Annotated in this window: 40 protein-coding genes and 1 riboswitch (1 of these 41 running past the window's edge); of the genes, 27 read left to right on the plus strand and 13 right to left on the minus strand. The window is 65.6% G+C overall.

What is annotated here, in order from left to right; all coding sequences use genetic code 11:
* Positions 1-244: 244 nt before the first annotated feature.
* From ACODSD_RS07650 to ACODSD_RS07660, 3 genes are all read right to left on the minus strand, one after another.
* The gene (locus tag ACODSD_RS07650; protein ID WP_253315621.1) at positions 245-1,498 is read right to left on the minus strand and encodes a glycosyltransferase; all 1,254 of its coding nucleotides are present in this window, start codon (positions 1,496-1,498) and stop codon (positions 245-247) included.
* 206 nt (positions 1,499-1,704) lie between these two features.
* Positions 1,705-3,441 carry an isocyanide synthase family protein gene (locus tag ACODSD_RS07655; protein ID WP_488877106.1) on the minus strand — a complete coding sequence of 579 codons (1,737 nt, stop codon included), beginning with the start codon at positions 3,439-3,441 and terminating at the stop codon, positions 1,705-1,707.
* Between the two features lie 35 nt (positions 3,442-3,476).
* Positions 3,477-4,457 carry an L-tyrosine/L-tryptophan isonitrile synthase family protein gene (locus ACODSD_RS07660; RefSeq protein WP_488877107.1) on the minus strand — a complete coding sequence of 327 codons (981 nt, stop codon included), beginning with the start codon at positions 4,455-4,457 and terminating at the stop codon, positions 3,477-3,479.
* On the opposite strand from ACODSD_RS07660, the gene ACODSD_RS07665 reads away from it, so the two are divergent.
* The 8 genes from ACODSD_RS07665 (at position 4,456) to ACODSD_RS07700 (ending at position 12,350) form a co-directional block, all read left to right on the plus strand.
* A complete protein-coding gene (locus ACODSD_RS07665) occupies positions 4,456-4,695 on the plus strand; it encodes a hypothetical protein (protein WP_227108032.1) in 240 nt (79 codons plus the stop codon). The genes ACODSD_RS07660 and ACODSD_RS07665 overlap by 2 nt on opposite strands.
* A gap of 701 nt (positions 4,696-5,396) precedes the next feature.
* Positions 5,397-6,923 carry an amino acid permease gene (locus ACODSD_RS07670; protein ID WP_488877108.1) on the plus strand — a complete coding sequence of 509 codons (1,527 nt, stop codon included), beginning with the start codon at positions 5,397-5,399 and terminating at the stop codon, positions 6,921-6,923.
* Positions 6,924-7,190: 267 nt separating this feature from the next.
* Positions 7,191-7,892: a MarC family protein gene (locus tag ACODSD_RS07675; protein WP_107801780.1), complete on the plus strand. Its 702-nt coding sequence runs from the start codon at positions 7,191-7,193 to the stop codon at positions 7,890-7,892.
* 99 nt (positions 7,893-7,991) lie between these two features.
* A complete protein-coding gene (gene yiaY, locus ACODSD_RS07680) occupies positions 7,992-9,122 on the plus strand; it encodes an L-threonine dehydrogenase (protein ID WP_107799370.1) in 1,131 nt (376 codons plus the stop codon).
* Positions 9,123-9,392: 270 nt separating this feature from the next.
* On the plus strand, positions 9,393-9,812 hold the full coding sequence (locus ACODSD_RS07685) for a DUF488 domain-containing protein (RefSeq protein ID WP_107799369.1): 420 nt from the start codon (positions 9,393-9,395) through the stop codon (positions 9,810-9,812).
* Positions 9,813-9,816: 4 nt separating this feature from the next.
* Entirely contained in the window at positions 9,817-10,245 is a 429-nt protein-coding gene (locus ACODSD_RS07690; protein ID WP_107799368.1) for a MarR family transcriptional regulator, read from the plus strand.
* A 72-nt stretch (positions 10,246-10,317) separates the two neighbouring features.
* Positions 10,318-10,968, plus strand: coding sequence for a response regulator (locus tag ACODSD_RS07695; RefSeq protein ID WP_107799367.1), 651 nt, complete (start codon positions 10,318-10,320; stop codon positions 10,966-10,968).
* The gene (locus ACODSD_RS07700) at positions 10,965-12,350 is read left to right on the plus strand and encodes an ATP-binding protein (RefSeq protein WP_227108034.1); all 1,386 of its coding nucleotides are present in this window, start codon (positions 10,965-10,967) and stop codon (positions 12,348-12,350) included. The genes ACODSD_RS07695 and ACODSD_RS07700 overlap by 4 nt, the downstream gene beginning before the upstream one ends.
* Positions 12,351-12,383: 33 nt before the next feature.
* Here ACODSD_RS07700 and ACODSD_RS07705 read toward each other — a convergent pair whose 3' ends face one another.
* Genes ACODSD_RS07705 through ACODSD_RS07720 form a run of 4 tightly spaced genes read right to left on the minus strand, consistent with a single transcriptional unit; the run spans position 12,384 to position 16,555 of the window.
* Positions 12,384-13,784 carry an efflux transporter outer membrane subunit gene (locus ACODSD_RS07705; protein ID WP_253315624.1) on the minus strand — a complete coding sequence of 467 codons (1,401 nt, stop codon included), beginning with the start codon at positions 13,782-13,784 and terminating at the stop codon, positions 12,384-12,386.
* Positions 13,781-14,701 (minus strand): HlyD family secretion protein, encoded by a 921-nt coding sequence (locus tag ACODSD_RS07710; RefSeq protein WP_235088887.1) that lies wholly within the window; start codon positions 14,699-14,701, stop codon positions 13,781-13,783. Before ACODSD_RS07710 ends, ACODSD_RS07705 begins: the two co-directional genes overlap by 4 nt.
* On the minus strand, positions 14,698-15,417 hold the full coding sequence (locus tag ACODSD_RS07715; RefSeq protein WP_107799363.1) for an ABC transporter ATP-binding protein: 720 nt from the start codon (positions 15,415-15,417) through the stop codon (positions 14,698-14,700). Before ACODSD_RS07715 ends, ACODSD_RS07710 begins: the two co-directional genes overlap by 4 nt.
* A gap of 10 nt (positions 15,418-15,427) precedes the next feature.
* The gene (locus ACODSD_RS07720) at positions 15,428-16,555 is read right to left on the minus strand and encodes an ABC transporter permease (protein WP_107799362.1); all 1,128 of its coding nucleotides are present in this window, start codon (positions 16,553-16,555) and stop codon (positions 15,428-15,430) included.
* A gap of 715 nt (positions 16,556-17,270) precedes the next feature.
* On the opposite strand from ACODSD_RS07720, the gene ACODSD_RS07725 reads away from it, so the two are divergent.
* The 11 genes from ACODSD_RS07725 (at position 17,271) to ACODSD_RS07775 (ending at position 41,433) form a co-directional block, all read left to right on the plus strand.
* Positions 17,271-23,981 (plus strand): SDR family NAD(P)-dependent oxidoreductase, encoded by a 6,711-nt coding sequence (locus tag ACODSD_RS07725; RefSeq protein WP_488877109.1) that lies wholly within the window; start codon positions 17,271-17,273, stop codon positions 23,979-23,981.
* Positions 23,982-24,222: 241 nt separating this feature from the next.
* Positions 24,223-28,557 (plus strand): hotdog fold thioesterase, encoded by a 4,335-nt coding sequence (locus tag ACODSD_RS07730; protein ID WP_488877110.1) that lies wholly within the window; start codon positions 24,223-24,225, stop codon positions 28,555-28,557.
* Entirely contained in the window at positions 28,558-31,650 is a 3,093-nt protein-coding gene (locus ACODSD_RS07735) for a PfaD family polyunsaturated fatty acid/polyketide biosynthesis protein (protein ID WP_488877111.1), read from the plus strand.
* Positions 31,647-32,411: an SDR family NAD(P)-dependent oxidoreductase gene (locus ACODSD_RS07740; RefSeq protein ID WP_488877112.1), complete on the plus strand. Its 765-nt coding sequence runs from the start codon at positions 31,647-31,649 to the stop codon at positions 32,409-32,411. Before ACODSD_RS07735 ends, ACODSD_RS07740 begins: the two co-directional genes overlap by 4 nt.
* Before the next feature lie 156 nt (positions 32,412-32,567).
* A complete protein-coding gene (locus ACODSD_RS07745; protein WP_107799357.1) occupies positions 32,568-33,824 on the plus strand; it encodes an SDR family oxidoreductase in 1,257 nt (418 codons plus the stop codon).
* Between the two features lie 211 nt (positions 33,825-34,035).
* Positions 34,036-34,668 carry a hypothetical protein gene (locus tag ACODSD_RS07750; RefSeq protein ID WP_107799356.1) on the plus strand — a complete coding sequence of 211 codons (633 nt, stop codon included), beginning with the start codon at positions 34,036-34,038 and terminating at the stop codon, positions 34,666-34,668.
* Complete coding sequence (locus ACODSD_RS07755) at positions 34,650-35,429, plus strand: amidohydrolase (RefSeq protein WP_227108047.1); 780 nt, start codon at positions 34,650-34,652, stop codon at positions 35,427-35,429. Before ACODSD_RS07750 ends, ACODSD_RS07755 begins: the two co-directional genes overlap by 19 nt.
* A gap of 94 nt (positions 35,430-35,523) precedes the next feature.
* On the plus strand, positions 35,524-36,471 hold the full coding sequence (locus tag ACODSD_RS07760; RefSeq protein WP_107799354.1) for an ABC transporter ATP-binding protein: 948 nt from the start codon (positions 35,524-35,526) through the stop codon (positions 36,469-36,471).
* Positions 36,464-37,573 carry an ABC transporter permease gene (locus ACODSD_RS07765; RefSeq protein ID WP_107799353.1) on the plus strand — a complete coding sequence of 370 codons (1,110 nt, stop codon included), beginning with the start codon at positions 36,464-36,466 and terminating at the stop codon, positions 37,571-37,573. The genes ACODSD_RS07760 and ACODSD_RS07765 overlap by 8 nt, the downstream gene beginning before the upstream one ends.
* A 402-nt stretch (positions 37,574-37,975) precedes the next feature.
* On the plus strand, positions 37,976-40,141 hold the full coding sequence (locus ACODSD_RS07770; RefSeq protein WP_488877113.1) for a penicillin acylase family protein: 2,166 nt from the start codon (positions 37,976-37,978) through the stop codon (positions 40,139-40,141).
* A gap of 110 nt (positions 40,142-40,251) precedes the next feature.
* Positions 40,252-40,396: riboswitch (yybP-ykoY riboswitch) on the plus strand.
* A gap of 56 nt (positions 40,397-40,452) precedes the next feature.
* Positions 40,453-41,433 (plus strand): sodium:calcium antiporter, encoded by a 981-nt coding sequence (locus ACODSD_RS07775; RefSeq protein ID WP_107799351.1) that lies wholly within the window; start codon positions 40,453-40,455, stop codon positions 41,431-41,433.
* Positions 41,434-41,635: 202 nt separating this feature from the next.
* On the opposite strand, the gene ACODSD_RS07780 is transcribed toward ACODSD_RS07775, so the two are convergent.
* Entirely contained in the window at positions 41,636-41,959 is a 324-nt protein-coding gene (locus ACODSD_RS07780; protein ID WP_227108053.1) for a DUF3761 domain-containing protein, read from the minus strand.
* A gap of 216 nt (positions 41,960-42,175) precedes the next feature.
* Here ACODSD_RS07780 and blaCHA point away from each other — a divergent pair, with 216 nt between their 5' ends.
* Positions 42,176-43,063: a CHA family extended-spectrum class A beta-lactamase gene (gene blaCHA / locus ACODSD_RS07785; protein WP_488877114.1), complete on the plus strand. Its 888-nt coding sequence runs from the start codon at positions 42,176-42,178 to the stop codon at positions 43,061-43,063.
* Positions 43,064-43,181: 118 nt separating this feature from the next.
* Here the strand turns inward: blaCHA and astE are convergent, their stop codons facing one another.
* The gene (gene astE, locus ACODSD_RS07790) at positions 43,182-44,180 is read right to left on the minus strand and encodes a succinylglutamate desuccinylase (RefSeq protein WP_488877115.1); all 999 of its coding nucleotides are present in this window, start codon (positions 44,178-44,180) and stop codon (positions 43,182-43,184) included.
* Between the two features lie 655 nt (positions 44,181-44,835).
* Here astE and speA point away from each other — a divergent pair.
* The 3 genes from speA (at position 44,836) to ACODSD_RS07805 (ending at position 48,089) form a co-directional block, all read left to right on the plus strand.
* The gene (gene speA, locus ACODSD_RS07795; RefSeq protein ID WP_107799347.1) at positions 44,836-46,716 is read left to right on the plus strand and encodes an arginine decarboxylase; all 1,881 of its coding nucleotides are present in this window, start codon (positions 44,836-44,838) and stop codon (positions 46,714-46,716) included.
* Positions 46,717-46,979: 263 nt separating this feature from the next.
* A complete protein-coding gene (locus tag ACODSD_RS07800) occupies positions 46,980-47,435 on the plus strand; it encodes an RICIN domain-containing protein (protein ID WP_107799346.1) in 456 nt (151 codons plus the stop codon).
* Between the two features lie 219 nt (positions 47,436-47,654).
* Positions 47,655-48,089, plus strand: coding sequence for a hypothetical protein (locus tag ACODSD_RS07805; RefSeq protein WP_107799345.1), 435 nt, complete (start codon positions 47,655-47,657; stop codon positions 48,087-48,089).
* A 44-nt stretch (positions 48,090-48,133) separates the two neighbouring features.
* Here the strand turns inward: ACODSD_RS07805 and ACODSD_RS07810 are convergent, their stop codons facing one another.
* Positions 48,134-48,994: a LysR family transcriptional regulator gene (locus ACODSD_RS07810; RefSeq protein WP_107799344.1), complete on the minus strand. Its 861-nt coding sequence runs from the start codon at positions 48,992-48,994 to the stop codon at positions 48,134-48,136.
* A gap of 136 nt (positions 48,995-49,130) precedes the next feature.
* Between ACODSD_RS07810 and ACODSD_RS07815 the strand changes: the two genes are divergently transcribed.
* From ACODSD_RS07815 to ACODSD_RS07825, 3 genes are all read left to right on the plus strand, one after another.
* A complete protein-coding gene (locus tag ACODSD_RS07815; RefSeq protein WP_107799343.1) occupies positions 49,131-49,580 on the plus strand; it encodes a multidrug/biocide efflux PACE transporter in 450 nt (149 codons plus the stop codon).
* 242 nt (positions 49,581-49,822) lie between these two features.
* Positions 49,823-50,275 carry a multidrug/biocide efflux PACE transporter gene (locus ACODSD_RS07820; protein ID WP_107799342.1) on the plus strand — a complete coding sequence of 151 codons (453 nt, stop codon included), beginning with the start codon at positions 49,823-49,825 and terminating at the stop codon, positions 50,273-50,275.
* Entirely contained in the window at positions 50,276-50,608 is a 333-nt protein-coding gene (locus tag ACODSD_RS07825) for a DMT family transporter (RefSeq protein ID WP_081544619.1), read from the plus strand.
* A gap of 96 nt (positions 50,609-50,704) precedes the next feature.
* Here ACODSD_RS07825 and ACODSD_RS07830 read toward each other — a convergent pair whose 3' ends face one another.
* The 3 genes from ACODSD_RS07830 to ACODSD_RS07840 all read right to left on the minus strand — a co-directional run bounded on the left by ACODSD_RS07830 (position 50,705) and on the right by ACODSD_RS07840 (position 55,971).
* Positions 50,705-52,540, minus strand: a complete 1,836-nt coding sequence (locus tag ACODSD_RS07830; protein ID WP_253315471.1) for an amidohydrolase — start codon at positions 52,538-52,540, stop codon at positions 50,705-50,707.
* 138 nt (positions 52,541-52,678) lie between these two features.
* On the minus strand, positions 52,679-54,565 hold the full coding sequence (locus tag ACODSD_RS07835) for an amidohydrolase (RefSeq protein ID WP_253315470.1): 1,887 nt from the start codon (positions 54,563-54,565) through the stop codon (positions 52,679-52,681).
* Positions 54,566-54,744: 179 nt separating this feature from the next.
* Positions 54,745-55,971 carry a diguanylate cyclase gene (locus ACODSD_RS07840; protein ID WP_107801778.1) on the minus strand — a complete coding sequence of 409 codons (1,227 nt, stop codon included), beginning with the start codon at positions 55,969-55,971 and terminating at the stop codon, positions 54,745-54,747.
* A gap of 117 nt (positions 55,972-56,088) precedes the next feature.
* On the opposite strand from ACODSD_RS07840, the gene ACODSD_RS07845 reads away from it, so the two are divergent.
* Positions 56,089-57,671 carry the 5' portion of a valine--tRNA ligase gene (locus ACODSD_RS07845; protein WP_488877116.1) on the plus strand. 1,249 nt of this gene lie beyond the right edge of the window, so 1,583 of the gene's 2,832 nt are visible here — the first part of the coding sequence; it begins with the start codon at positions 56,089-56,091; its stop codon lies beyond the right edge, outside the window.

The raw sequence follows: 57,671 nt of genomic DNA on the forward strand, positions 1-57,671 counted from the left end.
TGGCCGGCGGCGTCCGCGGCCGCGTGCTGCCGCCACCACCAGCCGCCGCCCAGCGCGAGCGCGACGACAAGGCCCCAGCACAGCGGGGAACGGTAAAACGGGCGGCGAGGCGCGGCGGATTGGGTCACGGCGGGGCTCCAGAAAAACGGCCTTGGAGCGGCGAGGGCCGCTCCGGATCATTCGAAGGCGACCGCCGGCGCGGATGGGGCGAGGGATGGCGCCGCAGCAGGCTGAGGGTCGATGCTTACGGCATTATGCGCTCCGTGTTTGAACCGGGCTTTGCTTGCGCCGGCGATTGTATGTCGAATTGTTGCAAGACTTGACGGAATGTAAGGTGAGGCCGGGCTGCGGCGAAATGCCAGGCCAGTTGCTGCGCGCGCTGGCGGTAGGACGGCGTGGCCAGCATGCGCCGCAGCAGCGGCGGCAGCTGGCCGGTTTCGATGTGGCGGCGGCGCAGCGTGGCGCCGGCGCCGTAGGCTTCGATATGCCGCATCGCCAGCAGCTGATCCATATTGGACGGGATGCCGATCACCGGCCGGCCCTGTTCCAGCGCCTGGTAGCTGGTGGGGCTGCCGCCGTTGCAAATGACCAGGTCCGCGCGGGCGGCGGCGGCCTCGCCGGGCAGGAAGTCGGCGCTGAACAGGCCGGAGCGTTGCGGCAGCCGCTGGCGGCGGCCGGTGCTGGCGATCACTTGCAGGCCTTCGCCCAGAAGCTGCTCAATCAGCGTGGGCAGCAAGGCCAGATTGCCGGAAGAGCCCAGCGACAGGTAGACGGTGGGACGGTCTTGCAATTGCGGCCACCAGTCCGGCAGCGCGCCGCCGGGCGACCAGGTGACCGGGCCCAGATAGCGGTGGTGGGCGGGCAGCGGATCCAGCGGCACCAGTTCCGGGGAATCGTAGTAGAGCACTTGATCGCCGTGGCTCCAGGCCTCGAAGCAGTTGGCGAAGGGCGCCAGGCCGTAATGGGCGCGGGCGCGGTTGAGCGAGCGGGCCAGCAGCCGGGTGGCCAGCGGGGTGATCCAGCGCATCAGCGCGGGCATGACGGGCAGGCGGTGCAGATTGATCTTGGCCAGTTCCGGCACCGGCAGCGGCTGCGGCCGGCGGTAGGGGCTCCAGTAGGCGTTGATCAGATTGATCAAGGGCTTGCCGGAGAGCGCGGCGCTGATGCCCAGCGAGTGGCGGAAGTCGCCGACGATGATGTCCGGGTCCAGGCGTTCGATCAGGCGCAATTCTTCTTCGACGTAGGCGATGATTTCCTCACGCCGGTACAGCGGCTTGCCGTTGTCCACGGCGTCAAGGAAGTCTTCGCAGCGCTTGGTGATCAGCGGGTGGTAATGGATGTCCTGGCGTTGGTAAATATGATCGAAGCGCGGTGCGGCGGCCAGGTGGATGTCGTAGTCCGCTGCGGGCAGCGCGGCGGCCAGGGTGTAGGGGCGGGCGACATGGGCCAGGGTGACGGCCTCGCCGACGAAGAGGATTTTCTGCTTGCGTGGGTTCATGGCGGTTTTCGGGGGATGGGGGGCGATGCCGCCCGGCGGGGCCGGACGGCGCGGGGCGGGCCTTAGAACGTGTTTACGATCTCGCGAGCTAAGGCGAGACAAGGCGAAAACCGCTGAGAAAGCGGAATGTACGCGTGGTACATGAGCATTTCGAATGCCTTTTTCAACGCTGTATCGCCGACGCGCAGCAGATCGTAAACAGGTGCTTAGCCTTTGTGGACCTGGACACGCCACAGCTCGCGTCCGCGCGAGGCGCGGGTCATCGCGCGGCGGCCGTGCAGGCTGTTGTAGTTGTCTATCAGCGCCAGGTCGCCGTCGTGCCAGTCGTGCTCGATCAGGTTTTCCGGCGCATAGGCCCGTTCCAGCAGTTCCTGCACCAGGTTGGGATAGTCGTCGGCGCGCTCTTCCACGTCGACGAAGAACTTCTGCAGTTCGGAGTTGCTGTTTTCCTGGAAGCGCAGCACGGATTCGCCGGTGTCCGGGTGGGCTTCCACCAGCGGGTAGACGCGGGCGTCGCCGCCGAAATAGGTGAACTTGGTGTGGTAGCGGATTTCCAGCCGCTCCCATTCGGCCAGGGTGGCCACCGGCACCTGGCGCAGGATGTTGCGCGCGTCCACCAGGGTGGTCTGGCCTTCGCCGTGCTGCGGCGCGGTCTTGCAATACAGTGCGAACAGGCTGGCGCTGAAGCGCGGATTCTTGCGCACGAACGCATTGTCGGCCGGCAGCATGCTCAAGTCCCAGTGCAGCGGCAGCTCCTCGAAGGAGTGGACGAAGCCGTCGGCGTCTTCCTCCGGCTTGACCTTGTGCACCGCGCCGAACTGCCAGATATACGGGGTGCCGAACTGGGCGCTGAAGTCGATCAGATTGTCCTCGTCGGCCACGGCGAAGCCGCGCAGGGCGACGAAGCCGAACATCTGGGCCAAGCGGGTCAAGGCCGGGCGCGGCAGAGACAGGCAGTTGGCGCCGGGACGGCGGTTTTCTATCAGCAGGCCGAAGCGGCCGGCCCGCATCACCGATAACTCGCAACCTTCCCATTCCGCGCCGGCCTGTTCCAGATAGAGCCAGGGCTGCCCGTCGAAGCTCACCGCCTTGGCGCGGCGCGCGTCCAGCGCCTGGCGCTTGGAGACCAGCTCGCCGTGACCGGCCAGGTTCAGCAGGTAGACTCGGTGCCAGGGCAAGGCCGCCTCGGCCTGGGCCGGAGACAGGCGGATGGGGAATTTGCCGCCGGGCGCGCCGGATTGGTGGATGGTCAGCCGGATGGCTTCCGGGAAGTGCTCGGCCAGCATCGCGTCCAGCGCGATGCCGCGCCAGGCCAGGCGCCGCGCGCGCTGCGGCCAGTCCTCGGCCTCGGCGATGCCGCGCGCCGCATTGTCTTCGCGCAGCAGGCCCAGCCATTGCGGCTGGCGTCCGGCCTGGTTTTCCGGCAGCGGCTGGGAGAAGTCCGCGGCCGCGGCGGGCAGGTAGCGGCGCAACACGCTTTCCGCGCGGTCGCGCAGGCGGTCGAAGCCGGGCTGGACGCTGGCGTAATCATGCCAGCGCAGCACCGGGCTGGCGTAGAGCGCGCGCAGCCGGTGGTGGTAGTCGTTGGCGGTGTCGCGCGGGATGTCCAGCAGATCGTGGAAACTCAGGCCGTCGCTGAACAGTTCCAGCGCGCAACCGGCCGGGTAGACGCGGCCGACGGCGCGGCACAGCCGGTCCAGCCGTTCCAGCGCCGTGTATTCGGCGTAGTCGGGGCGGTCGGACGCGGTCTTGTCGCGGGTGTTGGGCGATTTCAGCGGAAAGCCCGGCAGCAGCAATTGCAGCGGCTGTTGCCGGCGCACGAAGCCTTCCACCTGGGCGCTCAGCGCCTGGCGGTAGGATTCGCGCTGCGGGTGGTCGGCCTCGCCCTGGAAGGCGTCGAGCAGAATGGAAACAATGGAAGCGACAATAGGTTCGTTTTGCATGGTGATACTCGAAATGAACAATGAAAGGCGGGGCTTCAGGCGGCGGTGGCGATGAAGTGGCTGGGCCGGCCGTCGACAAAGACCAGCGCGGACTGGTTCTCGTCGATGTCGCTGCGTTTTTTCAGCATCACGCCGTGCTCGTGCTTGATCGCGGCGGCGTGCCAGGGCGTCAGCCAGGCGTCGGTGCTGTCCACCAGGCGCACGCCGATTTTGGCGGAGACGCGGAATTGCGGATGAATGGACAGGCGCAGGCTGTCCGGAAACGCGCGCTCCAGCAGCCGGCTCCAGGCATTGCTGCGCTGGATTACCCGGTAGGCGTTGGCGCGCGCCATTTTCTGCAAGCTGGTCTTGCTGTGGCCGGCGAAGCGCGGCATGCCTTGCGCGTCTTCGAACAGGAAACGGGTAATGCCCTGGTACATCGCGCGCATCGCCGGTTCGTCCTGGCATTGGCGTTTGATCTGTTCGATGGAGTCGCTGTAAAGAATCAGCAACTCTTCGCGCTGGGAATCCAGATCGCCGATATAGCTGAAGTGGTCTTTCAGATCGTAAAAACGGAAGCTGTCGCCATGGCGTTGCCGCGCGTAGCGAATCAAGTCGTCCATATAGGCGGCGACTTCCGCGTCCGGGATATATACCACGTCGGAAAAGCAATAGCCGTCCGAGCAAATGGCGACTTGAGCGCCCGGCGGGTAGATGCTCTGAATGTCCCGGCAGAGTTGGTGCAGATTATCCAGCGCGTGGCGTTCGGCCAGGTCGGGCATGGCGCCCAGGGTTTTATTGCGGTTGGGCGATTTGCCGGGAAAGGCCGGCAAAATCATTTGCAGCGGCTGACGTCGGCTGACGGCGGCCTGAATCTTGGGCAGGTGAGGGGCCATTTCCGCGGCAAGGTCCTCCGGCGCGGCAAGGTCTTCCGGGTGGACGCGGCGCAGCTTGAAAACCCGTTCCAGTATTTGCCGGGCGAGATCCGGGGCGGACGCTCCAAAAGGGTGAAAAACAGGGTCGACAATGGCGTTCATGGTTTATCTCAAATGGTTGTGGAATCAAAAGCGATTGAATTGCGACTGGCCCGCGTTCATGCGCGGGCGTTTCACTTATCGTTATGTGATAACCAAAATAAAAATGATGGAAAGAACAGGTTTAGCTTCAGTTGGCGCGGCCATTCTATGGCAGATGTCGGGAGCGGGCGAACAAATTAGCCGCTATAGGGTTATGAGCAATCGTTATATTGATATGGCGAAGGGATTGGATGAATAAAGGCGGATGGAAATTTTATTTGTTTTAGGTGGGTTTTTATTCAATGGGGCGGTGTGAAAATTGTAAATGCGATTGTGACGGTTTGTGATGTCTTATTTGTTTTAATTTGGATTAAATTTAAATTTGTCTTTATATGACAAGATCTTATTTGTCATTTTTGCAAATGAGATTCATTCCTATTTGTAAACGACGGGAGACCGTCGGAGACTGTGAGTTTTCCCATGCAACCACGTTGCGGCGCTGCGGTCGCGGCGCCTTTCCTGCGGCGCGCCGGCGGGGGCGGGGCGGGTGAAAACTGTATGATTCACGCGACAGATGCGGCGCGAGATGACGATGAAGCGCGGCGAACAAACCCCGGATGCTGCGTTGCGCCGACTTGTCGTACTCGAGATCCGCCGCGTTTCAGAGCGCCGCGCCGCGGATGGGCAAAGCCTCGTCTTCCGCCGCAGGCCCGGCCCGTGCCGGCCGGCGGGGCTTTGAGCCGGCTTTCGGCCGCAATCCAAGCGGGTGCGGTATTCCTTTGCGAACATGACATTTTCGTTTTTTAAGCTTCAAAGCCATGTTTGACTAGTCAACAGTCGTGGTTGCTGTCATTCTTTTGCGTTTCGATTACGACTGCCTGTCGTAGCGACAGCAGGCCGCCGGCTGGCCGCAGCGAGCCGAAAGCAATGTCGCCGAGCAGGCGCACTTGAGACAAAGAGATGGAAAAAAAGCAAGAAAGCCAAGAGCTTAGGCGCACCTTGCAGGCGCGCCACCTGTCGATGATCGCCATCGGCGGCTCCATTGGCACCGGCCTGTTCCTGGCCTCCGGCGCCACCGTGGCGTCGGCCGGCGCCGGCGGGGCCTTGATCGCCTACGCCCTGATCGGCCTGATGGTTTACTTCCTGATGACCAGTCTGGGCGAAATGGCCGCCTTCATGCCGGAATCCGGCTCTTTCCAGGTATACGGTTCGCGCTTTGTCGATCCGGCCTTCGGCTTCGCCCAAGGGTGGAACTACTGGTACAACTGGGCCATCACCGTGGCGGTGGAGTTGGCCGCGGCCGCCATCATCATGCATTACTGGTATCCGGCGGTGCCCGGCATCGTCTGGAGCGCCGGCTTCCTGTTGATCATCTTCGTGCTCAACTATTTCTCGGTGAAGGGCTTCGGCGAGGCCGAGTTCTGGTGCTCGATGCTCAAGGTGGCCACCATCATCGCCTTCATCGTCATCGGCTTTTTGATGATCTTCGGCATCATGACCGACCCCAATTCGCAGCGCATCGCGCCGGGTTTGTCGGTGATGCAGCAGGGGCAGGGGCCGTTTGTCGGCGGTCTGGCCGCCTTTGTCGGCGTGGCCATGATTGTGGGCTTCTCCTTCCAGGGCACCGAGCTGATCGGCGTCGCCGCCGGCGAATCCGCCAATCCGGGCAAGACCATCCCGCGCGCGGTGCGGCAGATCTTCTGGCGCATCCTGATGTTCTACATGCTGTCCATCCTGATCATCGGCCTGATCCTGCCGTACAACGATCCGCTGCTGCTGAAGAACGATATGAAGGATGTCGGCGCCAGCCCGTTCACCCTGGTGTTCAACCGCGCCGGCTTCGCCATGGCCGCCAGCCTGATGAACGCGGTGATCCTGTCCGCCATCTTGTCCGCCGGCAACTCCGGCATGTACGCGTCCACCCGCATGCTGTACACCATGGCGCGCAACAAGATGGCGCCCAAGCGCTTTGCCGAGCTGTCCAGCAACGGCGTGCCGCGCAATGCCTTGTACGCCACCAGCGTGATCGCCGCGCTGTGCTTCCTGACCTCCTTGTTTGAAACCAACGCGGTCTATCTGTGGCTGCTGAACTCTTCCGGCATGACCGGCTTCATCGCCTGGCTGGGCGTGGCCATCAGCCACTACCGTTTCCGGCGCGGCTACATCAAGCAGGGCCACGATCTGGCGGACTTGCCCTACCAGGCCAAGTGGTTCCCGCTGGGGCCGCTGTTCGCCTTCGCGCTGTGTCTGCTGATCATGCTGGGCCAGAACTACGAGGCCTTCATCGGCGGCCATATCGACTGGAGCGCGGTGATCGCCACCTATCTGGGCATCCCGCTGTTCCTGGCGCTGTGGCTGGGCTACAAGTACAAGCACAAAACCCGGATGGTGGCGCTGGAAGAGATTGATTTCAGCGAGGCGCTGGTCAAGGCTCGCGCTTTGCGCCAAGAGAATAAGGACGGCAAGCTGGCCGCCGCCACGCGCTGATCCTCTGTGAATTCTGCCAGCCTTAGCGCGGCAGTTCGCCAACAGCCCGGCCATGCCGGGCTGTTTTGCGTAAGGGCTTGATTGTTTTGGATTCGGCGCCGGCCCATGCCGGCGCCGCGGACGCGCGCGGCGCGCCGGAACCGGGGCGGGGCGTCGCAGTCCGAGCGAGAGCCGGCTTGCAATACTGATGAATTGTGTAATATGGCGGCTGGCGCGGCGCCGCCCGCCGACGTTCCCGATCTGAATTCGATGGCTTCGGAGTCATTCATGCAGTTGCTGACAATATTCATAACAAAGTTTCTGTTTGTGATGGCCGCCTTGCTGCCGATCATGAACCCTCCGGGCCTGGTGCCCATCTTCATCTCGATGACGGCGCGCAATACGCCGCAGCAGCGCCGCTACCTGGCGCGCCGCATCGCCATGTATTGCGCCTTGCTGCTGCTGGGCAGCATGTTCACCGGCGGCTATGTGCTGTCCTTCTTCGGCGTGTCCTTGCCGGTGGTGCAATTGTCCGGCGGCCTGCTGATCACCTTCGCCGCCTGGCGCATGCTCAACGACGCGCCGCCGGAAAGCAGCCCCACCTCCACCGATCAGCCCATCCAGGCGGAAAACCAGGACGCCCTGAAGCAACGCGCCTTCTATCCGCTGACCTTCCCGCTGACGGTGGGGCCGGGCTCCATCTCGGTGGCCATCACCATGGGCGCCTCCTTGACCGATACCGGCAAGGGCATCGTCAAATACGCGATCTCGCCGCTGGCCGGCAGTTTCGCGGTGCTGGTGTGCAGCTTGCTGGTCTATCTGTGCTACCGCCACGCCGACAAGCTGCTGCGCTATCTGGGCCAGACCGGCTCGGTGGTGTTCCTGCGCTTGTCCGCCTTCATCCTGCTATGCCTGGGCGTGCAGATCATGTGGGACGGCTTCGGCGCCCTGATCACCCAGCTGGCGCAGGATGTGTTGCCGCATAAGTGAGCGGGGCGATTGGACATCTTTTGATGTGAGGCAAATGCCGCATCGGCCAAATTGAGCATACTGCGATTATGACAAATGTCTTAAGAACAGGAGTTTGCCATGGCCACCAGCGCTTTCTTCATCCCCTGCGTCAATCTGATGGGCGCGGGCTGTCTGCAACAAGCCGTTGAAACCATGCGCGGCTACGGTTACCGCAAGGTCTTGATGGTGACCGACGCCGGCCTGGTGAAAACCGGTCTGGCCGGCCGAGTGACCGAGCTGCTGGGCGGCGTCGGCATCGCCACCGTGCTGTTCGACGGCGTGCATCCCAATCCCACCACCGCCAACGTAGGCGCCGGCCTCGCGCTGTTGCGCGAGCACGGCTGCGACGCCGTGGTGTCCTTGGGCGGCGGCTCGCCGCACGACTGCGCCAAGGGCATCGCCCTGGTAGCAGCCAACGGCGGCAAGATCCAGGATTACGAGGGCGTGGACAAGTCCGCCAAGCCGCAACTGCCCTTGGTGGCGATCAACACCACCGCCGGCACCGCTTCGGAAATGACTCGCTTCTGCATCATCACCGACGAGAGCCGTCACATCAAAATGGCCATCGTCGACAAGCACACCACGCCGGTGCTGTCGGTCAACGATCCGGAAACCATGGCCGGCATGCCGGCCGGGCTGACCGCCGCCACCGGCATGGACGCGCTGACCCACGCGGTGGAAGCCTATGTGTCCACCATCGCCACGCCCATTACCGACGCCTGCGCCTTGAAGGCGGTGACGCTGATCGCCGGCCATCTGCGCCGCGCGGTGCGCAACGGCATGGACATGGAGGCGCGCGAGCAGATGGCTTACGCGCAATTCCTGGCCGGCATGGCCTTCAACAACGCGTCGTTGGGCTATGTGCACGCGATGGCGCACCAGCTGGGCGGGTTTTACGATCTGCCGCACGGCGTGTGCAACGCGGTGCTGCTGCCGCATGTGCAGGCTTACAACGCCAAGGCGGCCGGCCAGCGGCTGGCTGATGTCGGCGCGGCGCTGGGCGTGGAAGCCAGCGCCGAGGCGGCGATCGCCGCCATACGCCAATTGGCGGCCGATGTAGGCATTCCGGCGGGATTGACGCAACTGGGGGTCAAGGAAGAGGATATTCCAGAACTGGCCGCCAACGCCTTGAAGGACGCTTGCGGTCTGACCAATCCGATCCAGGCCAGCCACGAGGAAATCTGCGCGATCTTCAAGGCCGCGCTGTAGCGGTAAAGGGCCGCGGCGATTCGCCGCGGCCTTCACGATCTGCTGCGCTGCGGCGATACGACGCTAACAACCCGCTCAAAATGCTTATGTGCCACGAGTACATTCCGCTTTTGCGCTCGTTTTTGCCTTGTCTCGCTCTAGCTCGCAAGACTTTGAACACAGCTTCCAATGGCGGCCCAGCCGCCTTTTTTTGACCATTAAATATCGTAATACGATATTTCTGACGACGCCGCACCGCCTCCGCCGCCAGATGAAATAAGGAGTGACGCAATGGACGCAACCATTCGCCTATTGCCGGTGAGCGAATACCGGCCGGGGCTTGATAACGCTTTTCTGATCGAGGAGACCTGGCCGAAGGGCTTGCCGCGGCAGGCGCTGGACGCCGCCCACTGGCTCAAAAGCGTGGCGCCCGCGCCCGGCTTGCTGAAATGGCTGCGCCAGGACGACCGTCATTGGCCCACCTTCTGCGAGGTGTATTGGGCCGACCTGGCGGCGAACCCGCAGCGCTGGTGGCCCTTGTGGAAGGCCAGCCGCCGCGGCGGCCTGGTGTTGCTGCACGCAGGCGGCGGCGACAAGCAGCCGGCGCAGGCCTTGGCGCAATTCCTGGGCGACAAGCTGGACGAGATAGCGCGCATCGAGGCCGGAGAGCTGGCGTCGCCGGTGTGCTACCGCGCCTTGCTGGATCATTGACCGCATGCCCGAGCCATCCAGCTTCTCCAAACAGGATTTCGAACGTCTGGCGGACTTCCGCTATCGTTTGCGCCGCTTCCAGCGTTTCAGCGAGGAGGCGGCCCAGCGCCACGGCATCACCATGCTGCAATACCTGCTATTGCTGCAGATCAAGGGCTTTCCCGGCCGCGACTGGGCCACGGTGGCCGAACTGGCCGAGCGGCTGCAGTCGCACCACCACAGCGTGGTGGGCCTGATCAGCCGCTGCGAGCAACAGCGGCTGGTGGCGCGCAGTCCGGGGCGGGACGACCGCCGCTGCGTGGAAGTGCGGCTGCTGCCCAAGGGCGAGGCGCTGGCGGAATGTCTGGCGCGAGAGCATCGCGAGGAGTTGCAGGCCCTGCGGCGGCTGGGCGATGTGCTGTCGCTGGATCATCTCTTGCAGCCCGAGGATTGACGCCGGCGCGGTAGCTTTTGCCATGGCGCTCTGGCATGATTTTGACATTGTTTTGGCGAGCGGAGATATCCCGTGAACATACTGTTGGTGGAGGACGATCTGGCATTGGGCGAGGCGCTGGGGCAGGCTTTGCGCCAGGCCGGCTTTCGCACCGTCTGGGTGAGGCGCTTGAAGGAGGCGCGCACCTTTCTGGCCGAGGAGCCGCAGGACGCGCTGCTGCTGGATCTGGGCTTGCCGGACGGCGAGGGCCTGCATTTGCTGCAGGAGCTGCGCGGCAACGGATCGACGCTGCCGGTCATCATCCTGACCGCGCGCGACGCGCTGGAGAGCCGGCTGGCCGGCCTGCACAACGGCGCCGACGATTACCTGGTCAAGCCCTTCGCGATTCCCGAGCTGCTGGCCCGGCTGCAGGCGGTGACCCGGCGCAGCAGCGGCTTCGTGTCGGCCAATTGGCAGATTGGCGATTTGTGCATCAACGCCGAAACCCGAGAGCTGTCGATGGGCGGCGCGGCGGTGGCCTTGTCGCCGTCCGAGTTCGCGCTGGTGTTTGAACTGGTGCGCAAGGCCGGCAAGGTGGTCAGCCGCGAGCACCTGGTCGAGCATCTGTGCTGCGAGTCCGACAACGCGCTGGAAGTGCATGTCCACAATCTGCGGCGCAAGCTGGGTTCGGACTGGATCCGCACCATACGCGGCGTCGGCTATCTGCTGCCCAAGCCGGCATGATCATCCCCTCGCTGGCGCGGCGCTCGCTCTACCGGCGGCTGCTATGGACCAGTCTGAGCACCCTATTGGCGGTGTGGCTGGTCCTGTTCGCCTGGTTTTATTGGGAAGTGACCCGGGTCGGTTCCGGCTATCTGGACGGCGATTTGCGCGGGCTGGCGCGCACCCTGGCCACCGTCTACAGCGCCGACATCAAGGAAAGCGAGCGCGCCCGCGTCGTCGATCAGTTGATCGGCCAGTTCGGCCACGGCTATAGCGAAAGGCCGCCGGTCAAGGACGAGCTGGCCTATCGCATCGTCGACAAGCGCCAGCGCCTGCTGGCGGTGTCCAGCGCTTGGCCGGAGCTGGAGCAGCCGCCCAGCGGCGGCGCGCCGGCCAACCAGGGGCGCTGGCGCATGCTGACGGCGAGCGGCGACGAGGTCCGGGTGCAGTTGGCGATCGCGCGCAGCTTCGTGCAGCGGGTGCAGGCCGAAATCCTGATCTTCTTCCTGCTGCCGCTGATCGCCGCGGTGCCCATCATCATGCTGCTGCTGCGCGTCGGTTACGGCCGCGCCCTGCAGCCCTTGGCGACGCTGGCCACCACCATCACCTCGCGCGATGTGCAATCGACGGCGCCGCTGGCCTGCGCCGACCCCGAATATCAGGAATTGCGGCCGGTGTTCAATTCCGTCAACGAGCTGTTGTCGCGGCTGGCGACCTTTCGCGAGGGCGAGCAGCGCTTCTTCGCCGACGCGGCGCACGAGCTGCGCACGCCGCTGGCGGCGATAGGCGCGCAAGTGCATCTGCTGGCGCGCGCGGAGTCCGAACAGGAGAGGGCGGCGCTGGCGGCCTTGCTGGACGCCAGCATAGGCCGCAGCGGCGAACTGGTGGGCAAGCTGTTGACGCTGTCGCGGCTGGACGCGGAATCGGCGCGGGTGCTGCCGGTATCCTTCGATCTGGCGGCCTTGGCGCGCGCGGCGCTGGCGCGCCAGGTGCCGCGAGCGATGGAGCGCAACATCACGCTGGCCTACGACGGCGCGCAGACGGCGGCCTGCTGCGGCGACGCCAGCGCGATGGATAGCCTATTGGACAATCTGCTGGACAACGCCATCCGTTACTGCCCGGACGGCGCTTGCATCAATGTGGAAGTCAGCGAGGGGTTTTCCAATGTGAGGCTGGCGGTGCTGGACGACGGGCCGGGCATCGAGCCGCAGTGGCGGGATCAGGTGCTGAAGCGTTTCGTGCGCCTGCCCGACAATACCGTGACCGGCAGCGGCCTTGGGCTGGCCATCGTCAAGCGGGTGGTGGAGCTGCACGGCGGCAGCCTGCTGTTGACCGACGGCCTGCACGGCAACGGCCTGGGCGTGGAAATCCGCCTGCCGCGCTGCGACGCGCGGCCGGCTTGAGGCCGCCGCGCTCCCGCATCGCTTCATCGCTTCTCAGGGCGCGCTCTTGTCCGCGCCCTCCCAGCCGCCGCCCAGCGCGGCGATCAGATTGGCCGCCGCCAGCAATTGCTGGCGGCGCGCGCCTTGCACGCCCTGTTCCGCTTGCAGCTCCGCCAGTTGCGCGCGCCATTCCGCCTGGCCGTCGCTGAGCCCCACGCCGCGCGCGTCGCGCTCGGCGCGCAAGCGGCGGCTGGCGTCCACGTATTGCCGCTGTCTGGCCTCCTGATCCGTTCTGGCGAAATGGGCGGAGGCGGCGGCGTCTTCCACCTCGTATACCGCGCGGGTGACGGCGCCGCGCCAGGCCGCGTATTGCTCGGCGGCGGCGGAGCGCGCGCGCTGGGCCTCGGCCTTGCGCTTGCCGGCGTCGAACAGCGGAATGTCCAGCTGCGGCAGCAGCGACCAGTTCAGCACCTTGCTGCCGCGCAGACCGGACCAGCTGCCGGCGCTGATGCCCAGCCCGCCGTTCAGGGTCAGCGACGGCCAGCGGGCGGCCTCGGCTTCGTCGATGCGCGCGCGCGCGGCGTCGTAGCGGGCCTGGGCCGCGCTCAGATCCGGTCTGCGCTGCAGCAGCCGGGCCGGCACGTCGCCGCCCACTTCCGGCAGCCGGAGTTCGCGCAGCGGACGCGCCGGCGGCAGCCCGCAGGCGTCCGGCATCTTGGCGGCCAGCTGGCATAGGCTGCGCTCCACCCGCTTCAGCGCGTCGCCTTGTTGAGCGACCAGACGGGCGGCTTCGCTGGCCTCGCTGTCCGGTTCCAGCAGTTGCCGGCCGCTGGCCAGGCCGACGCGGCGTTTGGCGGCGACGCCGGCCAGCAGCCGCTGGCGCAGCCGCGCGGCCTCCTGGACCAGTTCGATGTCGGCGGCCAGCTCCGCCCGGGTCAGCCACAGTTCGGCGGTTTGCCGCGCCAGGCTCAGGCCCAGCGCGTCGAGGTCGCCGCCGCTGGCTTTGAGGTCGGCACGGCCGGCGCGCGTCGCGGCGCTGACCCGGCCGCGCAAGTCCACTTCATAGCCCAGCGCCAGCCGCGTGCTGTAGCGGGTGCTGGGATTGGCGGTGTCTTCGCTCACTTCGCCCAAATCGAATTTGGACAGTTTGCGCCGCTCCACCGATTGTTCGAAGTCCAGCTTGGGATAGCGGTCGGCGTTGAGCACGCCCAGTTCGGCGCGCGCGGCGTCCAGCCGCGCCAGGCTGGCGGCGAGGTCGGTGTTGCCCTCGCGCACCGCGGCTATCCAGCGGCTGAGGCCGGGATCGCCGAAACCGTCCCAGGCCTGGGCGTCCGGGCCGGCGCCGGGCAGGGTCCGGCCGTAGCGTTCCGGCAGCGCCGGCGTCGGGCGCGAAGGCTCCAGCCCGGCGCAGCCGCCAAGCGCCAGGAGCAGCAGTAGAGCGATGGGGCGCATCATGGCTTGCCCGCCTTGTCTTGTCGGGCGATGCGCACCAGCACTCGCTGGCCGATGCGGATTTCCGGCGCGTCCACTAGCGCCAGCACGCATTCGATCACGCGCACGTCCTGTTTTTCATTGGGGTCGTCGTTGTCCGGGCGGTTGCCGAACACCTGGCCCAGCCGCAGCACCTTGGCCTTGTAGACCTTGGTTTCGTCCGCTTCCAGCGTCACCTCGGCCGCCTGTCCCGCCGTCACCAAGCCCACATAGCGTTCCTCCAGGTCGGCGCGAACGATGCGCGGCCCGTTGGGGGCGAACATGAACAGCGGCGTCACGTTCAGCGTGGAGGTGCCGTCGCCGGGGCGGGCCTGGCGGCGGATGATGCGGCCGGCCAGCGGCGCGCGGACCACGTGTTGATCCACTTCCAGCTTGCTGGCCGCCACTTGCGCGTCGGCGGTGGCCACCGCCGCCTGCTGGCGGGCCAGTTCTGACGCGCTGAGCTTGACCTGATCGCGGGCGTTGTCTTTTTCCTGCTTGGACACCACCTCGTCGCCGCTCAGCGCGGACACCCGTTGCAGCTCGCGCTGGGCGATGGCGTGCTTGACCTGCAGCAGCGTCAGCGCCTGCCGCGCCTCGTCGCGCTCCTGCTCGCGCACCTTCATCGCCAGATTGGCCTCGCGGTCGTCGATGCGGGCCAGCACCGCGCCGGGTTTGACCTCGGCGCCTTCTTCCACCGACACCTCGCGAATGATGCCGGCGCGCGGCGCGGCGATATTGATCACCCCGCCTTCTATGCTGACGCGGCCCTTGGCGATGGCGGCCCACGGCGATTGCTGGACCGGCGCGGGAGGCGGCGGCTCGGAGCAGCCGGCCAGCAACAGGCTCAAAGCCAGCAGCGGGCCCAGGCGCAGCGGGGTCTTGGGAATAGGGCTGCTCATGCTACCTCCATCGGCGTGTTATGGACGCGCAGGTCTTTGACCACTTGGCCGTCTTCCAGGGTGATGACGCGGTCGGCGTGTTTGATCAGGCGGTTGTCGTGCGACACGCCCAGCACCGTGGTGCCTTGTTCCTGGGCGATCTGGTGCAAGAGGTCGATCACCACTTGGCCGTTATGGCTGTCCAGCGCGCTGGTGGGCTCGTCGGCGAACATCAGCTTGGGCCGCTTGACCAGCGCGCGGGCGATGGCGACGCGCTGCTTTTCGCCGCCGGACAATTCCATGGGCCGCAGCTTGGCGCGCGGGCCCAGGCCCACCAGTTCCAGCGCCTCCTGGGCGCGCTTCTCGGCTTCCGGCTTGCTGATCTTGGGGCCGTAGTTCAGCGGCAGCAGCACGTTTTCCAGCGCGGTCAGCGAGGCGAACAGATTGAAGCCCTGGAACACGAAACCGCAATGCTCCAGGCGGAAACGGCTCAACTCCTCGATGGAGCGCCGGGTCAGCTCCAGCCCCAGCGCGGTGACGCGGCCGGAGCTGGGCGGCAGCAGGCCGGATAGCACGGACAGCAAGGTGCTCTTGCCGGAGCCGGACGGACCGATGATCAGGGTCAGTTCGCCGGGCAGGATGGACAGCGAGATATTGGTGAGCACGGTTTGCTCGGTCTTGCCGTTGCTGAACGAGCGGTTCAGGTTTTCGCCGACGATGGCGGGAGAGGCGGACATGAGAGTCTCCTTATCGCAATAGGGTGGAGGGTTCGGCCTGGTTCAGCGCGCGCAGCGCGGACAGACCGGACAGCAGAGCGATGCCCAGCACCAGGGTGCCGGTGGCCAGGCAGCCCCACACCGGCACTTCCAGCGCGATGTGGGCGTGGCGGGCGGCCATCACCAGCAGCGCGCCGACCACAGCGGTGATCACCAGGCCGGCGAGGCCGACCCAGAAGGACTGCTCCAGGATCACGGCGCGCAAGGAGGAGGAGGACACGCCCAAGGCGCGCAAGGTGGCGTATTCGCGCAGCGCGGCGACGATGGCCGCCATCAGCGTCTGGCTGGTGATGACGATGCCGACCAGCAGGCCCAGCGCGGAGGAGAACAGGAAGCCGGAGCCGGCGCCGGACTCGAACAGCCAATACACCTGCGACTGGATGGAGAACTCCTCGGCGGTCCACACCTGGAAGGGCTTGAAGCTGCCGGCCGGCTGCAGCTGGTCGCGCACCAGTTCGGCGCGGCTGGGGTCGCGCAGCCGGGCCAGGAAGTAGTCGGTGGCGTCGTTGCGCAGATTGGGGTCGATGCGGCGCGCGGTGTTCAGCGAGGTCAGGATGTTGGCCCCGCCCATCGCGCGCATGCCGTTGACGGTGCCGCCGATGCGCACCCGCTTGCCGCTGAGTTCGGCGTAGTCGCCTATCTTGACGCCCAGCTTTTCCAGATCGCTCTCATCCACCAGCACGGTGCTGGGCACCGTCAGCTCCTGGCGCAGCGCCGGGGTCAGCAAGGTGGCGAAGGTCATCGCCTGCGGGCGCGGGTCGATGCCGATCAGCACCGCGCTGAGCTTGCCGCCGCCGGGGCGCTGCCAGTCCGCCATGGTCCAGGTGAAGCGTTCCACCGAGGTGACCTCGGGATGCGCCCAAAGGTTGTTCTCGGTCTTGCCGGGAATCGGCCGGGCCAGATCCACGCTCTGAGTGGCCGGGTAGCCCACCCAAAGATCGGCGCTGGAGCGGTCTATGTAAACGCCTACCGAGCTGAACATGCCCAAGAGCAGGCTGAGCTGCACTTGCACCAGCAGGCCGGCGAAAGCCACCGCCAGCACCGCCGGCAGGAAGCGGCGCCACTCGTAGATCAGCGAGGCGCGAGCGAGGGAGACCATGGTCAGGCCTCCGCGCTGTCGCCGGGCCGGCAGGGGGGATGGTTGGGCTGGGGCATGACTGTCTCCGGGGTGAAATGAGGGCAGTATGCCTATTCCTGCTTAGGGTTTTCTGAGCGCGGCCAAGCGTGAATAAGGCGGAGTCGGCGTACGGGATTTCCCTAGTATTAATACCACTGGTATTAGTCTGGATATTGAATTTGAATGCCAATTCAATAAGCCGCTGTTCTTATTGCCTGCTCAGACTCTCCTCAGTTTTCTTTTTCAAGCTTGGTTTTTTTATTTTTCAGTAATGGATTTACTAAAAAAAAATGACTTTGGCATTGGTGTGTCAATAAAGATACATCATCAAAATCAATGACTTGCTTTGTTCTGTATATATTTTTCTCCAGATATGTGGAGGTAAATCAGTCAACTGCAAGAAAGCCCTAAGGAAACACTAAGATTTCAACGTCATAATTTTCCAAAACCGGATTTGACAGTTTCGGTTGTAAAGATTTTGTCAAGTTGAGATCGCGGTTTTGGATGTGGTTTGCGTAATAGGCAGCAGGCGCGTGCGGCGGTTCGCCGGACGCGAATTCGATCCAGGCTTTGCGTGCGGGACCGGATTTAAAGAAAGGCAGTCGACCCTGGCCGTGCGGCCGGCGATTGCGCTTCCCGGTTGGTGCGCGGCGGCAAGCGAATGATGCGAAACAGCAGGTTCACCGCGGGAGGAGCAATGAGCAAGACCGTATCGAGCAGGATAGGACCGGGCACGGTGGATATCGCGATTGTGGGCATGGCCAGCCACTTTCCCGATGCGGCCACCTTGTACGATTTCTGGACCAATATCGTCGACAAGAAGGATTCCCTGACCGACATCGACCAGAAGAACGGCGATGAGTACTGGCGCAAGGAAGACTATTACAGCGCGGACCCGAGCGCCGCCGACAAGACTTACGGCCATCGCGCCGGTTTCGTGCCGGCCATCGATTTCGATCCGGTGGAATTCAAACTGCCGCCGCTGATGCTGGAGTCCATCAGCACCGCGCAGATCTTCGCGCTGCACGTGGCCAAACAGGCGATGCTGGACGCCAGGCTGGTGGGCGAGGACGCCTTGCCGGTGGATAAAGACCGCGTGGGCGTGATCCTGGGCGGCGCCGGCAACGGCAACACTTCCTTCTCGCTGGCCTTCCGCCAGCAGGAGCCGTATCTGCGCAAGGTGCTGAACCACGCCGGCCTGCCCGGCGCGGTGGCCGACGAGGTCATCGACCGCGTCAACCATCTCTATCTGGAATGGAACGAGGACAGCTTCCCCGGCTTCCTCGGCAATGTCGCCTGCGGCCGCATCGCCAGCTACTTCGATCTGGGCGGCACCTCTTATATGGTGGACGCCGCTTGCGCCAGCAGCCTGGCCGCGATCAAGGCGGCGGTGGGCGAGCTGGTGGACGGCAGCTGCGACGTGGTGCTGACCGGCGGCGTCAACCTGGAAAACTCGATCTTCTCCTTCCTGTGCTTCAGCAAGACGCCGGCCCTGTCCAAGAGCAATCTGTCGCGGCCCTTCGACGAATCCTCGGACGGCATGATGCTGGGCGACGGCGTGGGCTTCCTGGTGCTCAAGCGCCTGGAAGACGCCGAGCGCGACGGCGATCGCGTTTACGCGGTGATCAAATCCTTGCAGGCCTCCAGCGACGGCCGCGCCAAAAGCATTTTCGCGCCGCGTCACGAAGGCCAGGTCAAGGCGATGCAACGCGCTTACGCGCGCGCCGGCATTTCTCCGGCCGAGATCCAGTTGGTGGAGGCGCACGGCACCGGCACCCAGTCCGGCGACGAGACCGAGATCAAGAGCTTGCGCGCCGTGTTCGAGGCCGGCGGCGCTCAGCCCGGCTCGGTGGCCATCGGCAGCGTCAAATCGCAGATCGGCCATACCCGTTGCGCCGCCGGCGCGGCGGCGATGATGAAGGCCGCGCTCGGCCTCTATCACAAGGTGTTGCCGCCCACCATCAACGTCAGCCAGCCCAGCCGCGAACTGGCGGACAGCGCCAGCCCCTTCTACGTCAACATCGACAGCCGGCCCTGGCTGAGCCCGGTGGACGGCGCGCCGCGCCGTGCCGCCTTGAGCGCCTACGGCTTCGGCGGCACCAACTACCACGCCATCATGGAAGAGCATCAGGCGCGGCCGCAGGGCGATTTCCGCCTGAACCTGCGCCCGGAAGTGGTGCTGCTGCACGCGGACGGCCCGGAGCAGCTGCTGGCGCTGGCCGAGCACAAGCTGGATGCCTTCCGCGCCGAAGACGCCGGTTATCAGTTCCGTCTGCACCAAGGCGCGGCGGCGCGCGCGCCGGCCGATTCCGCGCGCCTGGCTTTCGTCGCGGGCTCCGCCGAACAGGCGGCCGGCCTGCTGGACGAGGCGATCAAGCTGCTGCGGGCGCGGCCGGATCAGGACTGGGAACACCCGCTGGGCATTTACTACAAGCGCGAGGCGGCTCCGCTGGCCGGCCGCGTGGTGGCCTTGTTCCCCGGACAGGGCGCGCAGTACGTGAACATGGGCCGCGACATCGCCAACGATTACCCGGCGATGCGCGAAACCCTGGAAGGCCTGGACGCCGCGGCGCACGCCGACGGGCTGCCGCTGCCTTCGGCGGCGATTTTCCCGCCGCCGGCCTTCGACGCGGAGACGGCGGACCGCCAGATGGCGGAGCTGACCCAAACCCGCACCGCGCAGCCGGCGATAGGCGCGATCAGCGCCGGCTACTACAAGCTGCTGCGCGGTCTGGGCCTGCGGCCGGACTTCCTGGCCGGCCACAGCTACGGCGAGGTGACCGCTCTGTGGGCCGCCGGCGTCTTGAGCGACGAGAACTTCTACCGCGCCTCGCTGGCGCGCGGCGCGGCGGTGGCCAGCCCGGTGCCGGGCGGCGAGCCGGGCGCGATGCTGGCGGCCTCGCTGCCGGAGAGCGAAGCCAGCGCGGTGCTGGAGCGCTTCCCGGAGCTGGTGGTGGCCAATTACAACTCGCAGCAGCAACTGGTGTTCGGCGGCGCCGGCGACATCATCCGCCAGGCCCATGAGTTCCTGAACGAGCGCAAGGTGCGCAGCCAGGTGCTGGCAGTGTCGGCGGCCTTCCACACCGACTTCGTGCGCCACGCTTGCGCGCCGTTCGAGGCCAGCCTGGCCGGCATTCCGTTCCAGGCGCCGCAAGCCGCGGTGTACTCCACCGCCAGCGGCGAGCGCCACGCCGACGACCCGGCCAAGATCAAGCAGTCCTTGATCGGCCAACTGGTCAGCCCGGTGCGCTTCCAGCAAACCATTGAACGCATTCATCAGCAGGGCGGCTATCTCTTCGTCGAGATCGGCCCCAAGGGCATTCTGGGCAAGCTGGTGGCGGACATCCTCAAGGACAAGCCGCACGCGGTGGTGTCGCTGAACCCCAGCGCCAACGGCGAGGAAGCCCTGCAATTCAAGCGCGCGCTGGCGCGGCTGGCGGTGGAGGGGGTGGAGCTGAGCTCCACCGATCCGCAGGCGGCGCTGCCGCTGGCGACGGCGCCCAAGAAAAAGGCGCTGACTTACACAATGAGCGGCGGCTTCTTCTACTCGGAGAAAGCCAAGCAGCGCCGCGCGCACGCCATGCGCAAGGATACGCGCGTCATCGACGCCTTCATCGACGAGCGGCTCGCCGCCAGCTCGCCGCCGCGGGCGCCGGAGACGGAGCGGGATAGTACGGTAGTGGTGGAAACTTTGGTCGACAACAGGGACGACATGGTGTGGCTGGAGCCGGTCCATGTCATAAGCGGAGAGGGAATCATGCAACGCAGTAGCTCGGACAACGAAGTATTGAGCGTATTGGACGCGCAAATCCAGGCGCAGAACATGCTCAGCCAGGTGCACCAGCAGTTCCAGCTGAATCAGAAGGACTACATTCAGCTGCTGGATTCGCTGATGAACAAGCAATACACCTTGCTGGAGAAATTCCAGGGTAGCCAGCAACTGACGGAAGTGGTGGCCAGCCTGGGCCAGAGCCTGCAGCTGCTGGACAAGAACCAGGAGCTCTACCACGTCAACCACGAACATTATTTCGACAACCAGCAAGCTTTGCTGGGCGCCGACGTCGCCGCCCGCGGCGGCCAGGTGGCCGCTCGCCTGCAACAGCGCGCGCCGCTGGAAGTGAGCTTGCCGACGCCGCGCGCCGCGGTGGAATTGCCGGCGGCCGCGCCCCTGGCTCAGCCCGCCGCCGCGCCTGCGGCCCCGGCGCCTCAAGTGAGCGCGGTGCAGGCGCCCAAGCCGACGCTGCAGGAGATTCCGCAAGCAGCCGCTCCGGTCGCCGCGCCGGCCCCGGTAGCCGCGCCCGCTCCGGCAGCCGCCGCGCCCGCCGCCGCGATCAGCGCCGAGGACCAGGCCCTGATCCAGCGCTTCGAAGCCTTGACCGAGGCCGACCTGATCAAGCAACTGATCGCCATCGTCAGCGACCGCACCGGCTACCCGGCCGACATGATCAATGAAGACATGGATCTGGAAGCCGACCTGGGCATCGATTCGATCAAGCGCCTGGAAATCTTCGGCGCCATGTTCGACCAGCTGTCCGCCGAGGTGCCGCACTTCCAGGACATGGAAAAACAGAAGGACATGGAAACCTTCGACATCGACGCCTTCAGCAACATCCGCAAGATGGGCGGCTTCTTCAAGCAGACCATCTCCGAACTGCTGACCGAGCTGAAGCAGGGCGGCGCTGCTGCGCCGGCCGCGGAAGCCGCTCCGGCGCCGGAGGCCGCGCCGGCCCCGGTCTCCAGCGAGCCCGCCTTGCACGAAACCCCGGCGGCGGAGGCCAAGCCTTTGCGTCAGCTGGGCGTGGTGTCGTCCACCAAGAAACTGGTGTCCGACGTTGCCGTGGAGGACTCCGCAGCAAAAAAATCCCTAGCTGAGCCCCGGGAGACGGCATCTGCCCTCGCTCAGCAATCCCCTGTAAGTGATGCCCATACGGTAGCCGCGTCCATCCATCGTTTTCAGGCGCGGAAACAAGCTTTGCCCAAGCCGGACCTGCTGGAGCTGGCCGCCGGCCGGCTCTGGCTGCTGACCGACGACGGCAAGGGTTTAAGCGAAGAAGTGGCCAAACAGCTGCTGGCCCACGGCCAGCAGGTGGCGCGGCTGGTGTTCAAGTGGCAGCAGGCCAAGGGCCAGCGCAAGGCGATCAAGCACGTCAACGACTACGTGCTGGAACGCGCCGACGAGCTGGCGCTGGAAGACGTGCTGTCGCGGATCGCGGTGGCCGAAGGGCAGGTGGGCGGCTTCATCCACCTGCAAGCGCCGGCCGGCAACGTCAAATCGCTGGCCAACGCCTTCGCCGCGGCCGAGTACGACACCGCTCAGGCCTTGTTCCTGCTGGCCAAGCTGCTGCAGCCCTCGCTGACGCAGCCCGGTCTCGGCCGCGCCTGCTTCTTCGTGGCCAGCCAGCTGGACGGCGAGCTGGGCACCGCCCGGCGCGCCGCCTTCCCGGTGGCCGCCGCCGGCGTCAGCGGCCTGAGCAAGGCGCTGAACATCGAGTGGGAAGACGTGTTCTGCCGCACCGTGGATTTCGATCCCAAATGCGGCAAGAGCGCCATCGCCGCGATGTTGCTGGAAGAACTGCGCGACGTGCAGTCCGACGTGGCCGAAGTGGGCCGCGGCGTCAAGGGCGAGCGGATGACGCTGGGCTTCGAGGAGGCGCCGACCGATCCGCAGGCCGTGGCCGGCATCGACGCCAAGACCGTGTTTCTGGTCACCGGCGGCGCGCGCGGCATCACCGCCGAGTGCGTGATCGCGCTGGCCAAGCGTTATCCGGCCCGCTTCGCGCTGCTGGGCCGCACCCGCATCGACGCGCCGCTGCCGGAATGGGCGGAGGGCGGCGGTGAAGTGGCCGAGCTCAAGGCGCGCGCCATCCGCCATCTGCAACAGCAAGGCGAGACGGTGACCCCGGTCAAGGTGGACGCCTTGCTCAAGGAGCTGCTGCAACTGGCCGAGGTGCGCGACACCATCGCCCGGATCGAGCAGGCCGGCGGCCAGGCCATCTATCTGGCTTGCGACATCGGCGACGCCAAGGACGTGGCGCGGGCGGCGGCGGAAGCGCAGCGGCAGCTGGGCCCCATCCGCGGCATCATCCACGGCGCCGGCAACCTGGCGGACAAGCGCATCGAGAAAAAGACCCCGGCCGATTTCCGCTCGGTGTTCCACACCAAGGTGAAAGGGCTGGAGAACCTGCTGGCGGCGGTCAAGCCGGACGGTTTGCGTCATCTGGTGCTGTTCTCCTCGGTGTCGGGCTTCTTCGGCAACGCCGGCCAGACCGATTACGCGATGGCCAACGACGCGCTGAACAAGTTCGCCTATCTGTACCAGACCCTGTACCCGAAACAGCAGGTGCGCAGCATCAACTGGGGTCCGTGGGACAGCGGCATGGTCAACGACGTGCTGAAGAAGGCCTACGCCGACCGCGGCCTGGCCATCATCCCCACCGCCGTGGGCGCGCAGTTCTTCGTCGACGAGTTCGCCGCCGGCCTGGTGCCGCAGGTGATCGTGGGCGGCGGCAGCTACAAGGTGGGGCGCAAGCAGAAGACCCTGCCGGCGCTGACCCGGGTGGAGCGCGAGCTGGACCCGGCCGTCAACGGCTTCCTGGGCGATCACGTGGTGGGCGGACAGCCGGTGCTGCCGGCCACCGCCGCGGCCGGCTGGATGGTGCAGCTGTGCGAAGACCTGCTGCCCGGCTATCGGCTGGAGACGCTGACGGACTTCCGCGTGCTCAAGGGCGTGGTGTTCGACGCCGGCGAGCAGCGGCGCTTCATCGCCGAACTGCGGCCGGTGGCCGAAGCCGGCGGCAACGGCGACCGTCACACGCTGGAGGTGAGCATCTTCAACCAGGTGGACGGGGCCGCGCTGAACCGCTACCAGGCGCGGGTGACCATGAGCCGGCTGGCGGCGGAAGCGCCGCTGGACGGGCCCAAGGCGCCGGCGGGCGAGCCGCTGGAGCATGCGCCGCTGTACGGCGACATGCGCGACGGCGCCTGGCTGTTCCACGGCCCGGCCTTCCGCGGCGTGCAGTCCTTGTTCCGTCTCGACGGCCAGGGCTTGCAAGCGGGCGGTAGGCTGGCCGCCGCGGGCGGACAGGGGCAGTTCCCGGTGAACTCCTTCAACCCCTACCTGGCGGACGTGGCTTTGCAAACGCCGCTGATCTGGCTGATGTCGCAGTCGGACAAGGCGGGGCTGCCGCTGCAGATCGCCGAGTGGCGGCAGTACGCGCCGCTGGCTTTCGACCAGGCCTTCTATCTGAGCATGGCGGTCACGGCGCAAACCGCGACCACTTTGCTGGCCGACGTCACCGTCCACGGCGCCGACGGCAAGGTGTACAGCAAGCTGTCCGGCTTGCAGTTCACCGTGTCGAAGAAGCTGCGGCAGCTGATGTGCGACCCGGAGGCCAGCGTGGCGGTGTGACGCGAGCAAGGCTGCGCCTGCGGGCGCCGCCGGTCCGGAGCGCGGCGACGCGTTCCGGCCATACAGCCGAGGCGCGGCGGCGGAAGGTCCGCCTTGCCGCCGCCGCACTCGAAATCGGCCCGCGCCGGTTCAATCCTGATCCCGCGCCGCCGCCCGCCGCTTCAACAACGGCCGGCGGCGGAGGGGGACGGTTGCGCCCAAGGTTTGGGAATGTTGGCTCTACTTTAGGCATGAATGCACTATGGAAGAAATCGCCATTATCGGATTAGGCTGCCTGTTTCCAGGCGCCGAAACGCCAGAACAGTACTGGCGCAACCTGCTGGAGCGGCGGGATTGCACCTCGGAATTGAGCCGGGAAGAGCTGGGCGTGGACCCGGCGTTGTATCGCCACCCGGTGCCGGGCACCGCGGACAAGATCGCCTACAACAAGAACGGCCATGTGCGCGGCTTCAAGCTGGACGCCGGCCGCTACCGCCTGCCGGCCGCGCAGCTGGAGGCGCTGGACCCCTTGTTCCAATGGACGCTGTACGCGGCGGAACAGGCTTTGATCGACGCCGGCCAGGGTGTGGGCCACAGCGCCGAGGCGCTGGAGCGCTGCGGCCTGATCATCGGCAATATCGGCATGCCCACGCACGCCGGCAAGAAGCTTCTCAACGGTTTCTACCAAGGCATCCTGGAACCCTACGTCCAGGAACTGCTGCAACGCGACGATTTCCATTTCCGCCAGCCCTGGCAGGCGGAAGGCTTGTCCGATCTCAATCTGATGACCGGCAGCCACAACGCCACGCTGGCGGCCCAGGCGCTGGGCCTGGCCGGCCCCAGCTTCGCGCTGGACGCGGCTTGCGCCTCCGCGCTGTACGCCATCCGCGTGGCCAGTTACTACCTGCAAAGCGGCAAGGCCGACCTGATGCTGGCCGGCGCGGTCTGCCACGCCGACCACATCTACATCGATCACGGCTTCAATGTGTTGCAGGCCTTCCCGGCCGACGGCCAGTCGGTGCCGTTCGACCGCAACTCCCAGGGTCTGAAGGCCGGCGAGGGCGCCAGCGTGATCGCGCTCAAGCGCTACGCCGACGCGGTGCGCGACAAGGACCGCATCTACGGCGTGATTGAATCCATCGGCCTGTCCAACGACGGCGGCGCCAAGCACATCCTGGTGCCGGACCTCAACGGCCAGCTGCTGTCGCTGAAGCGCGCCTACGACGGCGTGGACAAGAACATCGATTATCTGGAATGCCACGCCACCGGCACCCCGGTGGGCGATCAGGTGGAGCTGGGCTCGGTGGAGACCTTCTTCGCCGACCAGGCGCAGCGGCCGCTGATCGGCGCCAACAAGGGCAATATCGGCCATATGCTGACCGCCTCCGGCATGGCCAGCATCCTCAAAGTGCTGCTGGCGATGCGCAGCGGCGTGATCCCGCCGACGCTGAACGTGGAAGACATGGTCAGCACCCCGGGCGGCCAGCTGGACATCCGCCACGTGGTGCGCGACACCACGCCGTGGCCGCAGCGCGGCCAGGCCAAGCGCGCCGGCATCAACGCCTTCGGCTTCGGCGGCGTCAACGGCCACATGGTGCTGCGCGAACACCGCCCCGACGCGCCAGTGACCGCCTGGCCGCAACTGCCGGCCGAACAACAAAGCCTGGCCATCGTCGGCGTGGGCGTGGCGCTGGCGGACACTGAAACCCCGGACGCCCTGTTGCGGACGGTGGCCGAGGGCCGCCGCCACTTCCGCCCGCTGCCGCGCACCCGCTGGCTGGGCCTGGAGGGGCGCGCCGACGTGCTGGGCGCGCGCGGCTACCGTCAGGCGCCGGCCGGCGCCTATATCGAGCAGTTCGATTTCGACTGCAAGCGCTTCAAGCTGCCGCCCAAGGTGGTGGGCAGCCATCTGCTGTCGCATTTGTTCCTGATGCCCATCGCCGAGCGCGCCTTCTACGACGCCGGCTACCAGCTGGACGGCCACAAGCGCAATATCGCCGTCATCGTCGCCGGCGACGTCGACTACAGCTGCTCGCGCTATCAGGCGCGCAACGAGATGGCCTGGCAGGTGCGCGACAGCCTGGCGCACAGCGGCATCTCGCTGAGCGAGGCGCAGACCGCGGCGCTGGAAACCATCGTCAAGGACAGCCTGTTCCCGGAACCGTATCCGGAAGGCATCACCGGCGGCATCGGCAATGTGGTGGCCAGCCGCATCGCCGCCCATCTGAAGCTGGACGGCCCGGCCTTCTCGCTGTGCGCGCATGAAAACGCCGCCTTCAAGGCGATAGAACTGGCGCAGTTCATGTTGTCCGAGCAATTGGTGGACGCGGTCATCGTCGCCGGCGGCAGCTTCGCCGGCGGTCTGGAAAACGTCTTGTGGGCGCCGCGCCGCGGCGCCGGCCATGTCGACGCGCCGGTGGGCGAGGGCGGCGGCGTGGTGGTGCTCAAGCGCGAGCAGGCGGCCTTGGAAGCCAAGGACCGCATCTACGCGGTGATGCGCGGCCTGGCCATCGGCCACGCCTGCGGCGACAGCACCGAGTTTCAACCGGCGGCGGACGCGGTGGCGCGCTCGGCGGCGGCGGCCTTGCGTCAGGCCGGCGCGGATCCGGCGTCGGTGGGCTATCTGGAGCTGAGCGGCGGCGCGCTGGCCAGCGACAACCAGGTGGAAATCGACGGCTTGTCCCGGGTCTACCGCGACAGCGGCGTCGCCGCCGGTTCGGTGGCCGCCAACTACGGCCAGCTGGCCTCGGCCCAGGGCATCGTCAGCGTGATCAAGGCCGCGCTCTGCCTGCATCGCCGGCAGCTGCCCGGCGCGGCGGCGCTGGCCGCCTATCCGGAGGCCGCGCTGCGCGCCGTGTTCCGCGCCGGAGAAACCGGCGCGGCCTGGCCGGCGCCGGCCGGCGGTCTGCGGCTGGCGGCGGTCAACAGCCTGGGCCTGGACCGCGGCTACGCCCATATGATTCTGCAAGAGCCCGGCGAGGCCAATCGCCTGGAAGCCAGAACGCCGACGCCGCCGCAGACGGGCGGTCCGGCCCTGGTCGCCACCGTGCACACCGGCCGCGAACACACCATCGCCGAGATGATCGTCAACGAGGCCAACCGCGCGCTGTTCGGCGACGTCAAGCCCTGGCGGCGTCCGCAGCCGGTGGCGGAACCGGCGCAGCCGCAGCCGGCCGCCGCGGCGCCGGCCGACAGCGAAGCGCCGGTCTTGCAAAGGCAGCACAGCCGTCAGGCGCAGACCCAGCTCAGCTATCTGCAGGCCGAGCAGCGTTTCTACCAGCGCATCGCGCAACTGCTGGGCGCCGGCGCGCCGGCCGGCCAGCGCCGCGCGGTCAAGCCCAAGGCCGCGGCGCCGGTGCCGCCGCGCCCGCGTCCGCTGTTCGACGAAGCGCAGCTGGTGGAGCTGACCGACGGCTCCATCGCCAAGGTCTTGGGCCCGGATTACGCCGAGGCCGACAGCTACCCGATCCGCACCCGCATGCCGTCGCCGCCGTATATGTTCGCCTCGCGCATCACCGCGCTGTCGGCGCAGCCGGGCAAGCTGGAGCCGTGCTTCATCGAGTGGGAATACGATCTGCACCCCGACGCCTGGTACGTGTCCGACGGCCTGGTGCCGGCCTTCGTGTCGCTGGAAGCCTCGCACGCGATGATCGTCGCCTTCACCTATATCGGCTGCGACCAGCTGTTCAAGGGCCAGCTGCGCTACCGGGCGGTGGACAGCCAGACCACGGTCTACGGTCCCTTGCCCAAGGCCGGCGAAGTGCTGCGCGGACGGGTCAACATCAAGTCCTTCCTCAAGGTAGGCAAGAACGTGCTGATCGCCTACGAGTATCTGTGCTACGTCGGCGATAGGCTGAGCTTCAAGCTGGAGGCCAATTCCGGCTTCTTCCTGCCCAAGGACATCGAAAAATCCAAGGGGGTCAACACCGCGCCCTATCTGAAAGCCGGCCAGCCGGCCGAGCCGTTCCAGCCGCCGCTGCGCTGCGGGCGCGCGTCCTTCGACAACAGCCATATCGAGGCCCTGCAACGCGGCGATTTCGTCGCCTGCTTCGGCGACGCCGCCTACGCCGCGTCGCGCGCGCCGCGCTTGTACGCGCCGGCCGCCAAGATGCTGGACCGGGTGGTGTCCATCTCCGCCTCCGGCGGCGCCTTCGGCCTGGGCGAGGCGGTGGCTGAACGCGACATCGACCCCAGCCACTGGGTGTTCCGCGCCCACTTCAAGAACGACCCGGTGATGCCCGGCACCTTCCTGGTGGAAGGCTGCGAGCAACTGGTCAAGTTCTACCTGTGCTACCTGGGGCTGTATTCGCTGCCGGGCATGGTGCCGCACGCGCTCAGCCCGCACAGCTACAGCGCCAAGTTCCGCGGCGAAGTGAAGTGCGAGGCCGACACCCTGCGTTACCGGCTCACCTGCAAATCCATCCACTGCGACTACCAGGCCGACGGCCAGCTGGAGCGGATGGCGCTGGTCTTCCTCGCGGAGATCATCTACCGCGGCAACGTCATCGGTATGTGCGACAACCTAGGCGCCGGCTTCAGCCGAGCGCCGGCAGCGGCGGACGCTTCGGCGCCGGCGCTGACAGCGATAGAGGCATGAATGAACCAAGACAAGCTTTGCGTGGCGCCGCGCTTTGCGGCCCCGGTGTACAAATGGCAGGGCCATGCCGGCAAGTTCCAGCAGACGCCGGAGCAGGCCCAGGCCCAGTTGCTGGACCTAGCGCGGCCGCTGCACGTGCTGCGCCAGCAGGACGCGGTGCTGCTGGAACCGGCCGGCGGCCTGGCCGGCAACGGCCAGGTGGATTGCCTGGGCATGGTGCCGGCGATGTTGCCGGAGTACTTCGGCGATCCGTCCTTCCTGCGTGACTACGGCGTGCGCTTCGCCTATTACGCGGGCGCCATGGCCGGCGGCATCAACTCCGAGGACATGGTGATCGCGCTGGGTTCGCGCCGCATCCTCAGCGCCTTCGGCGCCGGCGGCCTGACGCTGGAGCGCATCGGCAGCGCCATCCGCCGCATCAAGCAGGCGCTGCCCAACGGCCCGTACGCGATCAACCTGCTGCACAACCCCAGCCAGCCGGACTGGGAGATGAACTGCGTCAAGCTGTTCATCGAACAGGACGTCAAGGTGGTGGAGGCCTCGGCCTACGTCAATCTGTCCGCCGCCATCGTCTACTACCGGGTCAAGGGCCTGGAAGCCGGCGACAAGGGCGCGGTGGTCCGCCGCAACCGCGTGATCGCCAAGGTGTCGCGCCGCGAAGTGGCGCAGCATTTCCTCAGCCCGGCGCCGGAGAAGATCGTGCGCAAGCTGCTGGCCGACGGCCTGATCAGCGAGCGCCAGGCGGAGCTGGCCAAGAAAGTGCCGATGGCCGACGACATCACCGTGGAAGCGGATTCCGGCGGCCACACCGACAACGGCCTGCTCAGCTGCATCTTCCGCTCCATCGCGGAGCTGCGCGACGAAATCTGCGCCGGCCAGGGCTATCCCTTCACCGTGCGCGTCGGCGCCGCCGGCGGCATCGGCAGCCCGCACGCCACGCTGGCGGCGTTCTCGTTGGGCGCCGCCTACGTGGTCACCGGCTCCATCAACCAGGCCTGCGTCGAAGCCGGCACCTCGGACCCGGTCAAGCAATTGCTGGGCAAGGCCAAGATCGCGGACATGGCGATGGCGCCGTCCGCCGATATGTTCGAACTGGGCGCCAAGGTGCAGGTGCTCAAGGGCGGCAGCATGTACGCGGTGCGCGCGCAGAAGCTGCACGGCCTGTACAAGCAGTACCCCGGCCTGGAGCAGATCCCGGCCGCCGAAGTGGCCAGCCTGGAACAGCAGGTGTTCCGCCAGCCGCTGGCCCAGGTATGGGCCGACACCGAGGCCTTCTTCGCCGGCCGCGGCAACCAGGCGCTGATAGACGCCGCCAACGCCAACCCCAAGAAAAAGATGGCGCTGCTGTTCCAGTGGTATCTGGGCCAGTCCTCGCGCTGGGCGATTTCCGGCGCGGCCGAGCGCGCGGTCGATTACCAGATCTGGTGCGGCGCGGCGATGGGCGCGGCCAACGAGTGGCTGCAAGGCAGCGAGCTGGCGCCGGTGGCCAAGCGCAAGGTGGCCGACATCGCGGTGGAGCTGATGGCCGGCGCCGCCTACCTGAGCCGCGTGGCGGCCTTGCGCCAGCTGGGTGTCCTGACGCCGCAGCGGCTGGAGCGTTACCGCCCGCTCAGCGCCCGCATGACGGCGCTGGACGAAGACGACATCGGACCCGAACCCGAATTGAATGACATCCCGTCATCAACCGTAGCACCAACCGTAGCATCACAGGGCAAGCAAGAGGAGAGCAGGAATATGGAAGGCAATACCAAGCTGTCGCTGATCAAGTCCAAGGATTTTTACAAGCAATGCTGGGAGCTGCTGCCGGGCGGCACCCATTACAACTTCGGCGACCCGGAACGGCCGCTGGTGGTGCCGTTCAATCGCGGCCGCAACTCCCGGGTCTGGGATCTGGACGGCAATGAACACCTGGACCTGTTCTGCAAATTCGGCGCGCTCTTCGTCGGCCACCACAACGAGGCTTACAACGAAGCGCTGATCCGCTACATGCAGAAAGTGACCTCGGTGGACACTTGCGACCTGGAAGTCGAAGTCTGCGAACTGATGGTCAAGCACATCCCTTGCGCCGAGATGATCCGCTTCTGCCTGAGCGGCACCGAGGCGGTGCAGAACGCGCTGCGCCTGGCGCGCGGCTTCACCGGCAAGCAGCGCTTCATCCGCTTCCACGGCCACTACCACGGCAACGCCGACAACATCATGGGCGGCCGCAAGCGCCAGGACCTGAGCTTCCCGGTGCCGGAAACCTTCAAGGGCGACCTGCTGGACACCCTGGGCCGCGCCGACGGCGCGCTGGAAGACCAGTCCTTCATGCTGCCGTGGAACGACATCCAGGTGCTGGAAGCCACCATCGAGCGCTACCACAATGAAATCGCCGCGGTGCTGATGGAGCCGATCTGCGTCAACGGCGGCGGCATCTTCCCGCGCGAAGGCTATCTGGAGCGCGCCAAGGAAATCTGCGAGAAGTACAACATCGTGCTGATCTTCGACGAGATCATCACCGGCGTGCGTCTGGGCCTGTCCGGCGCCCAGGGCATCCTCGGCGTCACCCCGCACCTGTCCACCTTCGGCAAGGCGCTGGGCGGCGGCTCGATGCCGATCTCCGCCATCGCCGGCCGTCGCGACATCATGGACCTCTACACCCGCGGCAAGGTGATCCACGCCGGCACCTTCAACGGCTACCCGCTGGGCCTGGCCGCGATCAAGAGCACTTTCGAGCTGATCGAACAGGACCCGGGCTGCTACGAGCGCATGGGCCGCTTCACCGAGCAGATCTCCGACACCTTCATCAAGGCCGCTCACGCCAACGATCTGCCGCTGGTGGTGCAGGGCATGCCCACCGCGCTGGTCTACCACTCGCAGGACACCATGGTGGACCGCTCCGAGGGCTACAGCGACAAGGTCAAGTTCTGCGACATCATCATCCGCGAGATCTCCAAGCGCTACGGCATCCAGTTCTCGCCGCTGTCGCGGATCTACTCCAACCTGCTGATGAACCAGGACGACGTGCGCTTCTTCGAAGAACGCATCTTCGACGCCATGGCCAACGCCCGCAAAGTGATCGACATCGCCTTCAAGGAAGGAGAGGTGGCGTGACCCGGCAAGTCGCCGTCGTCACCGGCGCGGCCGGCGGCTTCGGCAGCGCCATCGTCAAGTCGCTGCTGGAAGTGGGCTACGCGGTGGCGGCCACCGATGTGGACGCCGCCGCGCTGGAGCAGCTGGGCCGGGAGCTGGATTGCCCGGACAGCCTGCGCGGCTTCGTGATGGACGTGACCGATTCCGACAGCGTGGACGCCGCCAGCGCCGCCATCGTCGAGCGCATGGGCGCCAACATCACGGTGCTGGTCAACAACGCCGGCGTCATCGGCCGCGGCTACTGCATGGCGGAAAAAAGCGGGGAACTGGCGAGACGGGTGTTCGACGTCAACCTCAACGGCGCCTTCAACGCCACCGCGGTGTTCTCCCGCCACATGGCGCGGCTGAAGTACGGCCGCATCATCAACATCGCCTCCGTGGCCGGCATCTGGGGCGCGGCCGGCGGGTCGGCGTACGCGGCGTCCAAGGCCGGCCTGATCAAGGCGTCTGAGTCCTGGGCGCGGGAGCTGGGGCCGCTGAACATCAGCGTCACCGCAATTGCGCCGGGCATCTGCAAGACCAAGATGCTGGGCCAGTTCGTCGACCGTCAGATGGTGGAGCAGTCCGACGATGCCATCGTCAAGTCCATCGTGCCGGTGGGGCGCTGGGGGCTGCCGGAGGACATCGCCGAGGTGGTCACCTTCCTGGCCACCTGCAAGACCAACTATCTGAACGCCACCGTCATTCCGCTGGATGGAGGCATGCGGGTAGGCACCTTGTAAGAATCTGTCCAAGGCCTGCTGCGCTTCGGCGATACGGCGTTGAAACCGGTTTCGCTCTAGCTCGCGAGACTTGGATCAGGTTCTGCCGCATAGCGTGACAGGGGGCCGGCTGCGCCGGCCCCCGACTGGAACCAAACCAAATTCAGAGGTGAAGTCATGGATTACCGAGCCAAGACCAGCGTCAAGAACATCGTGCTGACCGGCCCCACCGGCGTGCTGGGCGGCCGTTTGCTGCAGGAAATACTGGCCACCACCGACGCCAACGTGTATTGCGTGGTGCGGGCCGAGAACAAGGACGCCGCGCGCGCCCGCATCGAAGACGTGCTGTATTGCTACGACGAAGGCCGCAAGCTGGCCACCGAAGCCTGGCGCATCATCCCGGTGCTGGGCGACATCAGCCAGCCCATGCTGGGCCTGGACGCCAGCGCCTACCGCGATCTGGCCCATCTGGCGGACCTGGTGCTGCATTGCGCCGCCAACGTCAGCCTGGTGGCCTCCTACAACAAGATCGCCCCGGTCAATGTGGGCGGCACCGCCAACCTGATCGAGCTGTGCCTGGCCGGCAAGGCCCCGCTGGTGTTCACCTCCAGCTTCAGCATGGTGGGCGACAAGCTGTACCAGCCGGACTTCGTGCTGCGCGAAACCGATCTGGACGTAGGCCAGGGCTTCGTCAACATGGACTACGAACGCTCCAAATTCACCGCCGAGCGCATGGTGCACGAGGCCGGCGAGCGCGGCCTGGATTGGGTCATCGTGCGTCCGGGCAATATCTGGGGCGACAGCCGGACCGGCTGCTACCCGCTGAAGCAGACCAAGGTCAAGGGCATTTACTACGAAATGCTCAAATCGCTGGTGGAAACCGGCCTGACCTTCGCCTCGGACGAAGCCTTCGACATCTCCCCGGTGGACTACGTGGCCCAGGCCACGCTGTTCGCGGCGATGAATCTGCAGTCCAGCAATCGTCGCACCTACAACCTGACCAATCCGCGTCCGATCAACTACGACGGCATCGTCGCCCGCCTGCGCGGCTACGGCTACACCCTGCGCGACGTATCGTCCAAGGACTACTTCGAAGCGCTGCAGGAAGGCCGCATGCACCGCGGCGGCACCGGCTACCGCTCCACCTTCACCGATCTGATGGCCATCTTCTACGACGGCAGCGATTGCAAGGAGCACGCCAAGTACGACACCAGCGAGATCCAGGAGCTGCTGGCCAACACCGACATCCGCTGCCCGGACTCGGACCAGGCCTTGTTCGGCCGCTATCTGGACTACGCCTGCAAGGTGGGCTTCCTGAACGCTCCGGCGGAGCAGACCCCGCTGGCGGAAATCAAGCGTCACACCAGCATGGCCGGCGGCTATATGGAGAGCTTGTACGACGCCGACCTGAGCGACGCGGCGGCGGTGCGCTGAGATGCTGGCCGACGAGGAAGCGCTGATCGAAGCGCCGGGGGCGCTCGAAAAACCGTCGCGAGCGGTTCGAGAGCAAGACGCACCGCGCGCAGCGACCGAGATAGTACAAGGAGTACAGCGAGGGAGCGAGCACGGAGCAACGCAGCTATCGGACGGCGCAGCAGGTTTTTCGAGGTCCCCACCGGTCGCGGAACTGCTGCTGGACTATCAGGTGCTGAGCAACGGCGAACCAATAGGCCGGCTGCGGACCGAACGCCGCCGCGGCTGGCTGGACGACATGCCGGTGCTGCAGGTCAGCAACCGGATGGACCTGCGCTGCAGCGGGCTGTGGTTCGACTACTCGCTGCAATCGGACGAGAGCATGGATTTCGGCGCGGACGGCCTGTGCCGCTACGCCGGCGTCTCCGACGAGGACGGCGACAAGACCGTGATCAAGGGCCGGCTGCGTCAGGGCGTGCTGACCCTGCGTCTGCACGACGGCCAGCTGGAGGTGCGCCGCTTCAAGCTGGGGGATTTCGACGCCAGCAGCGAAGACGCCGCCGAGCGCTTTCTCGTCGGCGGCCAGGCCGAGGCCACCTTGCGGGTGCTGGATCTGGAGCACTTCGATATCGACGAGGTCCGCTACCAGCGGCTGCCGGACGAAACCCTGGACCTGCTGGGCCAGCCGCGGCAGGCGAGGGTGGTGGCCTATCAATCAAAGCGGCGCAAGATCAGCGGCACCGGCTGGTATCTGTCCGACGACGGCGGCGAAGTGCTGGTGCGCCAGAGCAGCCGCGAGCGCGGCGACCACAACGAAGTGATATTGACCCATTGGGAAAGCAAACCATGCCAAATCAAGACTTAGCCGTCACCCTGGTGCAAAGCGACATCGCCTGGGAATCGGTGGACCAGAACCTGCAGCGGATGGAACGCCACCTGAGCGCGGTGAACGACAGCCGGTTGATCGTGCTGCCGGAAATGTTCACCACCGGCTTCAGCATGCGGCCGGAGAAGATCGCCGAAACCATGGACGGCAAGGCGGTGCAATGGCTGCGCGACACCGCGCGCGCCAAGCGCGCCGACCTGGTGGGCAGCGTGGCCATAGAAGAGCAGGGCCGCTACTACAACCGCCTGCTGTGGGCCAAGGCCGACGGCAGCCTGTTCAGCTACGACAAGAAGCATCTGTTCAGCTTCGCCGGCGAGCACGAGCACTACACCGCCGGCGACGCGCCGCTGATCGTCAAGGTGGACGGCTGGTCGGTGGCCGCCTTCGTCTGCTACGACCTGCGCTTCCCGGTCTGGTCGCGCAACAACAACAGCCAGTACGACCTGGCGCTCTACATCGCCAGCTGGCCGGAGCGCCGCGCCAAGCACTGGCAGACGCTGCTGCCGGCGCGGGCGATCGAAAACCAGGCCTTCGTCATCGGCGTCAACCGGGTGGGCGTGGACGGCAACGACATCCGCTACAGCGGCGACTCCATGCTGATCGATCCGCTGGGCGACACCCTGTACCACGGCCGCCAACTGGAAAGCGTGTATCAGGCCAGGCTGTCGCGCGCGCAGCTGGACGATGTGCGCGCCCAGTTCCCTTTCCTGAAGGATGCGGACCGTTATCAACTCGTTTGACCGCGCGGCGGCAATGAAAAGAGGCGGATAAGCCCTGCGGCTGCGCGGGGTGTTCCGCTGCTTCGGTTCTCCTTCGGCTTCTATGGAAAGTGAAATGCACCAAGCCACAACAAGAGAAAAAGTCATCGAATTCCAGTCGGTGACCAAGCGCTTCAACGACTACACCGCGGTCAACGACGTGTCGCTGGACATCTATCGCGGCGAATTCGTCGCCCTGCTGGGGCCCAACGGCGCCGGCAAGACCACGCTGGTGGAAATGCTGGAGGGACTGAAACAGCCGGAGGCCGGCTCCATCCGCATCCTGGGGCGCAGCTGGCAGAAGGACGAAAGCTATCTGCGCCACCGCCTGGCCGGGGTGCTGCAGGAATCGCTGTTCATCAACAAGCTGCGGGTGGACGAAACCGTCAACCTGTTCGCCAGTTTCTACCGCCGGCCGCGCAGCCGCGCCGACGAGGTGTTGGAGCTGGTGGAACTGACCCCCAAGCGCAAGGTGATGGTGGAAGGGCTGTCCGGCGGCCAGCGCCAGCGGCTGGCCCTGGCCATTTCCATCCTCAACCAGCCGGAAATCCTGATTCTGGACGAGCCCACCACCGGCCTGGACCCGCAGGTGCGGCGCGGCACCTGGGACATCCTGCGCAAGCTCAATAAGGAGCTGGGCTCCACCATGTTGCTGACCACCCACTACATGGAAGAAGCCGAATACCTGTGCGACCGCATCTGCATCATGCACCAGGGCCGCATCCTGACCCAGGGCACGCTGGACGAACTGCTGGCCGCGCACGAGCCGGGCGAAGTGGTCGAATACCGGGTCAAGAGCGGCGCCGGCGGCGCCGAGCCCAAGCACAAGGACAACATCATCAGCTACAGCTACGACCAGGCGTCCGCCAAGGCGAGGCTGCTGGTACGCAACGGCTCGGCCTTCCTGTTCCGTCTGTCCGAGTTCATCCGCGAACAACAAATCGACATCGACGAAATCATCGTGCGCAAAAAAACGCTGGACGATTTATTCCTGTCACTGGCCGGCCGAGGTTTCCATGAATAACGCCTTGCTCAATCTGATCGTCACTCAATTCCGCCAATACCTGCGCGAACCGCAAATCCTGTTCTGGTCCTTCGGCTTCCCGCTGCTGCTGGTGTGGCTGCTGGGCGTGTCCTTCTCCGGCGGCGAAATCAAGGAGCGCACCATAGGCGTGGTGCTGCCGCCCAGCTTGCAGGAGCAGGCCGCGGTCAAGGCCTGGATCAGCAAGGTGGAGGCCCGCAACCAGCCGCTGTCCAGCGTCATCAACGCGGACGAGATCAAGCGCGACCACCTGATACGGATGAAATACCGCTTCCAGTACTACCCGGACCGCGAATCGGTGTTGCGCGGCCTCAAGCGCGGCGACGTGCAGGTGTTCATGGAGCCCAGCGCCGACAGCGGCAAGCGCATCTACTATCTGGACCCGCAGAACAACGAGGCGCTGCTGACTTACTTCTTCCTTGGCGACGACCCGGACGCGCTGAGCCAGGCGGTGGACAAGAATATGTCGGTGCTGGACAGCCCCGGTCTGCGCTACATCGACTTCCTGGTGCCCGGCCTGGTGGCGATGGCGGTGATGGAAACCTGCCTGATCGCGGTCGGCTGGTCGCTGATCGAAAAACGCGCCACCCGCGTTACCCGGCAGATGCGCATCACCCCGATGCGCAAGACTGATTTCCTGCTGGCCCACGTGCTGGCCTGCCTAGTGTTCAGCCTGCTGGAAACCCTGGTGCTGTATTTGTTCGCCAGCAGTTATTTCGACGTGCACGCCCAGGGCGGGGCGCTGCCCTTCATCGTGCTGCTGCTGGCCGGCAACGTTTGCTTCGCCGGCATCGCCATCCTGGCCGCCTCGCGCGCCACCAAGGCGCAGACCGCCAACGGCCTGCTGGAAATGACCATCCTGTTCCTGGTGATCTTTTCCGGCATCTTTTTCAGCTACAAGCACTTCCCGGAGTGGATGGTGGCGGTGATCGAGGTGCTGCCGCTGACCATCCTGGCGGACGGCATGCGCATGATCTTCGTCGAGGGGGCCGGAGTGCTGGAAATCGCGCGTTCGGCGGTGGTGCTCACGTTGATCGGCATTGCCGGCTTCGTCAGCGGCGCGCGGGTGTTCCGCTGGTATTAGGGGCATGAGGCATCCGCTGCGCGGATGATGGTTTTGATTGCCGGGGCGGCCCTGACCGAGCGAGGCAAGCGTAGCGTCGCGAGGGAATAAGGCAGGAAGGGGAACCACTCGGCCAAATTCCCCTATCACTGAGCGAATCAAGGATTCGCTCAGTGATGGCGCGCTAACGTCGCGCTGCTCGAACAGGCAGCCGCTTAAAACGAGCGAAGCGAAGTTTCTGCCTAGCTAAAACCTCGGGCCTGCCACCCGGCGGCAGACTTGAAGGGGCTTTGGGCGCGTTGGATACGTGCTTCCTTTCTTGCTGGCCAGTTCCGTCGTTTCAAGAGTGTGAAGAACCGAGCATCGCTGTTGAGCATGCTGGCCGACAGCTCATTGTTAAGTTGTCAAAAAGGAGGAAAGGTAGTGAAACGCTTGATCCTCGCCCTATTGGGCATCGCCATGCTGTCCTTGCTGACGGCCTGCGAACTGGACGAAGACGGCAAGCCGCGCGGCAGCCAGGTGCTGTGGGACCGCAGCGGCGTGCCGCACATCTACGCCGCGCGCGCCGACAGCCTGGCCTACGCCTTCGGCCGCGCCCAGATGCAGGCGCATCCGGAGCTGCTGCTGCGGCTGTACGCCCAGGGCCGCGGCCGCGGCGCGGAATACTACGGCGCGGTGTTCGAGGCCGGCGAGCCCTTCCCCAGCAATATGGCGGAAGTGGACCGCCTGGTGCGCGCGATGGGCTTCCCGGAACGCTCCAAACAATGGCTGCAACAACAAAGCCCGCGCATGCGCGCCTATCTGGACGCCTTCGTCGCCGGCGTCAACGACCAGGCCGCCGCCAGCGGCGGTCTGAGCCCGGCGGCGCGCGCGGTGCTGCCGGTGCGCAGCGAGGACGTGCTGGCCCACACCCTGCGCATCTTCTTCGGTTATCTGAGCGGCTCCACCGCCACCGGCGCGGCCAATTGCTCGCTGATCTATCCGGACGCGGTGGCCACCCCCATCAATCTGATCGGCGGCTCCAACGGCTGGGCGCTGGGTCCGGCCAAGAGCCGTTCCGGCAACGCCATGCTGCTGGCCAACCCGCATTTGCTGTGGGGCGGCAGCCACACCTGGTTCGAAGCCCAATTCAAGAGCCCGGAATACGATATCTACGGCGCCACCCTGGTGGGCCTGCCGGTGATGCGCATCGGCTTCAACCAGCGGCTGGGCTGGGTGCACACCGTCAACACCCAGGACGGCTGCGACCTGTACCAACTCAAGCTCAGCGGCCGGCAATACCTGCTGGACGGCGTGGCGCGCGACTTCGAAACCAAGCGCGAAACCCTGTATATCCGTCAGCCGGACGGCAGCCTGCAAGCCGAGCAGCTGACGCTGCGCCGCGCCGAGCAGGGCCCGGTGTTCGACAAGGACGGCCAGAGCTACGCGCTGCGCATTGTCGGCGTGGACCAGCTGCAGACCCCCGGCGTGCTGGAGCAATGGTGGGACATGGCGCAAGCGCCCGACTTCAAGGCCTTCCGCAGCGTCGTGGCGCGGCTGCGCAATCCCTACCACAACATCATCTACGCCGACGCCCAGCGCAATATCTGGGCGGCTTTCGGCGGCCTGACCCCGCGCCGCGCCGGCGGCGACGCCGCCTTCTGGGCGCAGCCGGTGGACGGCAGCCGCAGCGATCTGATCTGGCGTCAGGCGCTGCGCCTGGACGAATTGCCGCAGGTGGCCAATCCGTCCAGCGGCTGGGTGCAGAACTCCAATAGCGTGCCCTGGTATATGAGCAAGCCGGCGCTGGACCCGGCCGCCTACGCCGGCTATCTGTCGCCGCGGGCGTCGCCGCTGCTGCGCGAACAGCGCGGCATCGAGCTGATCGAACAGACTTCGGCCTTCACCCTGGATACGCTGCTCAGCGCCAAGCACGACACCCGGCTGCTGCTGGCGGACCGGGTGCTGGACGATTTGATCGGCTATGCGCGCGCCTCCGGCGACGCCGGCCTGATCGCCGCGGCGCAAGTGCTGGCCCAATGGGACCGGCGCAGCGACGCCGCCAGCAAGGGCGCGGTGCTGTTCGCCGCCTGGGTGGCGGCCTCCGGTGGCGAAGAGGCCTTGCGCTACCGCCGGGAAGCGGATCCGGCGCAGCCCTACGACACGCCCGCCGGCCTGCGCGACGCCGGCTTCGCGCTCAGCAAGCTGGGCGCGGCGGCCCAGGGCTTGCAACAGGCCGGCGTGCCGCTGGACATCGCCTTCGGCGAAGTCTACCGGCTGCGGCGCGGCCCCGCCGGCGGCGCGGCGCGCTTGGACCAGCCGGCCAGCGGCGGCGCCGAGGGCCTGGGCGCCTTCCGCACCTTCAGTTATATCGGCGACAGCGACGGCCGCCAGCGCGCCATCTTCGGCGACACCTTCACCGCCCTGGTGGAGTTCGGCCGGCCGCTGCGCGCCAAGGTGATCAACACCTACGGCAACAGCAGCCAGCCGCAATCGCCTTACTACGGCGACCAGATGGAGCTGGCGGCGCGGAACGCCATGCGCGACGCCTTGCTCAATCGCGAGCAGGTGGAGGCGGCGCTGTCCAAGCGCGAGTGGTTCCGCCGCTAGCGCCGAGGCGGCCGCGGCGGCGACGTCGCGGCCCTTCGCCGCCATCCGCTGTGGGCGTCGCATGACGGACGCCTAGGTTTGCGCCATTGCGCCCAGGCTGGCACAATGGCGCCGTTGTCATTGGGGAGTAGCCATCTTCGGCCCCGCCGAAGAGGCCGCGTCAACAAACTTGAGGAGCTTTCCTCATGGCGCGGTCAGCGGCCGGCATTGCCGGCGCCGCCAAGCGAGACCTTTGGCCACGATGCGTTTGCCGCCGGGCAAGCCGCGTCGTTGCGCCATTGTCCATCCGCTTGCCCGGCCCAAGACTATCTATGCTGTTGACCCTGTCGTTTCTGCTCGGCCTCGCCGTCCTGATCTATCTTTCCTGTCAATACTTCGTCAACGCCATCGAATGGTGCGGACGCCATCTGAACCTGGGCGCCAGCGCCGTCGGCACCGTGCTCGCCGCTTTCGGCACCGCCTTGCCGGAAAGCGCCGTCACCTTGACCGCGATGGCCTTCGGCGGCACGCCGCAACATAAGGACATCGGCGTCGGCGCCGCCCTGGGCGGGCCGCTGGTGCTGGCTACGCTGGCGTACGCGGTGGTGGGCTTCGCGCTGTGGCGCAACCGCAGCCGGCTGGGGCGCGGCGACTACCTGCTGCGCGTCGATCACCGCCGGCTGGCCGGCGACCAATTGGCGTTTTTGCTGATTTTCGCGTTCAAGGTGGCGCTGGGCCTGCTGGCCTTCGCCATCAAGCCCTGGCTGGGCGTGCTGTTCCTGGCCGCTTACGCCGCCTATGTCTGGCGCGAGATCCGCAGCGCGGACACCGCGCCGGAAGAGGAAGAACTGGACGCCTTGAAACTGCGCGCCGGCGGCGGCCTGGGCTGGGCGGCGACGCAGGCCCTGCTGGCCTTGGCGGTGATCGCGGCGGCGGCGCACGGTTTCGTCGCGCAGCTGGAAGCGCTGGCCGGACACTGGGGCATGGCGCCGCATCTGGTGGCCTTGCTGCTGAGCCCGGTGGCCACGGAATTGCCGGAAATCATGAACGCGCTGATCTGGCTGCGTCAGGGCAAGGAGCGTCTGGCTTTGGCCAATATCTCCGGCGCGATGATGATACAGGCGACGATTCCCAGCGCCTTCGGCCTGTTCTTCACCCCGTGGATGTTCGACGGCGTCCTGCTGTGGTCCGGCCTGGCCACGATGGCGGCGATCGCCGGCTTGTGGCTGTTGTTCCGCCGCGGCAGCGTGGACGGCCGCTGGCTCTTGGGCGCGGGCGCGGTGTACCTGCTGTTTGCCGGCTGTCTGGTGTGAGGCAAGAGCCCGTTCAATGCCGTATCGCCGACGCGCAGCAGACTATGAACGGGTTCTCAGAACGTGTTTACGATCTCGCGAGCTAAGGCGAGACAAGGCGAAAATGGCTGAGAAAGCGGAATGTACGCGTGGTACATGAGCATTTCGAAGCTGTACTCACCGTGTAACGCTCCACGACGCGCAGCAGATCGTAAACAGGCTCTCAGAGCCAGGCCGCCACGCCGCCATGATGCGAACACGTGCCGCGCCGGTGCTGGCTGAAGCTGTAGCTGCCGTCGCGGCAGCGCGCGCTGGCGCCGGCCGGCGCTTTGCCGGAGCGGGTATGGGCCGGGCTGTGCACCTCCACGCCGTCGGAGTTGGTGTAGCTGCCGTGTTCCAGCAACTGCTCTTGCGCCGGCGCGCTGGCGTGCCGATGCGTGTGCGGCGTTTTGGCTTCAAGCGGCGCGGCCAGCAGGGCCAGGCTGAGGCCGAGCAGGCCGGCGATGCGCCGCAAAGCGGGGATACGGAACTGTGCAGGCTTTTTCATGTCATTCGATTGTTTAATGTGTCATTAAAAGTGCTTGAACCTGTTCGTGATGTTTTGACGCATCTATTTTCGGGGTTCAGGCGCAAAAGAATATGTATCGCACTTTAGTTCATTGTCATTGCGGCGGATAGCGGCAATGCGCATCGGGGGAACTAAACCGCGATGGCCGGCCGTTGCGACGGGCCGCGCCGTCATACCGAATCTGGGGATTGATCTATGGATGATTTTGCGCAGCGGCGCGTCTTGCTGGCGGCCTTGGCCGCCACGCCGTTGATCTGGGGTTGCGCGCGCCCGCCGTTGCGGGTGCCGGGCGAAGCCCCGGCCGCGCGTCAATTGGCGGAGCTGGAACGCAATGCCGGCGGCCGCATCGGCGTGTTCGCGCAAGAGGCGGACAGCGGGCGGACGCTGGCTTACCGGGCCGATGAGCGCTTCCCGATGTGCAGCACGTTCACGCTGCTGCTGGTGGGCGCCTTATTGCAACGCAGCGCGATGCAGCCGGATCTGCTCTACCGCCATGTCGGCTACCGGCGCGAGCAATTGATCGACTATTCGCCCATCGCCGAACAATACGTGGAGCAGGGCATGTCGGTGAAAGACTTGTGCGACGCGGCGATGCGCTTCGGCGACAACACCGCCGCCAATCTGCTGTTGGTGCAGTTGGGCGGGCCGCAGGAGGTGACCCGCTTCGCCCGTTCGCTGGGCGACGGCCTGAGCCGGCTTGACCGCGTCGAGCCGGAACTGAACCGCGCCGAGCCGGACGATCCGCGCGACACCACCACGCCGGCGGCGATGACGGCCAATCTGCGCGCGCTGCTGTTTTCCCCGCTATTGCCGGAGCGGCAGCGCGGTTTGCTGAACGATTGGCTGCTGGGCAACACCACCGGCAATCTGCGCATCCGCGCCGGCTTGCCGGCGGAGTGGCGGGTGGGGGACAAGACCGGCAGCGGCGGCCACGGCGCCGCCAACAATGTGGCCGTGGCCTGGCGGCCGGGCAAGTCGCCGTTGTTGCTGTCGGTCTATTACTGGGGCTCGACGGCGATGATGGACGAGCGCAATGCGGTGATCGCCGCGGTGGCGAGGGTGGCGGCCGCCGAGTTCGCTTGAAACACCGCGCGGGGCGGGCAGGTCCTGCCGGAATGAACGACGCCGCGGCCATGGCCGCGGCGTTGTCGCGCGCGGCTCCCTTGAGCGCTGGGCGTCCGCGCGGAACCTTGAATCGCGTTTAAGGCAGCCGCGCCGGCGCCACCACGATGCCGGCGCGCAGTCCGGGCTTGACCGTGGGATTGGGGAACAGGATGCGCTCATCGCCGCCGACGGCCACATAGCGGTGCTCGCCGTCCTCGGCGATCAGGAAGCCGTCCGGCAACGCGGTGAAGTTTTCCACGTCGTCGGCCAGGTGCAGGCGGAAGGCTTCGCTGTGTTTGACGATGTCGTACTTGGCCTGGAACAGCGGCAGATCGCCGTCGCGGTAGCCGGGCAGTTCTTGCTCCGGCTCCGCCAGCAGCCGGCGCAGCGCCTGGTCTATGCCGGCGAAGCGGGACAGGTCGTTCTGGCCAAACGGCCGCGCCTTGCCCAGCTCCAGCGTGAAGGCGTCCGCCTGGCAGTGGCGGCTGGTGAAGTAGCTGAAGGTATTGGCTGGCTGGCTGTGCAGCAGCACGGTTTCCACCTGGCAGCTCTTCAGCCAGGCCAGTTGCGCGCGGCTGTGCGGGCGTTCGTGCAGATAGGGGTAAATGGCGAACTTCTCGAACACCGAGCCGCGGATCGCGGTGTGCAGATCGTAATGCCAGCGCCGGCCGCGGGCGGAGGCGAAAAAGTCCGCCGCCGCCTGTTCCAAACGCGCCGCGCGCGCCGCTTCGCGCGCTTCCGGCTGGCGCGCGTGCGCGCCGTTGAACAGCCGGTTCATATCGTAATCCAGATAACGCTTGCCCAGCCGCATCGCGTCCAGATTGCCGAAGATCACCAGCAGCCGGCAGCGCAGCGCCAGCCTGCCGCCGGCGATGTCGGCCAGGATGGCGTTGAGCACCTCGATAGGCGCGGTCTCATTGCCGTGCACGCCGCTGGACAGCAGCAGGGAATCGTCGGCGGCGGCGAGGGGTTCCAGCTCGACGACGCCGTAATCCAGCCAGCGCGCCCCCACGCCGGAGTGGAGCTGCCATTCGGCGGAGGCCGGGGAGGCGGGATTCATGGTCCAGGACAGAAAATCGTGGTGATGCTCGCGCATGGGCTGGCTCGTGCTTGCGGCTAGTGATGACCGGGGCATTGTAACCAGAGCCGGCGCGGCAGGTGGCGGCGCGTGGCGCAGATTTGAAAAAACATGCCGTATTTGGGCTAAAAGCCTTGTCCGGCGCGGCTTGGCGCGCCGGGCCGCGCTGTGGTTTTTTGGCGCGGCGGAGCAAGGGGCCGGGGCGCGCTCTTGTTGAATATTTTGGACAAGTCCATTGCCGGAACCGCGAGGTCCCCGGCCGGAGAAACGGCCGCTTGCCGGCATGAGAAAAATATAGGGGGCTGTTTTTGCTCAAGCCTTGCCCGGCAAGGCTTGCCGGGCCGCCCGGCGCGGGCTTGTCGATTAAATTGGACATGCGGATTTTTATACATTTTTTTACTTGTCAAGCCGCGTGATGTTGTTACAATCCGCGCTCGTTTGCAGCTTTGCAAACCTACAATTCAATTGTTTCGCTCCGACATCCCAGGCCCACATAAAAGCTGTTCAGCCCGAAAGCCGCGCACTAAGGAGCGGGGTTATCCATCATAAGGATGCTCCTGCGGCTGGCTCATCGCTTTTTCGGCGGCGGCCTGGGCGCGTCCTTTGGAAATCCCTGTCCACCCATCATTGCGCGGGGTTCAGGGCTTTCCGTCAGTTCTTGAGGGGAAAACTCATGGCTTGGTCTGTGGCTGATAGCCGGGCGTTGTACGGCATCCGGCATTGGGGAGCGGGGTACTTCGACATGGGCGCCAACGGCAATATCGTCGTGCGTCCGAATGTGCGCCAAAACAAGGAAATCGACCTGCATCGCCTGGTGGGCGAACTGTCCGGCAAGGGCCTGGACCTGCCGTTGCTGGTGCGTTTTCCCGATATTCTGCAAGACCGCGTCACGCGTCTGTGCGCGGCCTTCGACAAGGCCATCGCCGAACAAGGCTACGGCAATCGTTATACCGCCATCTATCCGATCAAGGTCAACCAGCAAGAAGCGGTGGTGAAGAGCATCATCGCCACGCCGGACGTGTCCATCGGCCTGGAAGCCGGCTCCAAGCCGGAACTGATGGCGGTGCTGGCGCTGGCGCCCAAGGGCTGCACCATCGTCTGCAACGGCTACAAGGACCGCGACTACATCCGCCTGGCCCTGATGGGCGAACGTCTGGGCCACCAGGTGTTCATCGTCATCGAGAAAGAGTCCGAAGTGGAGCTGGTGATCGATGAATCCCGCAAGCTGGGCATCCGTCCCAATATCGGCATGCGCGTGCGTCTGTCCTCGCTGGCGTCCAGCAAGTGGGCGGACACCGGCGGCGAGAAGGGCAAGTTCGGCCTGTCCGCCGGCCAGCTGATCTCCGCCGCGGACAAGCTCACCGCCGCCGGCCTGGCCGACTGCGTGCGCCTGATGCACTTCCACATGGGGTCGCAGATCGCCCACATCGGCGATTACCGCAGCGGCTTTGGCGAGGCCATCCGCTACTTCGCGGAACTGCGCGCGCTGGGCCTGCCCATCGACCACGTGGACGTGGGCGGCGGCCTGGGCGTAGATTACGACGGCACCCATTCGCGCAACGACAGCTCCATCAACTACGATATGGACGAGTACGCGCACGTGATCGTGTCCATGCTGTCCGAGTTCTGCGGCGAGAACGGCATTCCGCATCCGCGCATCCTGTCCGAATCCGGCCGCGCGATGACCGCCCACCACGCTGTGCTGATCATGAACGTGACCGATGTGGAGCGCCTGCCGGACGAAGTGCCGCAGGTGGACGACATCGCCGCCTTGTCGCAGCCGGTGCGCAAGCTGTTTGAACTGGTTCAGCTGAACGACGACGACCTGGTCACCGAAATCTACTACCGCGCCAGCCACTACGTGTCGGAAGTCACAGATCTGTACGCCGCCGGCCGGCTGTCGCTGAAGGAAAAAGCGCTGGCCGAAGACGTGCACGCCGCCTTGTGCCGCCGCCTGCACAGCCAGCTGCAAGCCAGCCAGCGTTCGCAGCGCCAGGTGTACGACGAACTGACCGACCGTCTGGCCGACAAGTACTTCTGCAATTTCTCGGTGTTCCAGAGCCTGCCGGACACCTGGGCCATCGACCAGATTTTGCCGATCACCCCGCTGCACCGTCTGAACGAGCAGCCCACCCGCCGCGCGGTGCTGCAGGATCTGACCTGCGATTCCGACGGCAAGCTCAAGCAGTACGTGGACCAGCAGAGCATAGAATCCAGCCTGTCCGTGCACGAGGTGAAGCAGGGCGACGAGTATCTGATCGCCGTCTTCCTGGTGGGCGCTTACCAGGAAATCCTGGGCGATATGCACAATCTGTTCGGCGACACCGACTCGGTCAACGTCTATGTGCGCGACGGCGGCGAGCTGGAGTTCTCCGGCGTGGAAGAGCACGACACCATAGAAGACATGCTGCGTTACGTGCACCTGTCGCCGGAAGACATCCTCAACCGCTACGAAGCCAAGTCGCGCGCCGCCGATCTCAGCAGCGAAGAGCGCAGCCTGTTCTTCGCCGAGTTCTGCCGCGGCCTGAAGCAATCGTCTTATTTGTCGGTCTGATCGACTGCTGGGACGGATCAAAACAGCCGGGCTGACGCCCGGCTGTTTTTGTTGGCGCCGCGTCTGTTGTCGAACAGACCGTTCTGTGCCGGATGACTTTAAGCAATTTCACTTATCGTCGTCTAAGTTCGTGTTTCTGATCGGATTTTTATCTGGATTTTACGCCGGGCGCGGCCGGTTTCGGGCCGGCGCTTGCAATACGGGCAAACCTTGCTAGTTTGAGAAAGCCAATAATTGATTGGCATAAACATGGGGGTTGCCATATGTCTTTCTCTAGCGTTCCTTACTTCCTCACCTATAGCCAAAACACCGCGCTGGGCATTACCGCCAAAGATTCGATGAGCGGTTCCCAGCTGTACCTGCAGCCCATCCAAGGCAACTTCCTGTCGCTGTTCAACATCGACTTCGCCAACGGCGTGTTCGCGCTGGCCACCAGCGGCAACCAGCTGGTGATCGACATTTCCGACCTGTCCAGCGGCAAGCCCTTGGTGCTGCGTCCGTACAATCCGTCCTCGCTCAGCCAGCAATGGGACCTGTTCTCCCGTCCGGGCTATATCTCCAGCCGTCAAAACAACAATCTGGTGATAGACAACCAAAGCCGCGGCGGCGTGGGCAGCCTGATCTGGCTGTACGAGTTCAACGCTTCGCCGGCTCAGCAATGGGCGCTCAAGCCGCTGACCTCGGCGCAACGCTCGGAACTGGTGCTGGAAACCGCTTAATCAGCGAAGGGCAAAGATCGCGGCGGCGGGCGCAAAGAGTCTGTTCAAGGTCTTGCGAGCAAGGGCGAAACAAGGCGAAAACGGCTGAGAAAGCGGAATGTACGGTTGGTACATGAGCATTTCGAAGGGGTTTTCAACGCCGTCTCGCCAACGCGCAGCAGATTGTAAACAGGTTCTAAGGCTCGCCGCCGCTTTTTGGGTTCATGCAAGGAGCAAGAGATGGGTTTCAGCAGCACTTCGTATTTCATCACCTCGGCCTATTTCCCGGATTACGCCATTGTGGCCGAGGATTCGATCAAGGGCTCCCGGCTCAGCCTGCAGCCGTTCCAGAACAATTTCGCCGCCTTGTTCAATATCGACTTCGACCGCGGGCTGTTCGCGCTGGCCACCAGCGGCAATCAATTGGTGATCGCCGCCAATGAAGTGGCCGACGGCTCGCCCTTGCAACTGGATCTGCTGCCGGAACCCGCGCTGCCCAGCCAGCGCTGGGATGTGTTCTCCCAGCCCGGCAACATCGTCAGCCAGGCCGATCGCACCTTGGCCTTCGGCTTCGGCATGGAAAAAATCTTCCCGCCGGCCTTGCGGCTGCGCAAGCTGCATCCCGGCCGGCCGCCGATGTGGATTCTGCGGCCGATGACCGCGCCCGGCGGCTGAGTCCTCGGCGTCCGCCGCGCCTGGCGTCACGCGCGGCGGCCTTGTCAGGAGCGCAGCAACTGCTCGCGCACCCAGACGGCGGCCAGGCCCAGCGGCCGCCGCCGCGACCACACCAGATCGATGTGGCGCGCCTTGGGCCAGCCCGGCGCATGCAGTTCGCTCAGGCGGCCGGCGCCGAAGGAATCCGCCAGCCAGCGCGGCAACTCGGCCCAGCCGGCGCCCAGGATCGCCATTTCCAGCAGCATCAGGTAGCTGGGCGCAAACCAGCAGCGCCGGCTCAGCGTGTCCGGCTTGCTTTCGGTGTAAGTGTTCAGCCGCAACTCCCGGTGGCCGCTCAGCGCCTGCCGGTCCACCTGCTCCAGCGCCGCCAGCGGATGGCTGCGCGCCACGTACAAAGCCACTTCGCTGACCTCGCCCAGCGTGGCGTGGCCGATATCGGCCGGGTACTGCTCCAGCGCCGCCATGCAGCCCAGGTGCGCGCGTCCGGTCTGGATCAAGTCCAGCACGTCGTCCTGCTCGCCCACCAGGCATTCCAGCTCCAAGGCCTCGAAGTGCCGTTCCAACTGCCGCGTCACCTCCTGAAAGCGGGATGACTGGTAGGTGTCGGACAAGACCAGGGTCAGCCGCGGCTCCAGTCCGGCGGTCAGCAGCTGCGCCTGCTGGTTCAATTCATCGCCTATGGCCAGCATCTGCCGCGCGTAGCCCAGCAGATGACGGCCGGCCTGGGTCAGCGCAGGCTGGCGGCTGCCGCGGTCGAACAACTGCACCGCCAGATCGATTTCCAGATTGGCGATGGCCTCGCTGATGGTGGACTGGCTCTTGCCCAGCCGCCGCGCCGCGGCGGAAAACGAGCCCAGTTCGGCGGCGTTGGCAAACGCCGCCAGCGCGTCTAGCGACATGCTCATATCGGTTTCTCCGATTTAACCCATCTTTATCCTATCCGAAAAACCAATAAAAATCGCGTCATTGTCTTGCCAATCAAGCCGCGGCGCAGCAGGTCGCACACCGCTTCCAAGCGCCGCGGCGGATCAAGGAGAATCGATGCAAGTAAAGAAATCCTGGCTGGAGCGCGCCTTCTACGCCGTGGCTTACGAACTGTGCGCCGTGATGTTGTTGATGCTCTTGGCCAGCTGGCTATTGAATCAGGACACCGCGCAGATCGGCGCGCTGGCCCTGATGATGACCACGGCGGCGATGTCGTGGAACATCGTCTTCAACGCGCTGTTCGAACGCGTGGAACGGCGGCGCGGCTGGACGCGGACCCCGGCGTTGCGGGCGGCGCACGCGCTCTTGTTCGAGGGCGGCTTGGTGATTCTGCTGGTGCCGCTGGCGGCCTGGTGGCTGGAGATCAGTTACTGGCAGGCCTTCTTGCTGGATATCGGCTTTTTCCTGTTTTTCCTGCCCTATACCTTTGTTTTCAACTGGCTGTACGACGGGCTGCGCGCCAGCCTGTTGCGCCGCCTGAGCCGCGCCCGCGCCGGCATGGCTTGATGTATCGGTTTTATCGATGGTTATTATTTTTTAACCATCCGAAAAACCAATCAGAATAGCGACTATCTTGACGTTCACGATCTTGCGGACCATGGCGAGACAAGGCTTTGCGGCCGAGACAGCGGAATGCGCGAGCGCTTCATGCGCGTTTCGAAGTGGTCTTCAAGCCTCTGTCCAACAATCCCGCCGCGGCGCAGCGGATCGTGAACGGATTCTTTAAACGGTCATGATTGTGAAATAGTATGGACAAACAAAAATCCTGGCTGGAGCGAGGCTTCCACGCCGTGATGTACGAACTGTGCGCGATGGCCCTGCTGGTGCCCTTGGCTTCCTTGGTGATGGAACAAAGCCTGCTGCACATGGGCGCGCTGGCCTTCATGATGTCCACCGCGGCCATGTTGTGGAACGTGGTGTTCAATATGCTGTTCGACCGCCTGGAAGCGGCGATGGGCTGGAGCCGCACGGTGGGCGTGCGCTGCTTGCACGCGCTGATGTTCGAGGGCGGCCTGGTGTTCATGCTGGTGCCCTTGGCGGCCTGGTGGCTGAACGTCAGCTACTGGCAGGCTTTCTTGCTGGATTTGGGCTTCTTCGCCTTCTTCCTGCCTTACACTTATGTATTCAACTGGCTGTACGACGCCCTGCGCGCCAAGCTGCGCGAGCGCGGCGGCAAGCCTTGCGCCGAACTGGAGTCTTGAATGAAAACCTGGTTGTTCCTGGCCGTCGCCATCGTCAGCGAGGTGATCGCCACCTCCTCGCTGAAGGCCTCCGACGGCTTTACCCGGATCGGCCCATCCTTGCTGACGGCCGCCGGCTATATGCTGGCCTTCTACATGCTGTCGCTGACCCTGCGCCAGATCCCGGTGGGGGTGGCTTACGCGCTGTGGTCCGGCGTCGGCATCGTGCTGGTCTCCATCGTCGGCTGGGTCATGTATGGCCAGAAGCTGGACGCGCCGGCGATGATAGGCATGGGCCTGATCGTGGCCGGGGTCTTGGTGATGAATCTGATGTCCAAGTCCGTGGCGCATTGAGTCGAAGTCCCGCTCTCGGCCCGCGCGGCGGAAGAGGGCGGAACGCAAAAACCGGCCGGGAATCCCGGCCGGTTTTATTTTGCGTGATAGCGCCGCTCAGTGCGTCTTGGGATTGTGGAAGACCGGCTTGCCGGCCAGCCAGGTTTGATGCACCGGGATGTCGCGCAGCGATCCGGCCGGCACCGCCGGGTCCAGCGGGTCCTGTTCCAGGATGGCCAGGTCCGCCAGTTTGCCCGGTTCCAGCGAGCCGACGATGTGGTCCATATGGCACTGCCAGGCGGCGTCCAGCGTCACCGCGCGCAGCGCGGAGAGCCGGTCCAGACACTCCGCCGGATTCAGCGCCTGCCGCTCCGGGTCCGCCTCCATCACCCGCGTCACCGCCTGTTCCATCATCCGCAGCGTGCCCAGCGGCGACACGAAGTGATCCGAATGCAGGCTGATGCGCAGACCGGCCTTGAGCGCGGACTGACAGCGGTCCAGCATCTGGGCGCGCTCGCGGCCCAGGATGGTGGTCTTGAAGGTGTGGCCCCAGTAACCGACGTGGCCGATCAGGAAGCTGGGCGACAGCTTCAGCCGCGCCATGGTGGCGATGCTGGCGTCGCTCAGCAGCGAGGCGTGTTCGATGCGCGAGCGCAGCGCCAGCTTGGGATTGGGCGCGCCGTCCTTGGCGTTTTCGTCGTATAGCGCCAGTTCGAAGGCGGCCAGCACGTAATCCACCGCCTGATCGCCGTTGGCGTGCACCAGCACCGGCCAGCCGGCGTTCAGCGCGCGCTGCAACTGGGCGGCGAAGGTGATGGGCGGCTCGAAGTTGAACAGGCCGCGCGGAGAGACATTGGGCACGCTGTGCTGGTCCGCGCAGCAATAGTCTTGCGATTGGTAGCCGGTCAGGCCCTGATTGGAGCCGTCGGCGATCAGCTTGAGCGCGCGGATGCTGAAGCGGTCGTCGTCGTGCGGAATGTGATTGGGCTGGAAGGTGTGCAGCCACTGCTCTTGCAGCCAGTCCTGGTTGGAGTACAGCGCCGCGCCGATGCGCACCGGCGCCAGCGGGCTTTGGGCGAAGGCGCGCAGCAGCGTGATTTCCAGCTGGCCCATGGCGGCGCCCAGGCCGGCGTCGAACAGCGTGGTCATGCCTCTGGACGCGGCCTCGTGCAGGATTTCCTGCAGCTTGCTCAGCAAGTGCGGAGCGGCCAGGCCGGGAATCACCGCCAGCACCTTGCCGACGTCGGCCTCGGTGGTGACCCCCTTGGTGTCGGGGTCCAGCCCGGCCAGCTTCATCGCCGGGGAGTTGGCGTAACCCAGGTGGCCGGAGGCGTTGATCAGGAAGATGGGCGTCTCGGTGCTGATCTGGTCCAGAAAGGGCTGATCCGGCTCCTGCCATTCCGTCATCAGAGAGGGGTCCACGCCAAAGCCGGTCAGCCATTGCGGCGCGTCGGCGCGCGCGTGGCCGTGCCGGGCGGTCAGCTCGTTGCGCAGCTTCTCGGCAATCCAGCCCAGATTGTAGCCCGGGCGCAGGATCTGATCCTCGAAGGGGCTCAGATTGACCCAGTTGCGGTACAGCGCGCTGGGCAGGATGTGCATATGCGGGTCCACCATGCCCGGCAGCAGGGTCTTGCCGCGCAGATCGATCCGCTCCGCGCGCGGCTGGGCCTGCATATCGGCCTCTACCTGCCGCAGGCTGCCCACCGACACCACCTTGCCGTGGGCGACGCCCAGCGCTTCCACCCGGCCGGACTGTCCGCCTTGCAGCGTGTAGATGGGGCCGCCGTGGAAAATGGCCGCGTCCTGATGCAGCGCCAGCTTGGCGCGCTCGGCGGCGACGCGGATCAGGCCGGACAGGCTTTCGGTCCAGTTGTGATGTTGCAAGGCGTCCAGCTGGGTGGACAGCCGGGGCAGCGTGCAGCACGCGCAGCCGGGTTGATGGGGAAGGGACATGGGCGCTCCTGTGCATGGCGTCGGGACGGCGCGGCGGCGCCGCGCACGGGGCGAATTGTATGCCGATGGCAAGGGCGCCAGGCTGACAAAAGCTGAGCAAGGCCCGGCCCGCGCCGGGCCCTTGCGCCGCCGCGCGCCTCAGACCGGCGGCGCCGACTCCGTCGCGCAACCCAGCTTGGCGTTCAGATACACCGGCGCGCCGGAGCGCCAGGTCTGCAGCACCGCGATATCGCGCAGATTGCTCACCGCCGGGTCCAGCGGGTCCTGCTCCAGCACCACCAGATCCGCCAGCTTGCCCGGCTCAAGCGAACCCACGACGTGGTCCATATGGCATTGCCAGGCGGCGTCCAGCGTCACCGCGCGCAAGGCGCTGAGCCGGTCCAGCCGTTCCGCCGGATTCAGCGCCGGCTTGCCGCCGGCCTGTTCCGGCGCCGCCTCCATCGCGCGGAAAATCGCCTGCTCCATCATGCGCAAGCCGCCCAGCGGGGTGACGAAGTGATCCGAATGCAGGCTGATGCGCAGGCCGGCGCGCTTGGCGGACAGACAGCGGTCCAGCAGCTTGGCGCGCGCCTCGCCCAGAATGGTCTGCTGGAAGGCGTGGCCCCAATAGCCGACGTGGCCGATCAAAAAACTGGGCGACAACTGCAGCTGCGCCATCTGGGAAATGTGCTCGTCGGTCAATAGCGAAGCGTGTTCGATGCGATGACGCAGCCGCGCGCCGGCGCAATCCGGGCGCAGCGGCGCGGACGGGTGATTCAGCGCGTGCTCGTAAGCCTGCAGCACCTCGTCGATGGCGCGGTCGCCGTTGGCGTGCACCATGGCCGGCCAGCCGTGCTCCACCGCCTGCCGCAAATGCGGGGTAAAGGCGCTGGGCGGGCGGAAATTGAACAGGCCGGTGGCCGGCACATTGGGCACCTGGTGCTGCGGATAGCATTTATAGGCCTCGGTCTGATAGCCGGTCAGCCCCTGGTTGGAGCCGTCCGACACCAGTTTCAGCGCCTTGATGCTGAAGCGCTTGTCCTCCATGCCGTCCAGGTCCGGGCGGAACAGCCGCGTCCACTCGTCCATCTGCCGCGTCTCGTTGGAAAACAGCGCGGCGGCGATGCGCACCGGGTTCAGCGCGGTCTGGGCCACCAGGTCCAGCAGCAAGACCTCGAACACCCCCTTGCCGGAACCCAGGCCGGCGTCGAACAGCGTGGTGTTGCCCATCTTGGCCGCGCCGTGCAGCACCTGGCTGATGCTGGCGAGCAGCGTGGTCGGGGACGGGGAGGGCAGCGCCGGCATCATCTGCAGCACCTGTTCCTCCACCAGCACGCCCTTGCACTCCAGGCTGATGCCGGCCTTGGCCAGCGCCGGCGCGTTGGCGTAGCCGATATGGCCGGAAGCGTTCATCAGGAAAATGGGAGTCTGATCGCCAAACTGGGCGAACCAGTCCAGATCCGGCTCGGTCCACTCCCGCATCAGCGAGGGATCCAGGCCGAAACCCAGCACCCAGGCCGCGCCGTCCTTGGCCTTTTGCTGTTTCTTGGGGTCGGCCAGCGCCGCGCGCACCGTGTCCACCACCCCGGCGATGTTGTAATCCGGCTTCAGCGTCTGGCCGGAGAACGCGCCCACGTATTGCCAGGACGAGAACAAGGCGCTGGGCAGGATGTGCATGTGGGGATCGACGAAGCCGGGCAGCAGGGTGCCGCCTTCCAGCGACATCTCCTCCGGTTTCTTATGGCCGGCGGCGGCCATGGCCTGCCGCACCTCCTCGCGCGAACCCGTCGCCACGATGCGGCCCTTGGCGATGCCGACGGCGTCCACCGTCTGCCTCCCGCTGCTGGCCAGGGTATGGATGGGCCCGCCGTAAATGATCAGCGTCTGCGGCGGCGAGGGCGGCAACAACCGTTTTTCCTGCTGGCGGATCAGCCGTTTGGCCTCGTCCTGCCAGTCCGGCCGCTCAAACAGCTCATCGTGCAGCTGAGCCAACAAGGGAAGAGTGCAGCAGGCGCAGCCTGGACCGTGCGGGTGATGATGACTCATGGCGGATGTCCGGTTGAAACGCCGGCTCCGGGAGAAGCGCGGGGCCGCGCGCGAGGAACGGAAAAAGCGATGTCATTATAGGCGGCGTCCCGGCGCAAAAAAACGCCGAACTGGCCATTCGGGCGGGGGCGGGCCGCCGCGCCCGGCCTCGCGGCGCACAGCGGATTGTGAACCGGCTCTCAGCCGCCGCACACCTGATTGCGGCCGTGCTGCTTGGCGTGATACAGCCGCTCGTCCGCCAGCTTCAGCAGCCGGCTGACCTCGGGCATGTCGGACGCCGCCACGCCTATGCTCACCGTGTAGCGCAGCCCGCCCTTGGCGGTGGTCAGAATACAGCCCTCTATCGCCAGGCGCAGGCTCTCCAGCCGGCACACCATGTCCAGCTCGATGGGGCTGGGGCTGAGAATCACGAACTCCTCGCCGCCAAAGCGCGCCACGATGCCGTCCGGGAAAAACTGCTCCATCAGCCGCGCGGTGTTGCAGATCACCTGATCGCCCACATCGTGGCCGTATTGATCGTTCACCCGCTTGAAGTGATCGATGTCCAGCACCGCCACCCCGTAGCCGTTCTTCAACTGCATCACCTGCTCAAAAAAATGCCGGCGGTTGGACAAATTGGTCAGCGGGTCGCGGTCCGCGGTTTCCTTCAGGGATTCCAGATTCTCCACAAACTCCACATTGCGGGTGACGCGGCAGAAGAACTCCTCAAAGTTAAACGGCTTTTGCAGGAAATCGTCCGCCCCGGCCTTGATGAAGCGCGTGGTCATGGTGGGGTCCTGGTTGCCGGAAATGCCGATGATGGCCAGGCGGTCGTGATCCAGGAAGCGGCGTATCGTGCTGGTCATCCGCACCCCGTCCATGCCCGGCATGTCGTTGTCGCTCAGCACCAGCTTGATGTGCTTGTCGCGGTGCAAAATCTCCAGCGCCTGCTTGGCGTCCTCCGCCTCCAGCACCTGGTAGCGGTGGCGCTCCAGGTTTTCGCGCAGAAACTGGCGGTAGGACGCGGAATCGTCCACCACCAACACCTTGATGCCCGGATTCTTGCGGATGCGGGTCAGCATCCGCATCACGTAATCAAAGGCCGCCGGGCTTTCCTTGCTGACGTAATCCACCACCGGCAGCTGCAAGATGCGGTCGCGCACCTCGCCGTCGGTGCGCGAAGTCAGCACGATGGTGGGGATGGCCTCTTGAAACAGCAAGGGCAAATGCTCGCCGCCGGGCGAATCCGGCAAATTGTAATCCGCCACCGCGGCGAGGAAATGCTGGCCGGACGTCAGCGCCTCGCGCACCTCCAGCAGCGAACACACCGGCACCGGCGTAAGGCCGATTTCCTCCACCATGCGGCACAAGGGGCGGATCAACACCATGCTGTCTTCAATCACCAAAACGCGCGTTTCTTCGCTCATCGTCCGCATATCCCTTGCCTACCGCCTGATCCGCCCGCGCCGGCTCTCGGAGAACACTCCAAAACCGGGTATAATCGACCCATTTTTTCCATTCTAGAAGAACTACGATTCATCACCATGGAACTTGCCAAAAGCTTTGAACCCGGCGACATCGAACGTCGCTGGTACGATCAGTGGGAACAGGCCGGCTACTTCAAGCCCAGCATGGACACCGCCAAACCGTCCTTCGCCATCCAGCTGCCGCCGCCCAATGTGACCGGCACCCTGCACATGGGCCACGCCTTCAATCAGACTATTATGGACGGTCTGACCCGGTATTACCGGATGAAGGGCGACAACACCTTGTGGGTGCCCGGCACCGACCACGCCGGCATCGCCACCCAGATCGTGGTGGAGCGCCAACTGGCCGAGCAGGGCGTCAACCGCCACGACCTGGGCCGCGACGCCTTCACCTCCAAAGTGTGGGAATGGAAAGAGCAGTCCGGCGGCACCATCACTAGCCAGATGCGCCGCGTCGGCTGCTCCGTGGACTGGGACCGTGAATACTTCACCATGGACGACACCCGCGCCGAAGTGGTGACTGAAGTCTTCGTCCGCCTGTTCGAACAAGGCCTGATCTACCGCGGCAAGCGCCTGTCCAACTGGGACTCCAAGCTGGGCACCGCCATCTCCGACCTCGAAGTGGTTTCCGAGGAAGAAGACGGCCACATGTGGCACATCAAATACCCGGTGGTGGGAAGCGACGAGTTCGTCACCGTCGCCACCACTCGCCCGGAAACCCTGCTGGGCGACGTGGCCGTGGCCATCGCCCCGGACGACGAGCGCTATCAGCACCTGCTGGGCAAGCAGCTGGAACTGCCGCTCACCGGCCGCCAGATCCCGGTGATCGCGGACGAATACGTGGACAAAGAGTTCGGCACCGGCTTCGTCAAGATCACCCCGGCGCACGACTTCAACGACTACCAAGTGGGCAAGCGCCACAGCACCCAGCTCATCAACGTGATGAGCCTGGAAGCCAAAATCCTGGCCAAGGCGCAAATCTTCGGCTTCGACGGCAGCGCCCAGGGCGTGATCGAACTGCCGGCCGCCTACGCCGGCCTCAGCACCCAGGACGCGCGCAAAGCCATGCTGGCGGACCTGCAAGCCCAGGGCTATCTGCTGGACACCAAGCCGCACAAACTGATGGTTCCGCGCGGCGACCGCACCGGCACCGTGATCGAACCGCTGCTGACCGACCAATGGTTCGTCGCCATGGACAAAGTGGCGCTGGACAAAGACGGCAATCCGGACCCCACCGGCCAATCCATCGCCGCCAAGGCGATTGAAGCCGTGGAAAGCGGCGAAGTGCGCTTCATCCCGGAAAACTGGGTCAACACCTACAACCAGTGGATGAAGAACATCCAGGACTGGTGCATCAGCCGCCAACTGTGGTGGGGCCACCAAATCCCGGCCTGGTACGACGAAGACGGCAATATCTACGTGGCCCGCAGCGAAGCCGACGCCCAGGCGCAAGCGCCGGGCAAGACCCTGCGCCGCGAACAAGACGTGCTGGACACCTGGTTCAGCTCCGCCCTGGTGCCGTTCTCCACCCTGGGCTGGCCGCAAGACACCCCCGAACTGCGCGCCTTCCTCACCTCCAACGTGCTGGTGACCGGCTACGAAATCATCTTCTTCTGGGTGGCCCGGATGATCATGATGAC

The organism is Chromobacterium sp. FG22, from assembly GCF_057809415.1.

What these genes read in the sequence shown, in the direction of transcription:
- ACODSD_RS07835 (WP_253315470.1), bottom strand. Translation starts at nt 54,565, where the DNA reads ATGAGTCATCATCACCCGCACGGTCCAGGCTGCGCCTGCTGCACTCTT.
- ACODSD_RS07670 (WP_488877108.1), top strand. Translation starts at nt 5,397, where the DNA reads ATGGAAAAAAAGCAAGAAAGCCAAGAGCTTAGGCGCACCTTGCAGGCG.
- ACODSD_RS07705 (WP_253315624.1), bottom strand. Translation starts at nt 13,784, where the DNA reads ATGATGCGCCCCATCGCTCTACTGCTGCTCCTGGCGCTTGGCGGCTGC.
- ACODSD_RS07760 (WP_107799354.1), top strand. Translation starts at nt 35,524, where the DNA reads ATGCACCAAGCCACAACAAGAGAAAAAGTCATCGAATTCCAGTCGGTG.
- ACODSD_RS07665 (WP_227108032.1), top strand. Translation starts at nt 4,456, where the DNA reads ATGGTTTATCTCAAATGGTTGTGGAATCAAAAGCGATTGAATTGCGAC.
- astE (WP_488877115.1), bottom strand. Translation starts at nt 44,180, where the DNA reads ATGCGCGAGCATCACCACGATTTTCTGTCCTGGACCATGAATCCCGCC.
- ACODSD_RS07715 (WP_107799363.1), bottom strand. Translation starts at nt 15,417, where the DNA reads ATGTCCGCCTCTCCCGCCATCGTCGGCGAAAACCTGAACCGCTCGTTC.
- ACODSD_RS07800 (WP_107799346.1), top strand. Translation starts at nt 46,980, where the DNA reads ATGTCTTTCTCTAGCGTTCCTTACTTCCTCACCTATAGCCAAAACACC.
- ACODSD_RS07820 (WP_107799342.1), top strand. Translation starts at nt 49,823, where the DNA reads ATGGACAAACAAAAATCCTGGCTGGAGCGAGGCTTCCACGCCGTGATG.
- ACODSD_RS07840 (WP_107801778.1), bottom strand. Translation starts at nt 55,971, where the DNA reads ATGAGCGAAGAAACGCGCGTTTTGGTGATTGAAGACAGCATGGTGTTG.
- ACODSD_RS07655 (WP_488877106.1), bottom strand. Translation starts at nt 3,441, where the DNA reads ATGCAAAACGAACCTATTGTCGCTTCCATTGTTTCCATTCTGCTCGAC.
- ACODSD_RS07710 (WP_235088887.1), bottom strand. Translation starts at nt 14,701, where the DNA reads ATGAGCAGCCCTATTCCCAAGACCCCGCTGCGCCTGGGCCCGCTGCTG.
- ACODSD_RS07830 (WP_253315471.1), bottom strand. Translation starts at nt 52,540, where the DNA reads ATGTCCCTTCCCCATCAACCCGGCTGCGCGTGCTGCACGCTGCCCCGG.
- speA (WP_107799347.1), top strand. Translation starts at nt 44,836, where the DNA reads ATGGCTTGGTCTGTGGCTGATAGCCGGGCGTTGTACGGCATCCGGCAT.
- ACODSD_RS07700 (WP_227108034.1), top strand. Translation starts at nt 10,965, where the DNA reads ATGATCATCCCCTCGCTGGCGCGGCGCTCGCTCTACCGGCGGCTGCTA.
- ACODSD_RS07775 (WP_107799351.1), top strand. Translation starts at nt 40,453, where the DNA reads ATGCTGTTGACCCTGTCGTTTCTGCTCGGCCTCGCCGTCCTGATCTAT.
- ACODSD_RS07690 (WP_107799368.1), top strand. Translation starts at nt 9,817, where the DNA reads ATGCCCGAGCCATCCAGCTTCTCCAAACAGGATTTCGAACGTCTGGCG.
- ACODSD_RS07825 (WP_081544619.1), top strand. Translation starts at nt 50,276, where the DNA reads ATGAAAACCTGGTTGTTCCTGGCCGTCGCCATCGTCAGCGAGGTGATC.
- ACODSD_RS07685 (WP_107799369.1), top strand. Translation starts at nt 9,393, where the DNA reads ATGGACGCAACCATTCGCCTATTGCCGGTGAGCGAATACCGGCCGGGG.
- yiaY (WP_107799370.1), top strand. Translation starts at nt 7,992, where the DNA reads ATGGCCACCAGCGCTTTCTTCATCCCCTGCGTCAATCTGATGGGCGCG.
- ACODSD_RS07650 (WP_253315621.1), bottom strand. Translation starts at nt 1,498, where the DNA reads ATGAACCCACGCAAGCAGAAAATCCTCTTCGTCGGCGAGGCCGTCACC.
- ACODSD_RS07745 (WP_107799357.1), top strand. Translation starts at nt 32,568, where the DNA reads ATGGATTACCGAGCCAAGACCAGCGTCAAGAACATCGTGCTGACCGGC.
- ACODSD_RS07810 (WP_107799344.1), bottom strand. Translation starts at nt 48,994, where the DNA reads ATGAGCATGTCGCTAGACGCGCTGGCGGCGTTTGCCAACGCCGCCGAA.
- ACODSD_RS07780 (WP_227108053.1), bottom strand. Translation starts at nt 41,959, where the DNA reads ATGAAAAAGCCTGCACAGTTCCGTATCCCCGCTTTGCGGCGCATCGCC.
- ACODSD_RS07660 (WP_488877107.1), bottom strand. Translation starts at nt 4,457, where the DNA reads ATGAACGCCATTGTCGACCCTGTTTTTCACCCTTTTGGAGCGTCCGCC.
- ACODSD_RS07720 (WP_107799362.1), bottom strand. Translation starts at nt 16,555, where the DNA reads ATGGTCTCCCTCGCTCGCGCCTCGCTGATCTACGAGTGGCGCCGCTTC.
- ACODSD_RS07805 (WP_107799345.1), top strand. Translation starts at nt 47,655, where the DNA reads ATGGGTTTCAGCAGCACTTCGTATTTCATCACCTCGGCCTATTTCCCG.
- ACODSD_RS07730 (WP_488877110.1), top strand. Translation starts at nt 24,223, where the DNA reads ATGGAAGAAATCGCCATTATCGGATTAGGCTGCCTGTTTCCAGGCGCC.
- ACODSD_RS07735 (WP_488877111.1), top strand. Translation starts at nt 28,558, where the DNA reads ATGAACCAAGACAAGCTTTGCGTGGCGCCGCGCTTTGCGGCCCCGGTG.
- ACODSD_RS07725 (WP_488877109.1), top strand. Translation starts at nt 17,271, where the DNA reads ATGAGCAAGACCGTATCGAGCAGGATAGGACCGGGCACGGTGGATATC.
- ACODSD_RS07765 (WP_107799353.1), top strand. Translation starts at nt 36,464, where the DNA reads ATGAATAACGCCTTGCTCAATCTGATCGTCACTCAATTCCGCCAATAC.
- ACODSD_RS07675 (WP_107801780.1), top strand. Translation starts at nt 7,191, where the DNA reads ATGCAGTTGCTGACAATATTCATAACAAAGTTTCTGTTTGTGATGGCC.
- ACODSD_RS07815 (WP_107799343.1), top strand. Translation starts at nt 49,131, where the DNA reads ATGCAAGTAAAGAAATCCTGGCTGGAGCGCGCCTTCTACGCCGTGGCT.
- blaCHA (WP_488877114.1), top strand. Translation starts at nt 42,176, where the DNA reads ATGGATGATTTTGCGCAGCGGCGCGTCTTGCTGGCGGCCTTGGCCGCC.
- ACODSD_RS07755 (WP_227108047.1), top strand. Translation starts at nt 34,650, where the DNA reads ATGCCAAATCAAGACTTAGCCGTCACCCTGGTGCAAAGCGACATCGCC.